Raw genomic sequence first — 57,671 nt, 5'->3', positions numbered from 1 at the left:
GTGCAGCGCGGGCACGGCCCGTACGACGAGGTCGCCGACCGGGGTCTCGTCGCCGGGGGCCACCTCGCTCACCCGCAGGTGCGTGAGCCGGCGCAGTCCGGGCACCGCCCGGCGCGCGCCCCGGGGCACGAGCAGGCGCGTGCCCGGAGCGAGTCGCATCAGCGACGGCACATGCAGATGGTCGGCGTGCAGATGGGAGACCAGCGCCACGTCCGCGTGCGGGGCGCCCGGGGCCGGCAGGGCCCCGCGCCGACGGCGCAGGTGTGCGAGCCGGCGTGCGAACAGGGGATCCGTGAGCACGCGCACGTTCGAATCCTCGACGGTGCAAGTGGCGTGACCCCACCAGGTGATCTCCACCGGCACTTCTTTGCCTCCTTCGCGCGACTCCCCCGAAGCCTACGTGCAGGAGTAGGGTCGGCGGCGAAACCGGAGGTGAGGGGGACGCCATGGTGCCGGTGCGGGTCACGGCGATCGCGAGTCTGACGCCGCTGGAGGAGCTGGACGACGATCCGTTCCTCGTCGACTCCCGCAGCCAGCACGCGATGTGCGCCCGCTGGGCCGCCGAGCGGGGCTACGTGATCAGCCGGGAGTTGCTCGTCCGGGGGCTGCGGCCCGACCACGGCGCACTGTGGGACGGCGTCCGGCCCGGCCTCGACCTGTTCGTCGCCCCCAGCCGCCGGGTACTGGAGAGCGCGCTCGCCTCCGTCGAGGAGTTCACCGCCGAGTGTGTGCGAAGGGGTGTACGCGTCGAGACCGTGGGGCATGCGGAACCGGCGTACGACGCCGCGATGAAGGCGTGCGTACACCGGCGGCTGTCGATGCCGACGGCCGGCTACGACGGGCGCTGACGTCTCTCACCGGGTGCGACCCGGGGACGAAAAGACCCGACCGGGCGTTGGGAAACTGTCGGGGAGGGCCCGCGGCGGTCGTGGGCGAGGGACGTGAGGTGACGGGGCGTGCGGGGCGTTCGGTGGCGGCGGATCGCCAGTCAGGTGGGGCGGAGCGTCGCCGTGTGGGCGGTCTCCACCCTCACCATGCTCGTGCTCGCCGGGATCCTCCCGGACTTCCGCCTCCGCTCGGAGAACGGCGACAGCGCGACCGACATCGCCGTCACCGCAGCCCTCGGCGCCGGCGCCTTCGGTCTGCTGTCGGCCGTGGTGTGGCCGCTGCTCGTCCGGCTCCTGCTCCTCGTACCGGCGCTCGTGCTGGGGCTGCTGGTGTTCTTCCTCAACGGCGCCCTGCTGCTGCTCGCCCTGCATCTCAACCCGGCCGAGCGCGGCGCCGCGGCGCCGGAGACCGCCGTCGTCGTCGCCGCCGTGATGTCCGCCGTGGCCTCCGCGACCGGCGCCGCCCTGGCCGTGCGGGACGACGACGCCTACCGCCGCAGGCTGTACCGCCTGTCCGACCGTCGCCGCCGCCGGTCCGGACCGCCCTGTCCCGCCGACCCGGGCACGGTCTTCATCCAGCTGGACGGCGTCGGTCACGACACGCTGCTCGACGCGGTCGGCAAGGGCCTGATGCCCACCGTCGCCCGCTGGCTCGACATAGGCGACGGCGGCCGCCCCACCCACCGGCTCACCCCCTGGCGCACCGACTGGTCCAGCCAGACCGGCGCCAGCCAGCTCGGCATCCTGCACGGCAGCAACCACGACGTCCCCGCCTTCCGCTGGTACGAGAAGGACACCCGTGAGGTGGTCGTCTGCAACCGCCCCACCAGCGCTGTGGAACTCCAGCGCCGCGCCGTCGCGTACGCGGGGCACGGCGGGCTGCTCACCGTCGACGGCGCCAGCCGCGGCAACCTCTTCAGCGGCGGCGCCGAACAGCAGGCCCTCGTGCTGTCCATCGCCGCCCGCCGCCGCAGCCGCGAGAACCGCTCCCGCGACGGCTACTTCGCCTACTTCTCCGACCCGGCCAACGCCGTGCGCACCGCGCTCTCCTTCGTCGCCGAGGTGGGCCGGGAGATCGGCCAGTCCACCCGGGCGCGCCTGCGCAAGCAGCGCCCCCGCGTCGCCCGCGGCGGCCTCTACCCCCTCGTCCGGGCCTTCGCGACCGTCGTCGAGCGGGACGTCGTCGTCGCCGCGGTGACGGGCGACATGCTCGTCGGCCGCACCGCCGTCTACGCCGACCTCGTGGCCTACGACGAGGTCGCCCACCACTCCGGCCCGGCGAGCCGCGACGCGCAGAAGGTCCTCGAACGCCTCGACCGCTCCCTCGCCCTGATCGAGAACGTCGCCGAGCACGCCCCGCGCCCCTACCGGATCGTCGTGCTGTCCGACCACGGCCAGAGCCCCGGCGAGACCTTCCGCTCCCGCTACGGCCTCCCGCTCGGCGACCTGGTGCGGGCCGGCTGCGGCCTGCCCGTACCGCGCAAGGCGCAGCGCACCCGCAGCGGTGCGGAGGCCCGCGCCGCCGTCCGCGCCGCGCTGCGCATCCCCGTGGAGGAGGCCGGCGAGCAGCATCGCCCCGGACGCAGCGAGGAGCCGATCGTGCTGGCCTCCGGCAACCTCGGCCTGGTCTCCTTCCCGGACGTGACGCACCGGATGAGCAAGGAGGAGATCGACGCCCGCCACCCCGCGCTGCTGCCGACCCTCGCCAACCACCCCGGCATCGGCTTCCTGCTGGTCCGCAGCGAGAAGCACGGCGGCGTCGTCCTCGGCGCGTACGGCGCCGAGATCCCGCTGGCCGACCTCGACGACAACCCGGGCCCGCTCGCCCCGTTCGGGCCGGGCGCCGCCGAAGCGGTCCGCCGTACGCACGCGTTCCCGCACACCGCCGACATCATGGTCAACTCCATCCACGACCCGGCCGACGGCGAAGTCCTGGCCTTCGAGGAGCAGATCGGCTCCCACGGCGGGCTGGGCGGCGCCCAGGGCAGACCCTTCCTGCTGTCGCCGCTCGGCGTCTCCCCACCGGTCGCGGAGGGCGAGGAACTCGTGGGCGCCGAGCACGTGCACCGGGTGCTGCGGCGCTGGCTGCGCGAGTCGAGCGGACCGCAGGTGCCGCTGGAGGCCACCGTGGAGGACCGCGCCGCCTGAAAATCGGCTGCGCCCACCGGGGCCGTCCGCACACACTGTTCGCACCGGACGCCGCACATCTGCGCGTCCCCTTCGAACAGCCCCGAGGAGTCGCCGCCTTGCAGGCAGCCGTCACCGTCACGCCCGCCCGCATCCCCGACCTGCTGCTCGGCCTGGCCACCGTCCGGCCGGTCTTCATCTGGGGCGCCCCCGGCATCGGGAAGTCCTCCCTGGTACGGAACTTCGCCGAGTCGCTGGGCCTGGAGTGCGTGAGCCTGCTGGGCACCCAGCTGGCCCCCGAGGACCTCATCGGCGTCCCGCAGATCCGCGACGGCCGCTCGGTGTTCTGCCCGCCGGAGACGATCGCCCGGGACGAGCCGTACTGCCTCTTCCTGGACGAGCTCAACGCGGCCACACCGGACGTGCAGAAGGCGTTCTACTCGCTGATCCTGGACCGCCGGATCGGCAGCTACGAACTGCCCGAGGGCTCGATCGTCATCGGCGCCGGGAACCGCGCCACCGACAACGCGCTCGCCCGGCCCGTCGCCTCCGCGCTCGTCAACCGCCTCGCGCACGTGCACCTGGAGGCCTCCGCGAAGGACTGGCTGACCTGGGCCGCGGGCAACGGCATCCACCCCTGGATCGTGGACCACCTCACCGACCGCCCCGACCACCTGTGGTCCAAGCCGCCGAAGAGCGAGGAGCCGTTCTCCACACCCCGCTCCTGGCACATGCTCTCCGACGCCCTGCACTCCTTCGGGCGGGACCTCGACGAGGAGACCCTGAAGGTCCTGGCGCACGGCACACTGACCCCGGCGCACGCGACCGCCTTCTGCGGCTACGTCAAGATCGTCCGCAGCCGTTTCGGCATCGAGGCCGTCATCAAGGGCGACGCCCCCTGGCCGAACCGGCCGGAGGACCGTGACCTGCTCTACTACCTCGCCGAGTCCTTCCGCGGCCGTCTGGTCAAGGAACTGCCCGTGAGCAAGGAGCACATGTCCGCGAACGGCCGGCAGACCGCCTACCGCGCCAAGTCGCTGCTGGTGCGGCTCGCGGAGATCTCCGTCGAGGTCGCCCAGACCGTCATCGCCTCCGACAGCGACGGCAACCCCGTACTGCCCTCCTGGTTCCTCGTCGAGGCGGCACGCGACATGCCCCGGCTGGTGGAGGCCCGCCGGTGAGCCGTGGCCGGGGCAAGGAGCGGGAGAAGAAGAAGCGGGACCTCGCCGCCGAGGCCTTCGCCGAGGGGATGCGGCTGATGAAGGCCAACCCCGCCCTCGCGGCGGTGGAGTTCGACGTCTGCCGTCACGAGGAGTGCCGCTTCGCGCCCCGTGACGGACTCGTGGCCGTCGACTCCGACGGCGATCTGCACGCCCACCCCTCGCGCCTGGCCGAACCGGCCGCCTGGGCCTGGGCGCTCGCCCACGCCGTCCTGCACCTGGGCTTCGGGCACGTCCCGGCGGCCAAGGGCGAACGCGTCCAGCCCGACCGCCACGACCTCGCGGCCCGCTGCGTCGTCGTCAACCGCTTCCTGCTCGGCTTCACCATCGGCGAGACCCCCGAGCACCTGCCCGCCTCCTACCCGGACGGCGACGAGGAGCAGCTCGCCACCCGCTGGCGCCGCGACGGACTGCCCGCCGTGTACGAGCGCTGCGGCACGGCGGGCGACGAGCCCGACCAGGTGCTGGTGCCGTGGGTGGGCTGGTCCCAGCCGCCCGACTGGCAGCTGGCCTTCGCGACCGCCCTGACCCGGACCGTGTCCGCCGCGATGGACATGGCGGGCGGCCGTCGCGACAGCCTGGACGGCGACGCCCCCCGGCGGCGCCCCTGGGAGCGGGCGCTGAGCTGGTTCATCTCCTCGTACCCGCTGCTCGGCGGCATCGCCTCCGGCATCAAGCTGATCGCCGACGCCGAACTCGCCCGCGCCCACGGCATCGGCGTCGCGGCGGTCGACGCCGAGGCGGCCGAGATCTACGTCAATCCGCTGCGCCGCCTCGACGACGAGGAGTGGCGGTTCGTCCTCGCCCACGAGATGCTGCACGCCGCCCTGCGGCACGGCGACCGCTGCGGCACCCGCGACCCGTACCTCTTCAACGTCGCCTGCGACTACGTCGTCAACGGCTGGCTGAAGGAGATGCAGGTCGGCACCATGCCCGAGGGGCTGCTGTTCGACCCGGACCTCGCGGGCCTGTCCGCCGAGGAGGTCTACGACCGCATCGCCGGCGACCTGCGCCGCGCACGCCGGCTGGCCACACTGCGCGGCAAGGGCGTCGGGGACATCCTCGGCGGCCCGCTCGGCCCGCCCCGTGACTACGTCGACCTCGACGCCTTCTACCGCCGCGGCCTCGCCCAGGGCCTCGACCTCCACCAGCGCCAGGAGCGCGGGTTCCTGCCCGGCGGCCTGGTCGAGGAGATCCGCGCGCTCAGCCATCCGCCGCTGCCCTGGGACGCGCGACTCGCCCGCTGGTTCGACGAGTTCGTGCCCAGCCCCCGGCCCGTGCGGTCCTACGCCCGCCCGTCGCGGCGCCAGGCGGCCACCCCCGGCATCCCGCGCGCCGGACGGTACTTCCCGCCCGAGGAGATCGCCCGCTGCACCTTCGGCGTGGTCCTGGACACCTCCGGCTCCATGAACCGCGTCCTGCTCGGCAAGGCACTGGGCGCCATCGCCTCCTACGCCGGAGCCCGGGACGTACCGGCCGCCCGGGTCGTGTTCTGCGACGCGGCCCCGCACGACGCCGGCTACCTGCCCGTCACCGAGATCGCCGGCCGGGTCCGTGTGCACGGCCGCGGCGGCACCGTCCTGCAGCCCGGCATCGACCTGCTGCACCGCGCCGACGACTTCCCGCCCGGCGCGCCCGTGCTGATCATCACCGACGGCTGGTGCGACGTCCTGCGGGTGCGGCGCGAGCACGCGTACCTGATTCCGCAGGGAGCACGGCTGCCGTTCAGCGCCAGAGGACCGGTCTTCCGCGTGAGTTGAGCCGTAGTGTGATCGGATGGGGGACACGGGGCCCGGTGACGGGCCCGCACGCGAGTCCGCACGCGAAAGGAAGAACTCGTGGCTACCACGCGCTCCGCACACACGGTCTGGGAAGGCAACCTGCTCGAGGGCAACGGCGTCGTCACCTTCGACTCCTCCGGTGCCATCGGCGAGCAGCCGGTGACGTGGGCCTCGCGCGCCCAGGAGGCGAACGGCAAGACCAGCCCCGAGGAGCTGATCGCGGCCGCCCACTCCAGCTGCTTCTCGATGGCCTTCTCCAACATCCTCAACAAGGCCGGGACGCCGCCCACCAAGCTCATCACCTCGGCCGACGTCACCTTCCAGCCGGGTGAGGGCATCACCGGCATCCACCTCACCGTGGAGGGCACCGTCCCCGGCATCGACGAGGCGGCCTTCCAGGCCGCCGCCGACGAGGCCAAGGTCGGCTGCCCGGTCAGCCAGGCCCTCAAGGCCACCCCGATCACGCTGACCGCCAAGCTCACCTGACCTGCCGCACCTCCCGCCGCGCGGGTCCGCCCACCAGGACGGCCCGCGCGGCGTCGTCGGTTCACCACCCCGGGCCGGGGTAGGAACCAGACGCCTCGAACCGCCGGGCCGGAAGGAACGCGATGCTGCCGGGAACGTCCCCGAACGCGACGGTGCTCGACTCCGCCACCCGTGACCGGACCCGCGTCCTGCTGCTGTTCAGCCTCTCCGGACGGCTGCGCCCCCGGGACAGCGCGCTGGGCGCCCTCGTCGACCGCTACGACTACGGCCGCTTCGCCGGGCACCTGATGACCAGCCGGGACGTGCTCCCCGTCCCGGTCCTCGACGAACAGGTCGCCGTCCGGCGGCTGAGGCTTCCGCACGGGGACCACGGCCTGGGGCTCGCCTCCCTGCGGATCCTCGTCGTCACCACTCCGCGCGGTGACGCCACCCTGGTCGTGGACTGTGCCTTCGCGGGCGAGACCACCGCCGGTGACCTCGCCGCCTGGCTGGCCGCGACCTGCTTCGACCGTGAGCGGATCGAGCTCGACGACCGCCCGCTCCTGCAGACCGTGGCCGCGCGGCTCGGCGGACGGCCGCTCGCCCTGGGCCAGAACGTCCACCAACTCGTCTTTCCCGGCGGCCGGTTACAGCGGGAACTGCTCAGCGCCGACGAGGCCCGCAAGGCCGTCCTGCTGAACGAGCTCGTCTACCGCGGCCGGATGCCGTGGAACCCCGCCACGCCCTACGACACCAGCCTCGCCCCGCACCTCAGGAACCACGGCCTCACCCTGTCCGCCCTCGGCCGGGGCGTCTCCGTCCAGGCCGGCTGGGCCCCGCACGTGGAGAACGGCCTGGTCCTCGTCGCCGTGGGCATGATCTCCGCCCTGTCCGTGCTCCAGCGTGCCCGGCTGGCGGCCTTCGCCATGATGAAGGCCAACGAGCAGGCCCTGACCGACTCGCCCACCGAGATCCGCTCCCTGATCTCCCGCCTCTCCGCCGGTGTCAACGAACTCCAGCTCGACCTGGCCTTCGGCGTCGAGGCCTACGTCGACAGCCTGCTGATCCCCGAAATGGTCACGGAGGCCTTCCAGTCCTCGCTGCGCGACGCCCTCGGCATCCGGGACAGCCTGGAGAACTCGGCCCGCATGGTCGAGCGTCTGACCTCCGTGATCGGCGCCCGCTCCGCCGCCCTGGACGCCGAACTCGCCGAGCGCGACGACCGCCGCGACCGCACGGTCTCCGGCCTGGTCGCCGCGGCCACCCTGATCGCCCTGCCCCCGACCCTGCTGCTGGCCTTCTTCGGCGTGAACGGCACGAACGTCGACGAGCACCGCTCCATCCTCGACATGCGCGCCTACGGCACCGCGTACGCCCTGGCCTGGCTGCCCTTCGTCGTCCTGGTCGTGATCGGCTGGGTCCTGCTCAGACGGGTCAGCACCCGCTCCGGATCGCTGCTGCCCGCGCCCGACGACGCCTTCGCCCCCGTGCCGCCTGCCCGCTCACCCTCCGGGAACCGACGACCATGACGCCACACGCCGCCGTCTCCGCCCACCGGGGCGGCTCCGAGCGCGCCGGCCCGGCCACCTGGGAGGCGTACGAGGACGCGATCGCGTCCGGTGCGGAGTACGTCGAGTTCGACATCCGCCGCACCAGGGACGGGGTCCTCGTCGTCTACCACGACCCACGGGTCGGCCCCGCCGGGCCGCCGCTGTCCGCGCTCACGCACGCCGAGCTGTGCGAGCGGGCCGGATACGCCGTGCCCGTCGTGGACGAGGTCATGGCGCTGATCGCCGGGAAACTCGTGGCCCACCTGGACCTCAAGGAGACCGGCTACGAGCGGGAGGTGATCGACCGGGCGGTGGCCCTGCTCGGTGTGGACGGGCTCGTCGTGACGACGCTCGAGGACCGGTCCGTCGCCGCCGTCACCCGGCGTCACCCGGGTGTGCGCACCGCCCTGTCCCTGGGGCGTGACCGCAGGGAGCTGGCCCTGGCCCGGCTGCCCGGGACGCGCCTGAGCGAGCTCTTCCCCGCCCGGCGCATCCGGGCCTGCGGGGCCCACGGTGTCGCGGTGCACCAGCGGCTGGCCAGGGCCGGCGTGTTGCGCCAGGCCACCCGGCACGGCCTGTTCACCATGGTGTGGACCGTCAACGACGACACCCTCATGCGGGCCTTCCTCGCCCACCCGCGCGTCGACGTGCTCGTCACGGACCGTCCCCGGCGCGCCGTGGCGCTGCGCGGGGCGATCACCCCTTCGCGGCATTGACAACAGCGCACTCAAGTTTTGTGCTGGAGAGTGGGAAGAGCGCCGCCCTGGCGGAAGGGGACAGCGATGGGACGTGCGGTCGGAATCGACCTCGGAACCACGAACTCGGTGGTCGCCGTGCTGGAAGGCGGCGAGCCCACCGTCATCGCCAACGCCGAGGGGGCCAGAACGACGCCCTCGGTCGTGGCGTTCGCCAAGAACGGCGAGGTGCTGGTCGGGGAGGTGGCCAAGCGGCAGGCCGTGACGAACGTGGAGCGCACCGCCCGCTCCGTCAAGCGGTACATGGGCGACGCGCACTGGCGCTTCCCCGACGAGGGCGACGTGGACGGCACCCGGTACCGGGCGCAGGAGCTGTCCGCGCGGGTGCTGCAGAAGCTGAAGCGGGACGCCGAGTCCTACCTCGGCGAGGACGTCACCGACGCGGTGGTCACCGTCCCCGCCTACTTCGACGACTCCCAGCGGCAGGCCACCAAGGAGGCCGGTGAGATCGCGGGCCTGAAGGTCCTGCGGATCATCAACGAGCCGACGGCCGCGGCCCTCGCCTACGGCCTGGACAAGGAGAACGACCAGACGGTGCTCGTCTTCGACCTCGGCGGCGGCACCTTCGACGTGTCGCTGCTGGAGATGGGCGAGGGCGTCATCGAGGTGAAGGCCACCAACGGCGACACGCACCTCGGCGGCGACGACTGGGACCAGCGGATCGTCGAGTACCTGATCAAGCGGTTCAAGGGCCAGAACGGCATCGACCTCGGCACCGACAAGATGGCCGTGCAGCGGCTGCGCGAGGGCGCCGAGCGGGCCAAGATCGAGCTGTCCAGCTCGACCGAGACGACGATCAACCTGCCCTACATCACGGCCTCCGCCGAAGGGCCCCTGCATCTCGACGAGAAGCTGACCCGGGCCCAGTTCCAGGAGCTCACCGCCGATCTGCTCGACCGCTGCAAGGCCCCGTTCCACCAGGCGGTCAAGGACGCCGGCGTGAAGCTGTCGGCGATCGACCACGTGATCCTCGTCGGCGGCTCGACCCGGATGCCCGCGGTGACCGACCTGGTCAAGGAGCTCACCGGGAAGGACCCGCACAAGGGCGTCAACCCCGACGAGGTCGTGGCCGTGGGCGCCGCCCTCCAGGCGGGCGTCATCCGCGGCGACGTCAAGGACGTGCTGCTGCTCGACGTCACTCCGCTGTCCCTGGGCATCGAGACCAAGGGCGGCATCATGACGAAGCTCATCGAGCGCAACACGACCATCCCGACACGGCGTTCGGAGATCTTCACGACGGCGGCGGACAACCAGCCCTCGGTCGGCATCCAGGTCTACCAGGGCGAACGGGAGATCGCCGTGTACAACAAGAAGCTGGGCGTCTTCGACCTGACCGGCCTGCCGCCGGCGCCGCGCGGCGTGCCGCAGATCGAGGTGGCGTTCGACATCGACGCCAACGGCATCATGCACGTCTCCGCGAAGGACCTGGCGACCGGCCGCGAGCAGAAGATGACCGTGACCGGCGGCTCGGCCCTGCCCAAGGACGACATCGACCGCATGATGCGCGAGGCCGAACAGTACGCCGACGAGGACCGCAAGCGCCGCGAGGCCGCCGAGACCCGCAACCAGGCCGAGCAACTCGTCTACCAGACCGAGAACTTCCTCCGCGAGAACGGCGACCGCGTCCCGGCCGACACGAAGTCCGAGGTCGAGTCGGCCGTCGCCGAGGTGAAGGAAGGGCTGGAACAGCAGGCGGACACCGCCGCCCTGCGCGCAGGTGTCGAGAAACTCGCCTCCGTCAGCCAGAAGATGGGCCAGGCGATGTACGCCCAGGCCCAGCAGGCCCCCACGGAGGAGCCCTCCACCGCACCCAGGGACGAGGAGGGAGTGGTGGACGCGGAGATCGTGGACGAGGAGAAGAACGGGCGGGACGAGAAGGGCGGTGCCGCCTAGTCCGACTCTCCGCGAGGACGGTTGGACGCACGGAAGAGATCCGGCGGACACGGACTGCTGACGGTGGGGTGTGCGGTGGCGGCCGTGATGACCACCGGCACCGGCGTGGCCCAGGCCGCGGACGACCTGCCGCCGAAGCAGCCGCTCGTCTACGTCGACGGACAGACCGACGCCGACGCGACCGCGGACCTGCCGAACGGCCGGCGCGGCTCCGGCCAGCTCCAGATCGGCCGCGGCCGGACCGGTGCCGGATGGGGAGAGTACCCGCACGGCGACGTGGACGAGGTGCACGCCTTCTTCGCCGGCGCCCTCACCGACCGGAATGTCGTGTCCCTCGGCTCCTAGGCCCCGGTGTGCGCGGACGGCAGTGTCGCGCAGACCGCGTCCAGGACCGTCGCGTACGGCGTGCCGAAGTCGGTGAGTCTGGTCCGGAGCTGGTCCAGGCCGTCGCGGTGCTCCGCCAGCAGCCCGGTGTCGCCGGTGCGGGCCGCGCACTCCAGGACCGCCGGCAGGAAGTCCGGCGGTTCCTCGCCGGTGGTCTCCAGGCCGTGCGCGCGGTACATCTCCTCGGAGGGTGCCGGCGCCGCCTCCCGCCAGACGCTCAGATACAGGCTGTGGTCCTGTCCGGCCTCGAACACCTCGACGTAGTGCGCTGCCAGTTCCCTCGGCGGGGTCACGGCCGCGTGATCGGCGAACTCTCTTAGCTGCGGGGCTGCTTCGCGCAGCAGCGGCAGCCGGGCGCGGAAGTCGTCGTCGGGGTACATCAGGCACAGCGCCGCCGCCTGGTACAGCACCTCGAATCCGGGCATCGGACCTCCTTCGCGTGCGCTCCCTTGCCCGCCCCGTCATCCCAGACGCTAGGGGCGGGCCGGGGAGCACACCTGCCGGCGGCGCCCGTACGGGTCAGAACCCGTGCCATGACGTCACGTGCGGGAGACGAGGAGCTCAGTAGCGCTCGCGGTACTCCCGCAACAGTTCCTCGGTGCGCTGCGCGGAGCCCGCCCCGGCCGTCATGTGGTCCAGCACCTCCAGATGCGTGGAGACCTCCTTGCGGGAGTCCAGGTACAGCGCACCGGTCAGATACTCGGTGAAGACCATGTCGGGCAGTTCCGGCTCGGCGAAGCGGAACAGGGAGAACGGCGCGTACGTCCCCGGATGGGGGCCGTCGGCGAACTCGGCGATCTGGAGGGTGACCCGGTCGCGCCCGGCGTACTCCAGCAGCTTGTCCAGCTGGTCCCGCATCACCCGGCCGTCGACGCTCACCGGGCGCCGCAGCACCGTCTCGTCCATGATGACCCACAGGTGCGGCGCGTCCGGGCGGTCCAGGAGCCGCTGCCGCTCCATGCGCAGCGACACATGCCGCTCGATGGCCTCCGGCCCCGCGTTCGCGATGGTGCCGGCCTCCAGCACGGCCCGCGCGTACCCCTCGGTCTGCAGCAGCCCCGGCACGAAGTGCGGCTCGTACGACCGGATGATCCGGGCGGCGCCCTCCAGGCTCACGTACAGGCTGAACCACTCCGGCAGCACGTCGTGGAACCGCTGCCACCAGCCCGGCCGGTTCGCCTCCTCGGTGAGGTCGACGAACGCGGTCACCTCGTCCTCGGCCACCCCGTACGCGGTCAGCAGGATCTGCACGTACGGGATCTTCAGCGCGACGTCGGCGGTCTCCATCCGCCGGACGGTCGCGGGGGCGACCCGCAGCACCTTCGCGGCCTCGTCACGACTGAGGCCCGCGGCCTCGCGCAGCTCCTGCAACCGCTTGCCCAGGACCACCTGGCCCACGGTGGGTGCGGCCCGCCGTTCACTCACGCCACGCCTCCCCAACGTGCCAAGCCTGCGATCAGTCTGTCACGTCCGGCCGGGGGTATCACAGGGCTCGCACCGGGAAGATCGCGGAAGTGGGGGAGAGCCAGGGGCATTACCCCGCGGGTAATCGACCGGAAGCCGCCCGAACGGGATCGTGAACCCACCGGGTCCCGGGCCGGCGCACTCCGGCCCGGGACCCGGTCCCAGCCGCCGCACCACGACCCGACGGAGGGTGACTCCCCATGTCCGCGATCCAGCTCGCCGCACTCGCCCGGACCTCCGAGCCGCAGTCCATGCTGCGCCGCTTCCTCGCCCTGGACGCCGTGGTGACCGGCGCCAACGCGCTCGCCTACCTGGCGTTCTCCGGTCCCCTCGGGCGCTTCCTCGGCGCCGACGCCACGCTGCTGCTCGCCCTCGGCGCGTTCCTGGCGCTCTACGCGGCGGGCGTGGGGCTGCTGGCCGCCCGCCGACGACCGCCGACGCTCGGCGTGCGGGCCGTCGTCGAGGGCAACCTCGCCTGGGCGGCGGTGAGCCTGGTGGCCCTGGCGCTGTGGCTCACACCGAGCACTCCGGGCGCCGTGTGGACGGTGCTCCAGGCCCTGACCGTGGCCGCGTTCGCCGTCCTCCAGCACACAGCCCTGAAGGCCCGTCAGGACATGAGCTCCTGAAGGTACTTGACCGTCGCCGGGTCGGCCGGGAGCAGGGTCTCGATGGCCAGCTCGGCGACGGTCACGTCCATCGGGGTGTTGAACGTGGCGATCGAGGAGATGAACGACAGCGTCCGCCCCTCGTGCTCGATCCGCAGCGGCAGCGCGAAGTACGGCACCGGCTCCGACGGCTCGTCCGCCGGATCCGCCTCGGGCGCCGGATAGGCCGCCACCTCCTCGTACAACGCCCGCAGCGGCTCCGAGCGGTGCAGCGCGATCTGCCGCTCCATCTGTTCCAGCAGATGACCACGCCAGGCGCGCAGATTGCGGATGCGCGGTGCGAGGCCCCGCGGGTGCAGGGCCAGCCGCATCGCGTTCAGCGGCGGTTCGAGCAGTGAGGGGCAGACCCCGTCGACCAGCGTCATGACCCCGCGGTTGGCGGCCACCACGTTGTACAGCGCGTCCACGACCAGCGCCGGATACGGCTCGTAGCCGCTGATCAGACGCTCGATGCCCTCCCGCAGCGCGCCCAGCGCCGGGTCGTCCAGCGGGGTCTCCGGGTAGCGCGGGGCGTAACCGGCGGCGAGCAGCAGCGCGTTGCGCTCCCGCACGGGCACCTCCAGGTGCTCGGCCAGCCGCAGCACCATCTCCTCGCTGGGCCGGGAGCGGCCGGTCTCGACGAAGCTGATGTGCCGGGCCGAGGAGTCCGCGCGCAGGGCCAGCTCCAGCTGGCTGACCCGCCGCTGCTCCCGCCAGGCCCGCAGCAGCGGACCCACGCCCTTCTCGGCGGTGGACGCGTGAGTGGTCATGTCAGGACCGTAGTCGAGAACCGGTCGTGCCGGACAGGCGCAATCTCGTGACCAGGGTCTCGGCAGCCGGGCTGTGGCAGGCTGAGGGAACACCCCGAGGACTCCGGATCACGACAAGGAGCGCAGCCCATGCCCGTCGAACCGCTGTCGCAGAAGGAGATCGAGGACCGGCTGGCCGAGCTGCCGGGCTGGTCGCTCGACAAGGACCACCTCATCCGCTCCTACCGGCTCGGCTCGCACTTCGCGGCGACGGCGATGGTCGTGCACATCGCCCAGGTCCAGGAGGAGCTGAACCACCACTCCGACCTCACGCTCGGTTACAACACCGTCTCCCTGGCCCTGCACACGCACAGCGCGGGCGGCGCCGTCACCGAGAAGGACTTCGAGCTCGCCCGCAGGGTGGAGGACCTCGCCCCCGGTCACGGGGCACACTGACGGGGTGCTCGACTACGACAAGGAAGCGGAGCGGTACGACGCCTCGCGCGGCGGCGAGCCCCGGGCGGCGGCCGCCGCGGAGGCGGTGCTGAGCCTGCTGCCGCCGGACACGCGTGCCCTGCTCGACGTCGCCTGCGGAACGGGCATCGTGACCCGCCGGTTCGCCGCCGCCCGCGACGGCATGCGGGTGACCGGTGTCGACCTCGCCCCCGCGATGGCCCGGCAGGCCTCCACCCGGCTGCCCGGTGCCGTCGTACGCGCCGACAGCCGCCGGCTGCCCTTCCGGGACGGGCAGTTCGACGCCGTGTGCAGCGTGTGGCTGCTGCATCTGGCCGCCGGGCCCGCCGAGGTGCGGACCATCGTCGGCGAGTGCGCCCGGGTGTTGCGGCCCGGGGGGATCTACGTCACGACGGTCGACAAGGCCGCCTCCCACAACGTGGGCAGTGACATCGATGTCGTCCTGTCCTCCCGGCCGCCCAGCCCGGTCCGGGACGCGGCGGCGGACGTCGCGTCCTGCGCCGCCGCCCACGGCCTGGTCGCGGCCGGGCAGGCCCGCTTCACCGGTCACGGCCAGGGCCGCAGCCCTCGCCGTACCATCGCCGACCTGCACCGGGGCTGGTTCGTCACGCTGCCGCCGGGCGATCCGCTCGCCGGCGGTTTCGCCACCCGCCTCGCGCGCCTTCCCGACCAGGACCGGCCCCGCCCCGACCCGGTGTTCAGCCTGCGGTCGTTCCGGAAGGCCGGCTGAAGTTCTACGGCGACGACACGCACGACGGCAAGGAGGTGCGGGTCCGGTTCGTCTGGTCGGGTGTCTCCGCCACGTCGGCCCGCTGGGAGCAGGCGTTCCCTGTCGACCGCGGGGACACCTGAAGGGTCGCGCCCTTGGCCGACAGCCGCGGCATGTCGATCTCGCCGACGTTCGCGGCCCCGTCGAACAGCGGCCGGCATAGGCTGGTTCCCCGGAACTCGGTCCAGGTGCCGGGTGCCGTCCGGGTCGAGGAAGTCGGTGCGGCGCCGGTGCCGGACGTCCCCCGCGCCGTGGAAGAAGCCGAAGTCGTGCGGGCTGCTCATAGGCGGTCTCCTGTGGTTCCTTCGGGCAGCGAGTCGGCCACGTAGGCCTGGAGGTCCGGGACGTCGGGTGTGAGCAGGTGCCGCACCCAGGCGTCCCGCTCGTGCAGGATCGGCGGCAGCTCCCAGACACAGCCGATCCACGGCAGTTCGGGAGTGATGAAGTGGGCGGGATGCCGGTCCGGGCAGCCCAGCACGGGCTGTCCCGCCGCCGCGCCCTTGAAGTGCAGGACGTTGTCCCACACCCAGCTGTACGCGTTCAGGTAGGCGCCGTCGTCACCGCCCCGGTGCAGGACGACGAAGGTCGCCGGGGGCGTGCCGTCCGGCTCCGGCAGCAGTTCCGGCAGGATCGCGTACGCCGCCTTCTCCACCTCGGGTTCGATGCCCGCGGGATCGGCGGTGACGTGGTAGCGCTTGATGTGGCGTCCGGCCACCTCGATGGGTGGGGGCACGGTCAGCAGTTTCTCGGTGAAGCCCATGCCGGGACGCTAGGACCGCTTCACTGACATCCTGTGTCAGTGAAGTCCAGCCGGCTCGTCTCCGTCCTCCTGCTGCTCCAGACCCGCGGCCGGATGACCGCCGCCCAGCTCGCCGAGGAACTGGAGGTGTCGGTACGGACGGTGTACCGGGACGTCGAGGCGCTGAGCGCGGCCGGTGTCCCGCTGTATGCCGACGCGGGCCACTCCGGCGGCTACCGCCTGCTGGACGGCTACCGCACCCGCCTCACCGGGATGACCGCCGACGAGGCCGAGGCGCTCTTCCTCGCCGGTGCCCCCGGTGCCGCCGCCCAGCTGGGTCTCGGTTCCGTCCTGGCCGCCGCCCAGCTCAAGGTCCGCGCCGCGCTGCCGTCCGAACTGCGCCCGCACGCCGACCGGATCAGCGGCCGCTTCCACCTCGACGCGCCCGGCTGGTACGCCGACGCCGACGAGACGCCGTACCTCCCGGCCGTGGCCGACGCCGTCTGGAACCGCCGCGCCGTGCACGTGCTGTACCGCCGCTGGCGTGAGCCCACCGACGTGGAGCGCCGCCTTGAGCCGTACGGCCTCCTCCTCAAGGCGGGCCGCTGGTACGTCGTCGCGGGCCCGGGCGTCCCCCGCACCTACCGGGTCGACCAGATCCTCCGACTCACCGCCACCGAGGAGGAGTTCACCCACCCGGGCGACTTCGACCTGGCCGGGTACTGGGCGGCGTACCAGCGCGACTTCCACCACCGGCTCCGCCCGGCCCGGGCCGTGGTCCGGCTGGCACCGGGTGTGCCCCTGCCCGGCCCGGCGCAGACCGACGCACACGTGGAGGAGGACGGCTGGACCCGTGTCACCGTCGCCATCGAGTCCGTCGACCGTGCCCACGCCGATTTTCTGCGCCTGGGCAGCGGCATCGAGGTGCTCGATCCCCCCGAACTGCGCGACCGGATCGCCCGGACCGCGACCGAACCGGCGGAACGGTACGGCCACCGGGCCCGGCCGGTGACGGCCGGCCCCGACCGCGGCGCGCGGTCCGGCCGAAGCCGCCGCTGACACCGTGGGCGCCGGTTCCGCCCTGTCGTCCGACCGCGCCTTCTCGGTGACGGAGACGGAGACGGTGGGGCAATGTCGGTCCCGGCATGCGGAGAGGGCGCGTGCCGTCGCCGGCACACGCCCTCGGACCGCACGGTCAGGCAAGGGTGCAGGTCTGCTCACCCAGCTTGAACGCGGCCGGTTTCGTGTTCGTGCCCGACCAGTTCGCCGTGAAGCCGAAGCCCACCGACGAGCCCGCCGCCACGTTCGCGTTCCAGCCGACGTTCTTCGCCGTCACCGCCGCGCCCGACTGCGTCGCACCGGCGTTCCAGGCCTGGGTCAGCTTCTGGCCGTCCGCGAAGGTCCAGCCGAGGGACCAGCCGTTCCAGGCCGCGGTACCGGTGTTGGTGAGCTGGACGTCCGCCTGGAAGCCGCCCGACCACTGGCTGGTGACCTTGTACGTCACCTTGCAGGGGCCCGCCGGGTCGGGGCCGGGGCCCGGGTCCGTCGTGCCGCCGCCGGAGCTGTCGCCGTAGACGACGCCTCGGCCGTTCGTGGAGACGTAGACACGGCCGTACACCCGCGGGTCGCCGGTGATCGCCGCGCCCGTCCAACCCCACTGGTGGGCGTCGTCGTTGATGCGCGTCCAGCTCGCGCCCTTGTCCGTGGAGCGGAAGATGCCGCGCACGCCGCCGATCTTCGCGCTGGTGTACAGCGTCTGGTAGGAGGCGCCGGGCGCCGCCTTGCCGAAGCCGATGGTGTCGGCCTGCTCCACGTTGGAGAGCTTGGTGAAGCTCGTCCCGCCGTCCGTGGAGTGCCACAGCCCGTACGCGCCGTCGGTCGCGCCGCCCGCCAGCCACACGTCGCCCTTCCCGCCGGGCAGCGCCTTGAAGCGGACGCTGTCGCCGCTCGGCAGCCCGGTGGCCGGGGACTCCTTGAAGGTCGCGCCGCCGTCCGTACTGATGTAGAACTTGCCCGACTTGAAGCCGTAGAAGGTCTTCGGGTCGACCCGGTCCGACTCGACGATCGCCCCGGCGGGGATCCCGCCCGACGCCTGCCATGACGTGCCGAAGCCGGTCGTGTGGTGCACGCCCGCGCCCTGGGGGCTCCACACGAACCGGCTGCCGTCGGCCGCCGACGCGACCGTGCCGCCGCCGCTCACGCCCGAAGGGTCGGTCCCCGCGAACCAGTTGGCCCCGTTGTCCGTCGAGAAGGCGATGTGCGGGCCCGAGTCCAGGTCGCCCACCCGGACCACGGTGTCCGGGTTCGACTCGGCGAAGTCCAGGCTCGTCGTCGTCGTGAAGTTCGGCTGCGTGAACATCATCGACGGCACCTTCGTCAGGTCCGTGTGCCGGAAGCCGCCGATGTCACCGAGCGCGCTCAGCAGCGGGGCGCCCGACGGGGGAGAGGCGAGGTCGTTGACCGCCGTCTCCTCCAGTCCCCGGACCATCGGCTTGACGGTGAACTTGCCGCCGCTGTCCCAGTTCCCGAGGTTCTCGGTGCCGTAGATCGTCGCGCCCGTCCCGTACATCATGCGGTTCGAGTCGAACGGGTCGATCTCCAGGGCCTCGGTCATCCAGCCCAGCTTCGGCGTCTGCTCGGGCGGCTGCGGGTTCGCGCCCCAGGTGAGCCACGGCGCGGACGAGACGTCCATCGTGTAGCGGTTCTCGCGGTTCGGGTACGACGTGTAGTCCCACGCCTTGGTCCAGGTCGCGCCGCTGTCCGTGGAGCGGAAGATCTGCGTGTCCGGCCACCAGGCGCTGTACGCGGTCGCCATCACCGTGCCCGGCTTCTGCCGGTCCACCGTCAGTCCGCTGAATCCGTAGAAGGTGTCGGCCTCCGCGACCGGGCTGATGTTCGTCCAGGCCCCCGTGCCCGTCGCGTACCGCCACAGTTGGCCCTTGCCGCCGTCGTACGGGCCGCCCTTGTCGCTGTAGGCGAGGTAGAGGAAGCCGTTCTTCGCGTCCAGCACGCCCTTGTGGGCGAGGTAGCCGGTGGGCTGCCCGGCCAGCCGCTGCCAGGTGGCGCCCGCGTCCGTCGACCGGTACACCGCGTTGTCCTTGTCGGCGACCCCGACGTAGATCGTCTTCGTCGCGTTGCCGGACGTGCCCGTGGACTCGTCGAAGGTGACCCAGACGATGCCCTGGTTGTCGCTGGAGTAGCCGGACGTGTCACTCGGATCCGCCACGTAATTGCCCACGTTGGGGAAGTTCGCGACCTGCGACCAGGTCACGCCCGCATCCGTCGACCGCCACAGCCCCTTGCCGCTGGGCGCCCCCAGGTACAGCACGCTGTTGCGGTTCGGGTCGACGGCCAGCCGCTCGCCCATGCCCCGCCCCGGCATGTTGCCGCCCAGCTTGAACGGCAGATTCGTCTTCTGCCAGCTCGCGCCCCGATCGGAGGAGCGCATGACCGCTCCGTTCTTCGGGTCCCAGCTGTTGGTGTACGTGCCCACCGCCGCGTACACCCGGTTCGGATCGACGGAGTCGGACGCGATACCGACGACGCCCGTGTGCCCCCAGTCGTCCCAGCCGACCGAGTCCAGCAGCGGCGTCCAGGTCTTGGAGGACTCCTGCCAGCGGTAGGCTCCGCCGATGTCCGTGCGGGCGTAGGCCAGGTTCTTCTCGGAGCGGTTGAAGACGATGCCCGGGACGAAGCCACCGCCGTCGATCTGGGCGTTCTTCCAGGTGTAGGTGTCCGCGGCGAGCTTCGTCGCCGGGGGATCGGCGGCCAGGGCGGCGGGGGCACCCGAGAGCAGGCCGGCCGCCAGCGCCAGCACGGCCGTGAGGATACGGGTTCTTCGCACGGTGGGGTTCCTTCCGCGGGAGGGGAACGTGCGAGGGCCGGGCGACTCCCGTGCGGGGGAGCCGCCCGGCCGTGGTGGCCCCGCGTCAGGTGCGGGGCCATGTACGCGGAGCTTCGGACGCACCTGCTGTTTCAGGGGCGCGGGGAACTGCGCGACCAGCCACAGCCGGACCCGCAGCCGAAGTCCCCGCGCCACCCGCGGAGCGCCCGGCGGGGGCTATTCGAGAAGCTCCGCGTACGAGCCCATGGCCAAGGCGATGTCCGCCTGAGCCCAGAACCGGTGGTACGTGAACGAGGGCACCGCGCCGCCGGCGAGATAGCTCTCGATCTTCGACCAGGCCGGGTCGTCCTTGTAGAAGGACCGGATCGAGTCGAAGGTCGACGACGAGTTGATCGCGTCACCGTTCGGCATCGTGCCCGTCCAGCCACTGGGGATGTGCACCGGGTCGTCGAACCGGTTGTAGTCGGCCCGGGTCTCCGGGACGGCGATCCCGAGGGCGTCCTGGTGGTTGTCCCACATGCCGTCCAGCAGCTTCTTCGCCGCCGCCGCGGCCTCCGTGTCACCGGAGCGGTCCGCGTAGTGCGTCAGGGTCTTGGCGTACGCGCCGGCCACACCGACGTCGTTGGTGTAGTCGGCGACGGTGACGCGCAGTCCGCTGTTGGCGCCGGGGCTGGAGGCGTTCCAGGTGTCGGGCTGGCCCGACCACTGGAGCGTCGACGGGATGCGGAAGGTGCCGTCCGGGTTGAACGTGGTCTTGGACAGCGCCCAGTCGACCCACTTGTCGAGGACCGCCTTGGCCTTCGCGTTCCCCGTCTGCTGGTACAGCTCGGCGACCCGCTCCATGGACCACGCCTGGAAGCCGAACCACTGGTTGGACGGCGGGTCGTGGTACACGGGCTTCTCGTCGTAGTACATGCCGTAGAACGTCGACTTCCCGGCGGGCGGGGTCGCGTACCGGCCCGCCCAGCTGTTGGTCGCGCCACCGGCGATGGCGCCCTCGCTCGACTGCAGCCAGCGGTAGAACTCCAGCTGCCGGTCCATGGACTTGGCCCAGTCCGCAGCGCCCGTCGCCGACTTGGGCTTCAGCGGCGCGTAGTTGCCGAGCGCGTAGGCGGCGAGGGGGTTCTGGTAGCCGCCGTGGGCGTGGCTGGAGCCGATGCGCCAGGCCCAGCCGGCACTGGTGTCCGTGGCGCCGCCCCAGGCGTAGTACCAGGACATCAGGTAGAACGAGGCGTCCTTGCCGGTGCCCGCGGGGCAGGTCGAGGGTCCGACACAGTTGCCGACCTTCTTGAAGTACTTGTCGAACATCGAGTAGCGCAGGTAGTCGCCCATCTTGGCGGCCTTGCCCACCGTCGCGGAGACGGCCGAGCCCTTGCCCTGCTCCTTCGCCCACAGATCCGCCCAGTAGGCGGCCTGCACGGCCCGCGCGTCGGCGTCCGGCGCGTTGGTGAACTTCCACTGCTTGGCGTAGGAGGCGTCACCGGTGAACAGGTCCAGATAGCCGTTCTTGCCGCCGAACTTGAAGGCGTCACAGGTCGGCTGCGGCACCGTCTCCCACACCGACTCCTGCGCGCCGCGCTGGAAGGTGTTGATGTACGACGGGCCGGTGTCCGACGGGCCCGCCTCGCACTTGCCGGGCGAGTTGCCGTAGCCGTAGACGTTGTCGACGTCCTGGAGCCAGTGCATGCCGTAGACGTCGTCCGTGCCGTAGGCGCTCTTCAGTTCGCCCGCGATCGGGTCCGTGCCGACCGAGACGCCGGTGTCGAGCTTGGCCGGATACTCGTTCGGCGTGTCCAGCTCGGGGGCGTAGGTGGCCGGCTTGGAGGGGTTGTAGAAGGAGTTGGTCGGCTGGTCGGCCTTGGTGGGGATCATGTACTTCTCCATGAGGTCCCACGCGCCGTTGAACTTCGACCAGTCACCCGTCACCTTGCCGTACATGGCCTGGAGCCACAGGAGGTAGCTGTACGCCTCCGAGGTGGTCTCGTGACCGTGGTCCGGCGCCTCGACGATCAGCGTCTCGACCGAGTGGTAGGGGATCCCCTCGGGGGAGAAGTAGCCGTTCGCCGGGTTGGTGATCTTCCCGTAGAGCTCGAGGAAGCGGGCGTCGTAGACCTTCGCCGCCGCCAGCTGGGTGACGGTGACCGAGGCCTTCGCGTGACCCGCGGCCGTCGACTCGAACACGGCGGAACCGGTACCGGAGCCCGCGGCCGTGACGGTCACCTTCTGCGCGGTGTTCCAGTTCTGCGGCGTGAAGGTGAGCGAGGCGCCGGCCGAGACCGACAGGCCCGAGTTGCCGCTCGCGCGGGCCGAGGTCACCGTCACGTTCGCGGCAGGCTGCTTGGACAGCTTCACCTCGTACGTACCCGACTTGCCCGACTGGACGCCCAGTTGGAGGGGTGAGGCGACGACGGTGGGACCGGAGGCGACGGTGATGCCGACCGGGGTGGAGTCGGCGGAGGCGCCCATGCTGTCGTACGCCTTCGCCACCAGGGAATGACTGCCCACGGCCAAGTCGGAGACGGAGAGCGTGTAGGGCGCGCTCGTGTCCGTGCCCAGCAGCTTGGTGTCGTCGTAGAACTCCACCTTGCTGATCGAGGCGTTGTCCGCGGCGGCGGCGGTGGCCGCCAGGGGCACCGCCTGTCCCTGGGTGTAGACGGCGCCCGCGCTCGGGCTGGTCAGCACGGCGATCGGCGGCTGGTGCGCGCCGGTGCAGGGCGTGCCGTTGACCGAGAAGGACGTCGGCGCGGTGTTGCCGCCGCTGTAGGAGAACTGGGCGCCGGTGGAGACGGCGGCCCCCGCGGCGACCCGCGCGTTGTGGGCGGCGTTCTTCACGGTGATGTTCTGGCCGGACTGTGACCAGGTGCCGTTCCAGCCGTTCGCCAGCTTCTGGTTGCCGGAGTAGGCGTAGGTCAGCGTCCAGCCGTCGATGGCGTCCGTGCCGCGGTTGGTGAGGGTCAGGTCCACCGTGAAACCGGAGCCCCAGTCGTTCGTCTTGTAATCGACACTGCACTGAAGTGCCGCCGCCTGCGCGGGGGTCGACCCTGAGGAGAGCATCGTCAACGGAAGCGCGAGAGCTGCGAGGGCGGCGGTCCACAACCGCCGCACCGCTCCGCGTCTCCGGGGTGGGGGATGCATGGTGCTGGTCCCTCCTTGCGGCTCGGAGAAGTCAAGGCTTGAACCAGTGGGAGCGCTCCCATAGTGCGGACACGTCAGGTACCGGTCAAGGTCCTTGAAGAGTCGAAAAGATTCGACGCCCCGCGTTGAGCAAAAGTCAGTGACTCCCCTGTTCTTTACTGTCACTTGGCGCTACCTTCCTTGGCACCAGTGGGAGCGATTCCATCAGTCGACGCGTCCGTCACGGCACGCCCGACCTGCAAGGAGTCGCTCATGCGACACCCCCCGCCTTCAGTGCTTTGAGCCGCCGCCGGCGCCGGACGCCCGCGTGCGGCGGACAGTTGCCGCCCCGCGTCGGCCGCGTACGGCGCCGCACCGGCTCCGCCCTGCCCGCGAGAAGCCTCACCGCACCTGACGAACCCCCCACGCAACCGCGGACATCGCAAGGAACCCCCAACGGAAGAGGGACCCCCACTCATGAGCCGTACGAGAACCGCGTTACTGGCCGCCATGGCCCTGGTCGGTGGTGCGACCGGCACCGCCTTCGCCGTCGACCCGGCCGGTGCCGGCATCGCCGCCGTCCCGTGCACCGTCGACTACAAGATCCAGAACGAGTGGAGCACCGGCTTCACCGCCGCCGTGACCGTCACCAACAACAGCGCCGCCAAGTCCTCGTGGTCGCTGAAGTGGTCATACGCCGGCAACCAGAAGGTCACCAGCGGCTGGAACGCCAAGATCAGCCAGAGCGGTGCCGCCGTCACCGCCGCCAACGAGAGCTACAACGGTCAGCTGGCGAACGGCGGTTCGGTCAGCTTCGGCTTCCAGGGCAGCTACAGCGGCAGCAACGCGATCCCGGCGACCTTCACCCTCGACGGCGTGACCTGCAACGTCGACGGCGGCCCCGGCGGCCCCACGGATCCGCCGCCGGACCCGGGCGGCCCGGCGAACCGGGTGAACAACCCCTACGAGGGCGCGAAGGTGTACGTGAACCCGGAGTGGTCCGCGAAGGCCGCCGCCGAGCCGGGCGGCAGCCGCGTCTCCAACCAGCCCACGGGCGTATGGCTGGACCGCATCGCGGCCATCAACGGCGCGGGCGGCAAGATGGGCCTGCGTGCCCACCTCGACGAGGCCCTGCGCCAGAAGGGCTCCGGCGAACTCGTCGTCCAGCTCGTGATCTACAACCTGCCCGGCCGGGACTGCGCCGCCCTCGCCTCCAACGGCGAACTCGGCCCGACGGAGATCGACAAGTACAAGACGCAGTACATCGACCCGATCAAGGCGATCCTCGCCGACTCGAAGTACTCCTCGCTGCGGATCGTCACCACGGTCGAGATCGACTCGCTGCCGAACCTCGTCACCAACACCGGCAGCCGCGCGACGGCCACCCCGCAGTGCGACGTGATGAAGGCCAACGGCAACTACCAGAAGGGCGTCGGCTACGCGCTGAACAAACTCGGTGACGTGCCCAACGTCTACAACTACATCGACGCCGGCCACCACGGATGGATCGGCTGGGACGACAACTTCGGCCCCAGCGCCACCCTGTTCAAGGAGGCGGCGACCACGGAGGGCGCGACCGTCAACGACGTCCACGGGTTCATCACCAACACGGCCAACTACAGCGCCCTGAAGGAGGACAACTTCTCCATCGGCGACAATGTGGCCGGCAAGTCCGTCCGCGAGTCGAAGTGGGTCGACTGGAACCGCTACGTCGACGAGCTGTCCTTCGCCCAGGCGTTCCGCAACCAGTTGGTCTCGGTGGGCTTCAACTCGAACGTCGGCATGCTGATCGACACCTCCCGCAACGGCTGGGGCGGCGCCGCGCGGCCCACCGGACCGGGTGCGAAGACCAGCGTCGACACGTACGTCGACGGCGGGCGCTACGACCGCCGCATCAACCCCGGCAACTGGTGCAACCAGGCCGGAGCCGGCCTCGGCGAGCGCCCGCAGGCCAACCCGGCCGCCGGGATCGACGCGTATGTGTGGATGAAGCCGCCGGGCGAGTCCGACGGGTCGAGCAAGCTCATCCCGAACGACGAGGGCAAGGGCGCCGACGGGATGTGCGACCCGGCGTACCAGGGCAACCCGCGCAACGGCAACAACCCGTCCGGTGCTCTGCCGGACGCGCCGCTGTCCGGGCACTGGTTCTCCGCCCAGTTCCGGCAGCTGATGCAGAACGCGTACCCGCCGCTGTCCTGAACCGTCTCCGCTGACCGGCTGATCCGCCGGGGCCACGAGCCCCGGCGGATTTGCCGCACCGGCAACAGCAGTGGCCTCCGATCGGTGCGTCGGCGCACGCTGACCGCATCCGAGCGAGAGGCTGACCACCATGGCGCACCAGCACGACCACGAGCCCACGCACAAGCCTGGCCATCACCACGACCACACGGATCTCGACTGGGCCGAGATGGGCCCGATGCTGGAGTCCTCGGCGGAACTCTTCGCTTCCCTGTACGAACGGGCGCTGGGCTGGCTCGCGAAGGAGGTGACCGAGCCGGGCCTGATCGTCGACGCGGGCAGCGGGCCGGGTGTCGTGTCGTGCCTGTTCGCGGAGACGTTCCCGGGCGCGCGGATCGTGGCGGTGGACGGCTCCGAAGCGCTGCTGGAGCGGGCCCGGGCGCGGGCCGAGCGGCAGGGCGTCGCCGACCGCTTCGGCACGCTCGCCGGTGACCTGCCCGACGTGCTCGGCGAGCTGGACTACCCCGCCGACCTCCTCTGGGCGAGTCGCAGCCTGCACCACCTCGGTGACCAGCGGGCCGCGCTGGCCGCCTTCGCGCAGCGGCTCGCGCCGGGCGGCACGCTGGCCCTCATGGAGGGCGGCCTGCCCCTGCGGTTCCTGCCGCGTGACATCGGCATCGGCCGGCCCGGTCTCCAGGCGCGGATCGACGCGGTGGAGACGGAGTGGTTCACCCGGATGCGCACCGCGCTGCCCGGACACGTGGCCGAGACGGAGCACTGGCCGGCCCTGCTGGCCGCCGCGGGCCTCAAGCACACGAGGACGCACAGCTTCCTGCTCGACCTCCCGGCGCCCGCGTCGGACCGGGCGCGTGCCTATGTCGTGGCGTCCCTGTCCCACATGCGCGACAAGCTCACCGAGGGGCTCGACACCGAAGACCTCGCGACGGTCGACCGCCTCCTCGACCCCGACGACGAGGCGAGCCTGCACCACCGCCCGGACGTGTTCGTCCTGGAGGCCCACACGGTGCACACGGCGGTCCGGCCCGCGTAGCGTCGGCGGCCCTTGACTTCGAGAGCACTTCAACTGATGGACTCCCCGGCATCGCACTTCGTTCCACATCCCAGGGGGAATCCATGTCCGAGTCTCGGGTCGCGCTCATCACCGGTGGAGGCAGCGGGATCGGCGCCGCCGTCGCGCGGCAATTGCTGGAAGCCGACTACCGGGTCGCCGTCACCGGCCGCGGCGAGGAGCGGCTGCGCGGCTTCGCCGAGGAACTGGGGCGGCCCGACGGGCTGCTGACGATCGCCGGTGACACCGCCGTGTACGACGACGTCCGGGCGGCGGTCGACACCACCGTGAAGACCTTCGGCCGACTGGACACCGTCGTCGCCAACGCCGGTTTCGCCACCCACGACACGGTCGCGGAGGGCGACCCGGCCGGCTGGACCGACATGGTGCTGACCAACGTCCTCGGCCCGGCCCTGCTGATCCGGGCGTCCATCGACGCGCTGAAGGAGACGCGCGGCCGGATCGTCCTGGTGGGCAGCGTCGCCGGGTTCGTGTACGGACCGGGCAACATCTACGGGGCGACGAAGTGGGCGGTGACCGGGCTCGCCGAGAACACCCGGCGGCAGGTCACCGAGTGGGGCGTGGGCGTCACCCTGGTCGCGCCGGGCCGGACGGAAACCCCCTTCTGGGACTCGTACGGCAGCCTCCCGCCCGGTCACCTCCTCACCGCCGGCCAGATCGCCGACTCGGTCGTCTGGGCGATGAGCCAGCCGGAGGGGGTGGACATCAACACGGTGGTCGTACGGCCGGTGGGGCAGCCGGTCTGAGAGGGCCCGGAACGGCGGCACCCCGGTACCCGGCCCATCAGGGCCCGGGGACCGGGGCGTCGCGGGCGCGGCTCACGCTCCGTTGAACTCCGCCGGGTCCGGGCCCAGGCGCCGGTCCTCGTTCAGGGCGCTGATCGCCGCCAGGTCCTCGTCGTCGAGGCTGAAGTCGAAGACCTCGATGTTCTCCTTGATCCGCGACGGCGTCACGGACTTCGGGATCACCACGTTGCCCAGCTGGAGGTGCCAGCGCAGCACCACCTGAGCCGGGGTGCGGTCGTGCTTGCGGGCGATGGCCACGATCGCCGGGACCTCCAGCAGGCCCTTGCCCTGGCCGAGCGGCGACCAGGCCTCCGTGGCGATGCCCCGCTCCGCGTGGAAGGCACGGGCGGCCTCCTGCTGGAGGTGGGGGTGCAGCTCGATCTGGTTCACCGCCGGGACGACCGAGGTCTCACCGATCAGGTTCTCCAGGTGCTGGGGAAGGAAGTTGGAGACACCGAGGGCCCGGATCCGGCCGTCGGCGTGCAGCTTCTCGAACGCCTTGTAGGTGTCGACGTACAGACCCCGCTCCGGCGTCGGCCAGTGGATCAGGTACAGGTCGACGTAGTCCAGGCCGAGCTTCTCCAGCGACGTGTCGAAGGCGCGCAGCGTGGAGTCGTACCCCTGGTCGGCGTTCCAGAGCTTCGTGGTGACGAAGAGCTCCTCACGGGGGAGACCGGCGGCGGCGATGGCCTTGCCGGTGCCCTGCTCGTTGCCGTAGATCGCCGCGGTGTCGATGCTGCGGTACCCGGCCTCCAGCGCCGCCGCGACGGCCGTCTCGGCCTCGTCGTCGGGCACCTGCCAGACGCCGAAGCCCAGCTGGGGCATCTCGACGCCGTTGTTCAGGATGATCGGGGGGACCTTGCTCACGAGCTCTCGATCCTTCGGTAAGTGGTCAGGTGTGCTCCCATCGTGAACGATCACGGGCGGTGATGCATTCCTGACGGGAGAATTCCGAAGCCACACCTGCCCCGCGGGGCGGAGGTCACGCCCGGTAGAGCGCCTCGACCTCGTTCTCGTACGCCTTCTCGATCGCCTTGCGCTTCAGCTTCAGGGACGGGGTCAGCAACCCGTGCTCCTCCGTGAACGGCTGGGCCAGGATGCGGAAGGTGCGGATCGACTCGGCCTGGGAGACCAGGGTGTTGGCGGCGACCACGGCGCGCCGCACCTCCGTCTCCAGATCCGCGTCGCGCACCAGCTCCGCCGGGGACATCTGCGGCTTGGCCCGCATGGCCAGCCAGTGCTCCACGGCCTCCTGGTCGAGGGTGACCAGGGCGGCGATGTACGGACGGTCGTTGCCGACGAGGATGCACTGGTTGACCAGTGGGTGGTCCCGGACGCGTTCCTCCAGGACACCGGGCGAGACACTCTTGCCGCCGGACGTGACCAGGATCTCCTTCTTGCGGCCGGTGATGGTGAGGAAGCCGTCCTCGTCCAGTGCGCCGAGGTCGCCGGTGGCGAGCCAGCCGTCGTGCAGGGCCTCGTCGGTGGCCTTGGGGTTGTTGAGGTAGCCGTGGAAGACGTTCTCGCCGCGCAGCCAGATCTCGCCGTCGTCCGCGATGTGCACGGTCATGCCGGGGATGGGCTGCCCGACCGTGCCGAACCGGGTGCGGCCGGGCGGGTTGGCGGTGGCGGCGGCGGTCGTCTCCGTCAGGCCGTAGCCCTCGTAGATGTGCACGCCCGCCCCGGCGAAGAACAGCCCGAGCCGGCGGTCCATCGCCGAGCCGCCGGACATGGCGTGCTTGATGCGGCCGCCCATCGCGGCGCGGATCTTGGCGTAGACCAGCTTGTCGAACAGCTGGTGCTGCATGCGCAGGCCCGCCGACGGGCCGGGGCCGGTGCCCCAGGCCTTGGCCTCCATCGCGTCGGCGTACTTGATCGCGATGTCGACGGCCTTCTCGAAGGGGCCGGAGCGGCCCTCCTTCTCGGCCTTGCGGCGGGCCGCGTTGAACACCTTCTCGAAGATGTACGGCACGGCCAGGAAGAACGTCGGCCTGAACGCGGCCAGGTCCGGCAGCAGGGCCGCCGCGTTCAGCTGCGGCTGGTGGCCGAACTTCACCTTGCCGCGGATCCCGGCGACCTGGACCATCCGCCCGAAGACGTGCGCGAGCGGCAGGAACAGCAGGGTCGCCGCCTCGTCGCCGCGCTTGGAGTGGAACACCGGCTCCCAGCGCTCGATGACGGTGTCCGCCTCGTGCATGAAGTTTCCGTGCGTGATGACGCAGCCCTTGGGGCGGCCGGTGGTGCCCGAGGTGTAGATGATCGTGGCGACCGAGTCGGGTGTGACGGCCTGCCGGTGGCGGTGCACCACCTCGTCGTCGAGGTGCGCGCCCGCGTCGTACAGCTCGTGCACGGCACCGGAGTCGAGCTGCCACAGCCGGCGCAGCTGGGGCAGCCGGTCGATGACGGTGGCGATGGTCATCGCGTGGTCCTCGTGCTCCACGACCGCTGCCGTCACCTCGGCGTCGTACAGCATCCAGAAGCACTGTTCGGCGGAGGACGTGGGGTAGACGGGGACGACCTGGGCGCCGATGGTCCACAAGGCGTAGTCGAACAGGGTCCACTCGTAGCGCGTGCGGGACATGATCGCGACGCGGTCACCGAACCGGATGCCGCTCGCCAACAGGCCCTTGGCCAGGGCGAGCACCTCGTCGCGGAACTCGGCGCTGGTGACGTCCCGCCACTGGCCGGAGTCGTCCTTGCGGCCGAGGGCGATGTGCAGCGGGTCCTCCTGGGCATGCTCGAAGACCACGTCGGCCAGACCGCCCACCGGAGGTGCCAACGCCAACGGAGGGTTGGTGAACTCGCGCAAACCCCGCTCCCCGCTCCTCAGCGCTCCTGTCGAGTGACGCCCCGCACAGCGCCGTGAAAGCTACCCCACCCGGACAGGGGGCGGGAGGGGGTGCGAAGGTGAGCACCGCTCCGGTCTGCGCTGGTCAGTGAGGGAAAAAACACTCACATGGGGAAGGGTCGGACACATTCCTGACGGTTGAGTAAGTTTCGGTGCCGTAATCTCCACCGAATCTGTACGAGTCCCGGTGTCGTGCGATGTGTCTTCGAACGGGGTCTCTTCTGTCAGCGGGGTGACGGCGGATTCTGTTACTCCGGTTCGTCACAGCCCCTTGCGCTCGCTGCGGTGCAGCCGGTCGCCGCCCGCCAGGACCGCCGCCGCCAGGGCGTCCGCCGCGCCCTGGGCGGAGGGGCGGCGCCGGCCGTGGACCAGGACGAAGTCGACCTGCCCCAGTTCCGGCAGCCCCGCCCGGTCCGGGACCCGGACCAGTCCCGGCGGGATGAGGCCGCGCGAGTGGGCCATCACGCCGAGACCGGCCCGGGCCGCCGCGACCAGGCCGTTGAGGCTGCCGCTGGTGCACACCACGCGCCACTGGCGGCCCTGCCGCTCCAGGGCCTCCAGGGCGAGCGCGCGGGTGATGCCCGGCGGCGGGTAGACGATGAGCGGCACCGGGCGGTCCGGGTCGAGCCGGAGGCGTTCCGCGCCGATCCACACCAGCCGGTCGTGCCGGACCAGCTCACCCCGCGGGTCCTCGGGCCGCCGCTTGGCCAGGACCAGATCCAGCTTCCCCGCGGCCAGCTGCTCGTGCAGCGTGCCCGACAGTTCGACCGTCAGCTCCAGGTCGACCTCCGGATGCTCGTGCCGGAAGCCTTCGAGGATCTCGGGCAGCCGGGTCAGAACGAAGTCCTCCGAGGCGCCGAAGCGCAGCCGGCCGCGCAGCCGGGTGCCCGTGAAGAACGCCGCGGCCTGCTCGTGCACCTCCAGGATCCGGCGGGCGAAGCCGAGCATGGCCTCGCCGTCCTCGGTCAGCTCCACCGAGTGCGTGTCCCGGGTGAACAGCGTCCGCCCGGCGGCGTCCTCCAGCCGCCGCACGTGCTGGCTGACCGTGGACTGCCGCAGTCCGAGCCGCCGCGCGGCCTGCGTGAAGCTCAGCGTCTGCGCCACCGACAGGAACGTGCGCAGATGCGCCGGGTCGTACATGGGTGCCACGTTATCGCGAAACGCGATGACAGTGAGAGCGGTGTACGGGATTCCCGATCGCCGACCGGGGGAGCAGGATGGAAGGGGGCCGCCACGGCCCCGGACCGACGGAAGTACCAAGCAAGTGGAGCACCGTGAAACGCCTGCAGTGGCCGCAGTGGATGCCGATCGACCCCTACATCCTGCTCCTCCTCGGGACGGTGGGTCTGGCCGCACTGTTCCCGGCGCGCGGGCCGGCCGCCGACATCGCCTCCGGTGCCTCCACCGCCGCGGTCGCCCTCCTCTTCTTCCTGTACGGCGCCCGGCTGTCCACCCGTGAGGCGCTCGACGGGCTGCGGCACTGGCGGCTCCACATCACGGTCCTGGCCTGCACCTTCGTCGTCTTCCCGCTGCTCGGGCTCGCGGCCCGCGGGCTGGTGCCGGTGATCCTGACGCACCCGCTCTACCAAGGGCTGCTGTTCCTCACGCTCGTTCCCTCCACCGTCCAGTCGTCGATCGCCTTCACCTCGATGGCCCGCGGCAACGTGCCCGCGGCGATCTGCGCGGGCTCCTTCTCCTCCCTCGTCGGCATCATCGCCACCCCGCTGCTCGCGGCCTCGCTGCTCGGCGGCAACGGCGGCGGGTTCTCCGCCGACTCGCTGCTGAAGATCGTGCTGCAACTGCTGGTGCCGTTCGTCGCCGGACAGCTGCTGCGCCGCTGGATCGGCGGCTTCGTCACCCGCCGCAAGCGGGTCCTCGCTCTGGTGGACCGCGGTTCGATCCTGCTGGTCGTCTACACCGCGTTCAGCGTGGGTGTCGTCCAGGGCATATGGCACCAGGTCAGCCCCGAGCGGCTCGGCGGCCTGGTCGTCGTCGAGGCGGTGATCCTCGCCGTGATGCTGCTCCTGACCTGGTACGGAGGCAAGGCGCTGCGCTTCGGCCGGGCGGACCGGATCGCGATCCAGTTCGCCGGCTCGAAGAAGTCCCTGGCCGCCGGGCTGCCCATGGCGAGCGTCCTGTTCGGCGCGCAGGCGGCGCTCGCCGTGCTGCCGCTGATGCTCTTCCACCAGATGCAGCTGATCGTGTGCGCGGTGATCGCCAAGCGGCGCGCACGGGAGGCGGCGGGCGAGGTCACCGCGCCGCAGCCAGGCGCAGCGTCACGAACCGTGGTCGGTACAGGGACACGTTCCGGCTGAGCTGGGCGGCGGCGCCCGTCGTCTCCAGCCAGTTGACGTCGTAGCTCAGGACGAGCCGTCCCCCGCCGCTCAGCACCGGATGCGCCTGGGGGTTGTAGGCGGCCACCTGCCCCTGCGGCAGCGAGGGGCTGAACTCCTTCGCCGGACCGTGCCACGGCCCGGCCGGGGAGCAGGCCCAGTAGGAGGCCACGGTGGTCAGTCCCTTCGGGCCGGCGGCCATCGTGAACAGCACGTACGTGCCGCCGTCCCGGACGACCGTGAACGCGCTGCCCACGCCCGTGCGCCGCCCGTCGCCGAGCACCGGCCGGGGGCGGGCGCCGGGCACCCATGCCGAGCCGCTCCAGTACTGCCAGGCGTCCGGATCCGCGAGCCCGCCCTCCGGCACCCGCGCCGCGTACGCGTGCGAGGCGGGGCGGGAGGCGGCCCGGCCGTCGTCGCCACCGAACACGTACGTCCAGCCGTCCTCCTCGACCAGCGTCGTGCCGAACAGCGCGCGGCGGGACGGGTCGGGGACCGAACGCTGGTCGAGCACCTCGACGATCGACTCCAGGCGCAGTGCGGGCAGCGACAGGGTGGCGACCTCGGTGGCGGTGGGCACACCGTAGATCCACGGGGCCTGCCCCGCCGTGCGCACCCACAGCAGGACCCGCACGACCTGCTCCGGGGAGCCGGGGGAGCGGGGTTCGACGCGGGCGGCGACCGGCCAGCGCCACTGGTCGGGCGCCGGGTCGGCGAACAGCGGTGCGGGCAGGGTGGATTCGAGCCGGCCGTCGCGCATCAGCACGGCCGAGTTGCGCACCAGCGGCGCGGTCGTGTCCCGCCAGGCGTAGGACTCGCCGTGCGGGTTGGGCGGTCCGTACACGTGGCCCAGATAGGTGTCCGAGAACAGCCACAGCACCCGGCCGTCCGGCAGCCGCACCGAGTGCGTGCCGTCGCCGCCGGTCCAGTCGTCGGTGCGGCTCGCGTCGTCGCCGTAGCGGGCGAACTCCGCGGTGAGGCGGTCGTCCGCCTTCCAGGAGCCGACCGTGAGCGCCCGGCAGGCGTCGTCGTCCGAACCGTCGTCATCCGGAAGGGCGATGAGCAGCGCCGCGCCGAGAACCAGGACCAGCAGAAGGCCGATCCCGGTTCCCGTGCGCTGTCGTGCTCGTGCTGCTCCTGAGTCGTCGGGCACGTTCCGTGACGTTAGTTGCTGTCGCTCACCCGGTCCATGGGCAGCCACAGCACCGTGCCCCGCCCGGCCGCGCCCGAGGTGCCGGAGGCCAGCTCCTTGTCGCTCAGGGCCCGGTTCCACACGCGGACGTCGTCGATGGCCCCGGTGAGGAACGCCCGGCTGTCCATGCGCTGGCCGATGTGCACCCCGAAGGGGGAGTTGCGGCTCACCGAGCCCGGCACATCCACGGTGCTGAGCGCCTCGCCGTCGAGGAAGAGCGTCAGATTCCCACCGCCGCGGCGCAGCGCCAGGTGGTGCCAGCGGCCGTCGTTGTGGGCGCCGTCGGCCGACACCGAGGCCGACCTGACGGTCGTGGCGCCCGACCGGGTGGTGATCAGCCCCCGGACCCGGTTGCCGGCCGGCTCCCCGCGCAGCCAGATCTGCGGCTGTGTGGTGCCGATGCCACCCATCCACAGAAAGGGCTGCTCGCCGGTCGTGGCGGTGTAGCGGAAGTGCAGCGAGACCGTGAACTCCCCGTCCCCGAGGGGGAGCCGGGACCGGTACGGCAGCCGTACGGCGTCGTCGGCGCCGTCGAAGGACAGCGCGCCGCCGCGGACACCGGCCGTCGGTCCGGCCCCGCCGAGCACGGCCGCGGGCCTGGCACCCGCCGCCGCGTCGCGGGTGGTCGGGTCGGCGCCCCGGCGTGGCTTCAGCCAGTCCTCGGTGAATCGGGCGAAGCGGATCTCGTCTCGTGCGTCGACCGCGCCGCCCTCGTACAGCAGGCCCACCGTCGCGCGGTCGACGGCCGCCATGTCGGAGTAGCCGGACCAGTCCGTGGTGACGACCGTGCCCCGGTCCACGCTCTCCCAGGTGCGCCCGCCGTCGTAGGAGGAGCGGACCATCATCGTGCGGCGGCGGTCGGGGTCGGCCGGAGCGGACAGCAGCATCCGGTCACCGAGGCGCAGGGTCGCGCCCTGGACCTGCGGGGTGTACAGGTCGGGGAGAGCGCGGAACGGCGTGGCGAAGCTGTCGCCGCCGTCCAGGCTGAGGGTCTGGGAGCGGTGGCCCAGGTCGGTGCCGTCCTGTTCCCGGCCGCTGACGAGCAGGGTGCCGTCGGCGCGCTCGGTGAGCGTCACCTCGGACGGCTTCTGCCGGAACGTGCCGTCCTGCCCTATGGGCCAGGTGTCGGTGGCGCCGACCCGCCAGGAGTCGCCGCCGTCGTCGCTCACGACGAGCGCGGCGTGGTTGGCGGATACCCGGCTGCCGTTCCATGTCTCGGTGTTGACGCCGAAAACGAGCCGCCCTGCGTGTTTGCCGCGGGTCAGCTGGATTCCGTGCACGGGCCCGGTCGCGTACCAGGAGTTCCAGTGCCCGGGCAGGATCTCGCCGCTCAGATCGCGCGGCTCGGACCAGGTCCGGCCGTCGTCGTCGCTGTACTGCAGATGCGGGGTGCGGTCGCAGGGGACGGTGCAGTTGCCGGCGTCCGTACGGCCGGTGTTGAACGTCTCGGCCAGCAGGATCCGGCCGGTCCTGCGGTCCACGACCGGCGCCGGGTTGCCGTGTGTGTCGCCCGCGCCCTCGGTGACGACCTGGAGCGGCCCCCAGGTACGGCCACCGTCGGTGGAGCGCTTGACGACGATGTCGATGTCGGCCGCGTCGCCGCAGTTGAGGACGCGGCCCTCGGCGAACGCCAGCAGCGTGCCGCTGGTGGTGCGCACGATCGCCGGGATCCGGAAGCAGGCGTAACCCGGGTCCTGGGAGGCCTTGAAGAGAACCTGCTGCTCGAACTCCGCTGCGGATGCCGCGGGTTGGCTGTGCGCCGGGGCGGTGGGCACGAGCAGCGCCCCGGCGGCGGCAGCGGCGGTCAGGGTGGATCTCAGACGTGCGCGAAGACTTGACGGCATGGTGCGACCTGCCCTTCATGCGTCTGTCGGCCGGACCACCGGTGCATGGGAACAGACATCTGGTCATCCGGACATTCCACGTCCAATGTGTGGGCCACAGACGGTACTTGGCTTCTCGGACCCCCCACAAGAATCGTGCGTCAGGGGATCAGGACGACCTTGCCCAGGTTGGCCCGCTCCTCGATCTCCGCGTGCGCCTTGGCCGCGTCCTCCAGGGCGAACTCCCCGTGGACGACGGGCTTGATCTCTCCCGCCGCGAACAGCCGCCACAGTTCCTCACGCCACTGCTCGTACAGCTCCGGTTTCCCCCGGGCGATACGGGCCATCTGGAACCCGGTCACCGACTTGGCGTCCACGAGCAGGTCGTACGCCTGGATGGTGCCGCCGCCCGAGCTGTAGGCCACCAGCCGCCCCTCGGGGACGAGCGCGTGGAGGGCGCGGGTGAGCAGCTCTCCGCCGACCGCGTCCAGCACGTAGTCGACCGGGGTGCCCCAGCTGCCGTCGCCGTAGGAAATGACGTGATCGGCGCCGAGGCCCCGGACGAAACCGGCCTTGGCCGGGTCGGAGACGGCTCCCACGACCCGTCCGGCGCCGCGCGTCCTGGCCAGCTGCACGGCCAGGTGGCCGACGCCGCTCGCGGCCGCGGTGACCAGGGCCGCCTCGCCCGGCTGGGGGCGGGCCGCCTCCAGGGCACCGAGGGCGACCAGGCCGCTGCGGACCAGGGCGACCGCGGCGACGGCGCTCGCGTCTGCCGGGACCGGGGAGGCCATGGCCTCGTGCAGCAGCGCGAAGTCGGCGTAGCCGTGGCTGAAGCAGAGCCCGGTCACCCGGTCGCCGGTACCGAAACTCGTGACGCCCCCACCGACGGCCACGACCTCCCCGGCGATCTCACCGCCGAGCGGGACGGGCTCGGCCGCCTCGGTGACCTTGCGTACCACCGGGAGCGTGACGCCGATCGCCTCCGCGCGCACGAGCAGCTCTCCGGGGCCGGGCTCGGGGAGCGGGGCCTCCTCCAGGAAGAGGGGGCCGCCTCGGGATTCGTAGCGGACGCGGCGCATCGCACCTCCGGGGTCGTCGGACTTCCCGACGGAGTCGTTGGGAACCCCAACGGTATAGGAGGATCATAGGAACACCCAACGATTTACTGGTTAGGCTGCGGCCATGTCGGAAGCCCCCCTCCCCGCGATCCGCTCCCTGCCCAGCTGGCTGCTCGGCCGCGCCGCCGCCCGCGGCCGGGCCCTGGTGGCCGCGGCGCTGGCCGAGGAGGACATGCGGATGTGGCACCACGTGGTGCTGTCCGCCGTCCGCGACCTCGGTCCCGTCGCGCAGGCCGACCTCGGCCGCGGGGTAGGGCTGGACCCCAAGGACCTGGTCGGCGTCCTCAACGACCTCCAGTCGGCGGGCCTGGTGGTTCGCGAGCCGGACCCGGTGGACCGCCGCAAGAACGCGGTGTCCCTCACGGCGCGGGGAGCACGGCTGCTGAAGCGCTGCGAGAAGGCGGCCCGCGCGGCCAACGACGAACTGCTCGCACCGCTGTCGGCGGCCGAGCGGGAGCAGTTCACGGGGATGCTGCTGCGGATATCCGGTACGGCGGACTGACGACGCCCCCGCGTCTTCGCGAGGGCGGGCCGAGACGGGGCCCCTGCGGCGCAGGGGGCGCTCCCCGCCGGTCGGGGCCCCGCCGCCGTGTCGCGGAGGAACCGGTTCAGCCCTGGGCGGCCGCGGCCCGCAGGGCGATCCGGTCCTCACCCGCGTACACGTTCATGGAGCTGCCCCGCAGGAAGCCCACCAGCGTCAGGCCCGTCTCGGCGGCGAGGTCAACCGCCAGCGAGGACGGGGCCGACACGGCCGCCAGCACGGGGATGCCGGCCATCACGGCCTTCTGCGCCAGCTCGAAGGAGGCCCGGCCCGACACGAGCAGGATCACCCGCGACAGCGGCAGGTCCCCGTTCTGCAGGGCGCGGCCGACCAGCTTGTCGACCGCGTTGTGCCGGCCCACGTCCTCCCGGACGTCCAGCAGCTCGCCCTCCTCGGAGAACAGGGCCGCCGCGTGCAACCCTCCCGTCCGGTCGAAGACCCGCTGGGCCGCGCGCAGCCGGTCGGGGAGGCTCGCGAGCAGCTCGGGGGTGATCCGGACCGGGGGAGTGTCGGCGATGGGCCAGCGGGCCGTGGTGCGCACCGCGTCGAGCGACGCCTTGCCGCACAGGCCGCAGGAGGACGTGGTGTAGACGTTGCGCTCCAGCGTGATGTCCGGGATCACCACGCCCGGGGCCGTCTTCACGTCGACCACGTTGTACGTGTTCGAGCCGTCGGCCGTCGCCCCGGCGCAGTAGACGATGTTCTGCAGGTCCTGCTGCCCGGCCAGCACCCCCTCGCTCACCAGGAAGCCCGCCGCCAGCGCGAAGTCGTCCCCCGGGGTGCGCATGGTGATCGCCAGGGGCTTGCCGTTCAGCCGGATCTCCAGGGGTTCCTCGGCGACGAGCGTGTCGGGGCGGCTGGAGACCGCCCCGTCCCGGATGCGGAGAACCTTGCGTCGTTCCGTGACTCGTCCCATGTCCTGATCAGTCCCGGTTCTGTACGTGCTGGTAGCCGAAGCGGCCCTTGATGCAGAGGTTGCCGTGGGTCACCGGGTTGTCGTGCGGCGAGGTGACCTTCACGATCTCATTGTCCTGCACGTGCAGCGTCAGGTTGCAGCCCACTCCGCAGTACGCGCACACCGTGGTCGTCTCCGTCTGCCGCGCCTCGTCCCACGTACCCGCCGCGCGCATGTCGAACTCGGATTTGAAGGACAGCGCGCCCGTGGGGCACACCTCGATGCAGTTCCCGCAGTACACGCACGCCGAGTCGGTCAGCGGCGCGTCGTGCTCCACGGCGATCCGGGCGTCGAAACCGCGTCCCGCGACCGAGATCGCGAAGGAGTTCTGCCACTGGTCGCCGCAGGCGTCGACACACTTGTAGCAGAGGATGCACTTGTCGTAGTCGCGCACGTACAGCTCGTTGTCGACCCTCGGCTCCTCGTTCAGCCGGGCCGCGTCCGGCCCGAAGCGGTCCGGCTTCGCCTCGTACTCCTTGAGCCACCCGGCGACCTTCGGCGTCGTCGACAGGTCGACCGAGGACGCGAGCAGTTCCAGGACGACCTTGCGGCTGTGCCGGGCGCGCTCGGTGTCCGTGCGCACCTCCATCCCCGGCTCGGCCTCGCGGGAGCAGGCCGGGACGAGCGTCCTGGCCCCCTCGACCTCGACGACACAGACGCGGCAGGCGTTCTTCGGCCGCAGGGTGTCGCCCTCGCACAGGGTCGGGATGTCCTTCCCGGCCGCCCGGCAGGCGTCCAGGACGGTCGAGCCCTCGGGGACCCGGGCCTCCTCGCCGTCGAGGGTGAACTCCAGCATGCGGCGCGGGATCCCCAGCGGTGTGACGGTCATTCGTACGCCCCCAGACGGTCGATGGCGGATTCCACGGCGTTCCACGCGGTCTGCCCGAGACCGCAGATCGAGGCGTCCCGCATGGCGCGGCCGACCTCCCGCAGCAGCGCGATGTCCCCGGCGGCGTCGGCGCCCGTGCGCTCCACGATCCGGTGCAGCGCCTCCTCCTGCCGCACGGTCCCGACCCGGCAGGGCACGCACTGCCCGCACGACTCGTCCCGGAAGAACTCCGCGATGCGCAGCAGCAGCCGGGGCAGGGGCACGCTGTCGTCGAAGGCCATCACCACCCCCGAGCCGAGTGTGGTGCCCGCCTCCCGCGTCCCTTCGAAGGTGAGCGGGACGTCCAGCTCGTCGGCCCGTACGAAACCGCCGGCCGCCCCGCCGAGCAGCACCGCCCGCAGACCGTCCCGCACCCCGGCCAGCGTGAGCACATCGCCCAGCGTCGCGCCGAACGGCACCTCGTAGACACCGGGCCGCTCCACACTCCCGGACACGCAGAACAGCTTCGGTCCGGTGGAGCGCCGGGTGCCGATCGCCGCGTACGCCGGGGCGCCCATCGTCAGGATCGGCAGGACGTTGACCAGTGTCTCGACGTTGTTCTCGACCGTCGGCTTGCCGAACAGGCCCTTCTCCACGGGGAACGGCGGCTTCGAGCGCGGCTCGCCCCGGTAGCCCTCGATGGAGTTGAACAGTGCCGTCTCCTCACCGCAGATGTAGGCGCCCGCGCCGCGCCGGATCTCGATGTCGAAGGCGTAGCCCTGGCCGAGGACGTCGTCGCCGAGCAGTCCGCGCGCACGCGCCTGCGCGATCGCGTGCTCCAGCAGGTGCAGGGCGCGCGGGTACTCGCCGCGCAGGTAGAGGTAACCCTTGTGCGCGCCGGTCGCGTACCCGGCGATCGTCATCGCCTCGATCAGCGCGTACGGGTCGCCCTCCATGAGCACGCGGTCCTTGAAGGTGCCCGGCTCGGACTCGTCGGCGTTGCAGACGAGGTAGTGCGGATGATCGGGCTGGGAGGCCGTGGCCTGCCACTTGCGGCCGGTGGGGAAGGCGGCGCCGCCGCGTCCGGCCAGGCCCGAGTCGATGACCTCGCGGATGACCCCGGCGGGACCCAGTTCGAAGGCCCGGCGCAGGGCGGCGTAGCCGCCGTGGGCGCGGTAGTCGTCGAGGGAAGACGGGTCGACCACGCCGACGCGGTGCAGCAGCATCAGACCGTCCTGCCCCGCCTGGGGCACCGCCAGCGCGGCCGGCGGCTCCTCTGGCGCGGAGCCGGGCGAGCTCGCGGCGAGCACGGCCTCCTCGACGGTCGCCGGCGCGGAGACCGCCGTACGGACGGGATCCCCGGCCTTGATCGCGAGCGCGGCCGGGGCCCGTTCGCACAGGCCCAGGCACGGGCTCCGCTCGACACTCACCCCGCTGCCGGGGCCCAGCCGCTCCTCGATCCCGGCGCACAGCTCCGGTGCCCCGGCCGCCGCGCACGCCAGGTCCGTGCACACGTGGAGCACGGTCGCCGGACGCGGCTCGACCGAGAACATGGCGTAGAAGGTGGCGACCCCGTAGGCCTCCGCCGGCGGCACCGTCAGCCGCCGGCACAGGTAGTCGAGGGCGCCCTCGCTGATCCAGCCGATCCGGTCGTTGACGGCGTGCAGCCCCGGCAGCAGCAGGTCGCGGCGGTCCCGGGCCTCACGCCCGCCACGCGCCCACCGCAGATCCGCATCGGAGCGGTCGGCGCCCTCCCAGGAGGACTCGGGAGGCCCGAGGAGGGCGTCGACGGCCGCCCGTTCCTCGTCCGTCGGTTTGCTGTCACCGAAGTGCAGGTCCACGTACGTTCACCCCACGATGGTCGCGATGGGCAGCTTCTCGATCCGGATCGCCGACGCCTTGAACTCCGCCGTCCCCGCGATCGGGCAGTTCGCCTCGATCGTCAGGGCGTTGGTGTCCACCTCGTCGGGGAAGTGCATGGTCATGAAGGCGAGCCCGGGCCGCAGCGCGGGGTCCACCCACACCGGGGCCGTCACCGACCCGCGCCGCGAGGTCACCTGGACGTGCTCGCCGACCACGACCCCGTAGCGCTCGGCGTCCTCCGGGCTCAGTTCGATGAACTCGCCGCGCCGCAGCGGTGAGGCGTAACCGCCGCTCTGCACGCCGGTGTTGTACGAGTCGAGCCGCCGCCCGGTGGTGAGCCGGATCGGGTACCGCTCGTCGGTGAGGTCCACGGGCGGGTCGTGCTGCACGATCCCGAAGGGAGCGAGCGGGCCGCGCCGGGCGGGGTCGGTCTCCCACAACCGCCCGTGCAGATAGGTGGGTTCGATGCCGTCCGTGCTCGGGCAGGGCCACTGGATGCCCTGGTGCTCCGCCAGCCGCTCGTACGTCATGCCGTAGTGGTCGGGCGAGACCGACCGCAGCTCGTTCCACACGGTCTCGGCGTCGGCGTACTTCCAGTCGTGGCCGAGGCGGGCCGCGAGGTCGCAGATGATGTCGATGTCCTCGCGGGCCTCACCGGGCGGGGTGACGGCCTTGCGTACGCGCTGCACGCGCCGTTCGCTGTTGGTGGTCGTGCCGTCGGTCTCCGCCCAGCCGGCGGTGGCCGGCAGGACGACGTCCGCGAGCTCGGCCGTCTTCGTCAGGAAGATGTCCTGCACGACCAGGAAGTCCAGGGCCTTCAGCCGGCGTACGGCCTGCTCGCTGTCCGCCTCCGATTGGGCAGGGTTCTCGCCGATGCAGTAGACGGCCTTGAGCGAGCCGTCCTCCATGGCCTCGAACATCTCCGTGAGGTTCAGGCCGTAGTGCGGCTGGATCACGGTGTCCCAGGCCGACTCGAACTTCAGCCGGACGCTCGCGTCCAGGATGTCCTGGAAGCCCGGCAGCCGGTTGGGGATCGCTCCCATGTCGCCGCCGCCCTGCACGTTGTTCTGCCCGCGCAGGGGCTGAAGCCCTGAGCCGTAACGGCCGACATGCCCGGTGAGCAGGGACAGGTTGATCAGGGCGCGGACGTTGTCGGTGCCGTTGTGGTGCTCGGTGATGCCCAGGGTCCAGCACAACTGGGCCCGTTCGGCACGTGCGTAGGCGTGCGCCAGCTCGCGGATGGCCGCCGCCGGTACGCCCGTGACCTTCTCGGCGAGCGACAGCGTCCACGGCTCGACCAGCGCCTTGTACTCCTCGAAGCCGGTGGTCGCCCGCTCGATGAACGCCTCGTTCGCGAGCCCCGCGTGGATGATCTCGCGGCCGACCGCGTGCGCCATCGGGATGTCCGTGCCGACGTTGAGCCCCATCCAGCTCTCCGCCCACTCGGCGGTCGACGTCCGGCGCGGATCGACCGCGTACATCCGGGCGCCGTTCCTGATCCCCTTCAGCACGTGCTGGAAGAAGATCGGGTGCGCGAACCGGGCGTTGGAGCCCCACATCACGATGACGTCGGTGCGCTCGATCTCCTCGTACGACGACGTCCCGCCGCCCGAGCCGAACGCCGCCGACAGGCCCGCCACGCTCGGGGCGTGACAGGTGCGGTTGCAGGAGTCGACGTTGTTGGTCCCCATGACGACCCGGGCGAACTTCTGCGCCACGTAGTTCATCTCGTTGGTGGCGCGGGCACAGCTGAACATGCCGAAGGCGTCGCGGTTGCGCCCGAGGCCCAGGGCGGCCCGGTCCAGGGCCTCCACCCAGGTGGCCTGCCGGAACGGCTCGTCGCGGGAGTCCCGTACGAGCGGGTGCGTCAGCCGGGTGTAGGTCTTCGGTTGCCGTTTCCTCATACGACGCTCCTCATGCGGCGCTCCTCAGCGCGAGCAGGTCCGAGATGGCGTGCACGGTGCGCAGGGTGGGCACCTCCACGCCGGTGATCTCCGCCAGCTCGACGACCGCGGCGAGCAGCACGTCGAGTTCGAGCGGCTTGCCGCGCTCCAGGTCCTGGAGCGTGGAGGTGCGGTGGTCGCCGACCCGCTCGGCGCCCGCGAGCCGGCGCTCGATGGAGACCCCGACCTCGCAGCCGAGGGCCTCGGCGACCGCCAGCGTCTCGGTCATCATGATCTCGATGACCTTGCGGGTACCGCCGTGCAGGCACATCTGCCGCATGGTGGCGCGGGCCAGGGCGCTGATCGGGTTGAAGGAGATGTTGCCGAGCAGCTTGACCCAGATGTCGCTGCGCAGGTCCGGTTCGACCGGGCACTTCAGGGCGCCGGCCTGCATGGCCTCGCTGAAGGCGAGACAGCGGGCGGAGCGGCTGCGGTCGGGCTCGCCGATGGAGAACCGCGTGCCCTCCAAGTGCCGGACGACGCCCGGCCCTTCGAGTTCGGTCGCCGCGTAGACGACACAGCCGATGGCCCGTTCGGGCGCGAGCACCGCACTGACCGCGCCGTCCGGGTCGACACTCTCGACGCGGTGACCGTCGTACGGGCCGCCGTGCCGGTGGAAGTACCACCAGGGGATGCCGTTCTGGGCAGCGACGACCGAGGTCGTCTCGTGCAGCAAGGGCGCGATCAGCGGCCCGCACGCCGCGTACGCGTTGGCCTTCAGGCCCAAAAAGACGTGGTCGACCGGGCCGACTTCGGCCGGGTCGTCGGTGGCGTGGGGGCGCGCGGTGAAGTCGCCGCGTGGGCTGCGCACCCGGACTCCGTGCTGCCTCATGGCCGCCAGATGCGGTCCACGGGCGATGAGATGCACCTCGGCGCCCGCGCGGTGGAGCGCGGCGCCGACGTAGGCGCCGATGGCACCGGCGCCGAGAACTGCGACTTTCACGGGAACACTCCGTTCGGTTTGAGGGATACCGCGGAGGTGGCTGCCGTCCGGCCGCCCACGGGTCGCGTATGGCTCGCGGACGGCTTGTGTCGACGAAATATTGTCTACAGTATGGAGGTTGGGGCGGCAAGGGTTCGCGCGCCGACCGTTCGGCGCATGCTGGATACCGCTCACCGCATACGGTCGACGCGCCGCCTTCTCAACTCCCGCGCGGATGCCTACCGTCCGGGGTTCATGAGTCCCCCAGTCGCGCCCCCGGGCTGGAGCCGCTGGCTCGTCCCGCCCGCCGCTCTCTCCGTCCATCTCTCCATCGGCCAGGCCTACGCCTGGAGCGTGTTCAAGCCGCCCCTGGAGTCCGCGCTCGGCCTCAGCGGCACACAGAGCGCGCTGCCCTTCCAGCTGGGCATCGTCATGCTGGGCCTGTCCGCTGCGTTCGGCGGCACGCTCGTGGAGCGCAACGGCCCGCGCTGGGCCATGACCGTCGCCCTGATCTGCTTCTCCTCCGGCTTCCTGCTCTCCGCGCTGGGCGCGTCCCTGGAGCAGTACTGGCTGATCGTCCTCGGCTACGGCTTCGTCGGCGGCATCGGCCTCGGCATCGGCTACATCTCGCCCGTCTCCACGCTGATCAAGTGGTTCCCGGACCGGCCCGGCATGGCCACCGGTATCGCCATCATGGGCTTCGGCGGCGGCGCGCTCATCGCCTCGCCGTGGACGGCGCAGATGCTGGAGTCGTTCGGCGGCGACAGCTCCGGCATCGCGCTCGCCTTCCTCGTGCACGGGCTGTCGTACGCCGTCTTCATGCTGCTGGGTGTGCTGCTGGTCCGGGTGCCTCGCACCGAGAAGCCCGTGGAGAGCGGGCCGAGTGTCCTCGCCGGCCCGCAGGTCAGTGCGAACCAGGCCGTCCGCACCCCGCAGTTCTGGCTGCTGTGGCTCGTGCTCTGCATGAACGTCACCGCCGGCATCGGCATCCTGGAGAAGGCCGCGCCGATGATCACGGACTTCTTCGCGGACACCTCCACCCCGGTGTCGGTGACCGCCGCCGCCGGTTTCGTCGCGCTGCTGTCGGCGGCGAACATGGCGGGCCGCATCGGCTGGTCGTCGACCTCCGACCTCATCGGCCGCAAGAACATCTACCGCGTCTACCTGGGGGCCGGCGCCCTGATGTACGCGCTCATCGCCCTGTTCGGCGACTCCTCCAAGCCGCTGTTCATCCTGTGCGCGCTGGTCATCCTCTCCTTCTACGGCGGCGGTTTCGCCACGGTTCCCGCCTACCTGAAGGATTTGTTCGGTACGTACCAGGTCGGTGCCATCCACGGGCGGCTGCTCACCGCCTGGTCCACGGCCGGGGTGCTCGGGCCGCTGATCGTGAACTGGATCGCCGACCGGCAGGAGGAGGCGGGCCGGCACGGCGCGTCCCTGTACGGGCTGTCCTTCGTCATCATGATCGGGCTGCTCGTCGTCGGCTTCGTCGCCAACGAACTGGTCCGGCCCGTCGACCCCCGCCACCACGTCCCCGCCCCGAAGGAGGCCGCCCATGTCCGGCGAGAGCAGTCAGAGTCCGCCTAGCCCTGACCGGCGGTGGCTGATCGCCTTCGCCTGGGCGTGGGTGGGCGTCCCGCTCGCCTACGGGCTGTACGAGCTCGTCCGCAAGGCGACACAGCTGTTCACCGGGTAGGTGCCCAAGCGTGGGGCGGGCGCCGGTGTGCCGGTCGGGCCGCGGGGCACAGGGTGGGCGTCCGACAGGTGTCCGGGCGTCCGAGCTCCTGACCGAAGCTGACAACCCCGGCGCTCGTTTCCTGTCGTCTTGGCTGCCGTCGTACCCGTGAGTCACTGATCAGACTGGTGGATCCGCTACCCAAGGCAACGAGGGGGACCCACCCAATGAACGGCTCGCGCATCGCCGCCGTCGGCCACTACCAGCCCGCCAAGGTGCTCACCAACGAGGACCTGGCGGCCCTGGTGGACACCAGTGACGAGTGGATCAGGAGCCGGGTGGGCATCCGAACCCGCCACATCGCCGGACCCGACGAGCCGGTCGACGAACTGGCCGGCCACGCCGCCGCCAAGGCCCTCGCGTCCGCCGGGCTGACCCCGGCGGACATCGATCTGGTGCTGGTCGCCACCTCCACGGCCGTCGACCGCTCGCCCAACATGGCGGCCCGGGTCGCGGCCCGCCTGGGCATCCCGCAGGCCGCCACCATGGACCTCAACGTCGTGTGCGCCGGCTTCACCCACGCCCTGGCCACCGCCGACCACGCCGTCCGCGCGGGGGGCGCGAGCCGGGCGCTGGTCATAGGGGCCGACAAGATGTCCGACGTGGCCGACTGGAGCGATCGCAGCTCGTGTGTGCTCGTCGGCGACGGAGCCGGGGCCGCGGTGGTGGAGGCCGCCGGCGAGCCGGCCATCGGTCCGGTGCTGTGGGGCTCGGTGCCCGAGATGGGCAACGCGGTGCGCATCGAGGGCAACCCGCCGCGCTTCGCCCAGGAGGGGCAGAGCGTCTATCGCTGGGCCACCACGCAGCTCCCGCCCATCGCGCGCCGGGCCTGCGCGCGGGCCGGGCTGGAGCCGGCCGACCTCGCCGGAGTCGTGCTGCACCAGGCGAACCTGCGCATCATCGAACCCCTCGCCGAGAAGATCGGCGCCGTCAACGCGGTCGTCGCGCGCGATGTCACCGAGTCCGGCAACACCTCGGCCGCGAGCATCCCGCTGGCCTTCTCGAAGCTGGTCGAGCAGGGGGCGCTCACCACCGGCGACCCGGTGCTGCTGTTCGGTTTCGGCGGGAACCTCTCGTACGCGGGGCAGGTCGTGCGCTGCCCCTGAGCGTGCGCCGCCCCTGGCGGAGGGGTGGTGTGACGCGGTCAACTCCCCAAAGCCCTGGCTCTTGTGCGCCGTAGACTGTAGACGAAAGACAATCAATACTGACTCTGCGGCGATACCGGCTCGCGCCGCGCTGTGCACGGCCCTGCCGAGGAGGGGGACCGCGATGCTGTCGACAGGCCTGCCCCAGGGGGCGGTACCCAAGCTGGAACGCCCGGGTCCGCTGCGCGACCGTGTCTACGAGGCACTGCTCGAACTCATCACCACGCGTGCGCTCCAGCCCGGCCAGCATCTCGTCGAGAGCGAACTCGCCGGGCATCTCGGGGTCTCCCGGCAGCCCGTGCGCGAGGCCCTGCAGCGGCTCAACACCGAGGGGTGGGTCGATCTGCGGCCCGCACAGGGCGCGTTCGTGCACGAGCCGACGGAGGAGGAGGCCGACCAGCTCCTCACGGTCCGTACGCTCCTGGAGGCCGAGGCGGCCCGGCTCGCGGCGGCCAACGCGAACAGCGCGGGCATCGCCGCCCTGGAAGCGCTGTGCGCGGAGGGCGAGAAGGCCGTCGAGGCCGACGACGTGGACGGGGCCGTCGCCATGAACGCCCGCTTCCACGCCAAGATCATGGAGCTCGCGGGCAACGCGGTCCTCGCCGAACTCGCCGCCCAGGTCGACCGGCGCGTGCGTTGGTACTACACGCCGGTGGCCCGCCGGCGCGGCCACCAGTCCTGGATCGAACACCGCGAGCTGATCGCCGCGGTCTCCGACCGGGACGAACAGCGCGCCACCCAGCTGATGCGCGCCCACACGGAGCACACGCGACGGTCGTACCACGCGCGGGCGCGCTCCTAGGCGATCGGGCTGTCCCCGGGCGCAGGGGGGCTGTCGGTACCGCCGGGTTCGTGTCGTTCCGGCCCACCGGGCTGTCGGTACCGCCGGATCGTGTCGTCCGGCCCGCCGGTGTGCCCGCGGGAAGACGCGGGAGACGGTGGCCCCTTGGTCCAAGGGACCGCCCTGCCCTCGCCTTTGTCCTGTGAGTGGAAAAAGTAGAGGGCAATTCCTGCGCGACTTCTTCCCACCTCCGGTGGCCGCTGCTACGTTCCCTCCGAAAGCAAGCCACCGAGGTGGCGGAAAACCGGCGCGCACAGGCCGATCGAGGCGGGGAGGGGCTCGTGAGACGTATGACCGCACGACCCGCGAACGCCCACCAGGCCCGACTGCTCAAGCTGTTGCGCGACGGCGGACCCAACTCACGTGCCCAGCTCGGCGACCAGGTCGACCTCTCGCGGTCCAAGCTGGCCGTGGAGGTGGACCGGCTGCTGGAGACGGGGCTGGTCGTGGCCGACGGACTCGCCGCCTCGCGCGGCGGCCGCCGTTCCCACAACGTCCGGCTCAACCCCGAGCTGCGCTTCCTCGGCGTCGACATCGGCGCGACCTCGATCGACGTCGCCGTCACCAATGCCGAACTGGAGACCCTCGGGCATCTCAACCAGCCCATGGACGTGCGCGAGGGCCCGGTCGCGGTCTTCGAGCAGGTCTTGGCCATGGCCGCGAAACTGAGGGCCTCCGGGCTCGCGGAGGGGTTCGACGGCGCCGGCATCGGCGTCCCGGGCCCGGTCCGCTTCCCCGAGGGCATCCCGGTGGCGCCGCCGATCATGCCGGGCTGGGACGGCTTCCCCGTGCGGGAGGCGCTCAGCCAGGAACTCGGCTGCCCGGTCATGGTCGACAACGACGTGAACCTCATGGCGATGGGGGAGCAGCACGCGGGCGTCGCCCGCAGCGTCGGTGACTTCCTCTGCGTCAAGATCGGCACCGGCATCGGCTGCGGCATCGTCGTCGGCGGTGAGGTCTACCGCGGTACGACGGGCAGCGCCGGCGACATCGGGCACATCCAGGCCGTGCCCGACGGCCGCCCGTGCGCCTGCGGCAACCGGGGCTGCCTGGAGGCCCACTTCAGCGGGGCGGCCCTCGCCCGCGACGCCCTGGAGGCCGCCCAGCAGGGCCGCTCGGCCGAACTGGCCTCGCGGCTGGAGATGAACGGCGGCCTCACCGCCGTCGACGTCGCCGCCGCGGCCTCCGCCGGTGACGCCACCGCCCTCGATCTGATCCGCGAGGGCGGCAACCGCACCGGCCAGGTCATCGCCGGCCTGGTCAGTTTCTTCAACCCGGGTCTGGTGGTGATCGGCGGCGGGGTGACCGGCCTCGGCCACACCCTGCTCGCCGCGATCCGCACCCAGGTCTACCGCCAGTCGCTGCCTCTGGCGACCGGCAACCTGCCCATCGTCCTGGGCGAGCTCGGCCCCACCGCCGGAGTCATCGGCGCGGCCCGGCTCATCAGCGATCACCTGTTCTCGCCCGCGTAGTCCTGCCACCGCACGGCTCACCAGCACAGCGCCCTGCTCTGCCCTGCCCTGCCCTGAAACACGCCTGCTCGACAAGCGCCCTGACACCGGCCCGCCCGCCAAGGGGAATCCGCATGGCACCAGAACCACCGCTGCTCAGCATGTCCGGCATCACCAAGTCGTTCCCCGGAGTCCGGGCCCTCGACGGCGTCGACCTCGACGTCCAGGCCGGTGAGGTGCACTGCCTGCTCGGCCAGAACGGCGCCGGCAAATCGACCCTCATCAAAGTCCTGGCCGGCGCCCACCAGCCCGACACCGGCCGTCTGCGCTGGCGCGGCGAGGAGGTCACCCTCCGCTCGCCCATCGCGGCCATGCGCCTCGGCATCGCCACCATCTACCAGGAACTCGACCTGGTGGAGCACCTGTCCGTCGCCGAGAACGTCCATCTCGGGCATGAGCCGACCACCGCGGGATTCGTCGTCCGAGGGAAGGCGGCCAAGGCGTCAACCGCCGCTCTCCTCAAGCGACTCGGGCATGCCGAGATCGATCCGGCCCGGCTCGTCGGGGAACTGTCGGCGGCACAGCAGCAGATCGTGTCCATGGCCCGGGCGCTCTCCCACGACGTACGGCTCATCGTGATGGACGAGCCGTCCGCCGCCCTCGACCCGGACGAGGTCGACAACCTCTTCCGCATCGTCGGCGACCTCACCGCCGCCGGGGTCGCCGTCGTCTACATCTCGCACCGCCTGGAGGAGATCCGCCGCATCGGCGACCGGGTGACGGTGCTCAAGGACGGCCGGGCCGTCGCGAACGGGCTCCCGGCGAAGTCGACCCCGACCCGCGAGGTCGTCGCGCTGATGACGGGCCGCAACGTCGAGTACGTCTTCCCGGACCGGCCCGTCACACCGCCGCCCGCCGAACCCGTGCTGACGGTCCAAGGGCTCTCCCGGCAAGGGGAGTTCGAACCGTTCGACCTGGAGGTGCGGCCGGGTGAGATCGTCGGCCTGGCCGGACTCGTCGGCTCGGGCCGCTCCGAGATCCTGGAGACCGTCTACGGCGCCCGCAAACCGACGACCGGTCAGGTGCTGGTCGGCGGCAAGGCCCTGAAGCCGGGCAGCGTACGGGCCGCCGTCCGGGCCGGACTCGGGCTCGCCCCCGAGGAACGCAAGGCGCAGGCCCTGCTGATGCTGGAGTCCGTCACCCGCAATGTGTCGGTCTCCTCCATGTCCCGCTTCTCGCGCGGCGGCTGGATCGACCGGGGCGCCGAACTGGGCGCCGCCCGGGCCGCGACCCGCGAACTGTCGCTCCGGCCGGACAACCCGTCCGTGCCCGTGCGCACCCTGTCCGGCGGCAACCAGCAGAAGGCCGTCCTCGCCCGCTGGCTGCTGCGCGGCTGCAAGGTGCTGCTGCTCGACGAACCCACCCGCGGCGTCGACGTCGGCGCCCGCGCCGAGCTCTACGCGGTCATCCGCCGGCTGGCCGACGAGGGCCTCGCCGTGCTGCTGGTCTCCAGCGAGGTGCCCGAGGTGCTCGGCCTCGCCGACCGCGTCCTGGTGCTGCGCGAGGGCCGTGTCGTCCACACGGCACCCGCGTGCGAACTCGACGAACACCGCGTACTCGACCTGGTCATGGAAGGAAGCCCGGCGTCATGACGCAGCCCGTCTCCCCGCCGCGGGACAGCACGACCGACAAGGTGCCCCAGACCCGGCCCCCCGCCTGGCGCGGCACACTCGCCCGCGCCGACGTCCGCACCCTCTCGCTGGTCGGCGTGCTCGCCGCGCTGATCCTCATCGGCGGCATCACCAAGCCCGACGAGTTCCTCGACACCCGCAACCTGCAACTCGTCCTCACCCAGGCGTCCGTGATCGGTGTCGTCACCGTCGGCATGACCTTCGTCATCGTCTCCGGCGGCATCGACCTGTCGGTGGGCGCGATCGTCGCCCTCGCCTCCGTATGGGCGACCACCGTGGCCACCCAGGAGTACGGCTTCGCCGGCATCCTCTTCACGGCGGTCGTCGTCGGAGTCGGCTGCGGCCTGGTCAACGGGGTGCTCATCGCCTACGGCGCGATGGTGCCGTTCATCGCCACCCTCGCCATGCTGGCCTCCGCCCGTGGCCTGTCCCTGCAGATCACCGACGGCAAGACCCAGATCGTCACCGTGCCGTCCGTCCTCGACCTGGGGGAGCGCGACGCCTACGTCCTCGGTGTCCCACCCCTGGTCATGGTGTTCGCCGTCGTCACCGTCATCGGCTGGCTGGTCCTCAACCGGACCACCTTCGGGCGCCGCACGGTCGCCGTCGGCGGCAACCCGGAGGCCGCCCGGCTCGCCGGCATCGACGTCCGCCGCCAGCGGCTCTACCTCTACCTGCTGTCGGGGCTGTGCTGCGGCATCGCCGCTTTCCTGCTGATCGTCCTGGCCGGCTCCGGCCAGAACACCAACGGCAACCTCTACGAACTGGACGCCATCGCCGCCGCGATCATCGGCGGCACCCTGCTCACCGGCGGCCGGGGCACCATCACCGGCTCCGTCCTCGGCGTCCTGATCTTCACCACGATCACCAACATCTTCGCCCTGAACAACCTGCAGAGCGACGTCCAGCAGATCGCCAAGGGCGCGATCATCGTCGCCGCCGTGCTGGTCCAGCGCCGTACCGCGAGCACGACCTGAGGAAAGGGTTCCCCGCCATGCCAGAGATCACGAGCCGCAGAGGGCTGCTCTTCGGGGCCGCCGCCGTCTCCGCCGGTGCCCTCCTCACGGGGTGCACCAGCAACGAGCCGTCCGACTCCGAGGACGAGCCGGCGGGCAGCAACCAGCCGGCCGCCGACGACAAGCCCGGCAAGCAGGTCACCATAGGCTTCGCCGGCCCGCAGGCCGACCACGGCTGGCTCAACGCCATCAACGACAACGCCAAGAGCCGCGCCGAGAAGTACTCCGACGTCACCCTGGAGATCACCGAGGGCTCCAACGACACCGCCCAGCAGATCGGCCAGATCGAGACCCTCATCAACAAGAAGGTCGACGTCCTGGTCGTGCTGCCCGCCGACGGCAAGGCCCTCACCCAGGTCGGCCTCAAGGCGATGCGCGCCGGCATCCCGGTGATCAACCTCGACCGGATCTTCAACACCCCGCAGGCGTACCGCTGCTGGATCGGCGGCGACAACTACGGCATGGGCCTCAACGCCGGGCACTACATCGGCGAGAAACTGAAGGGCAAGTCGGGCGCCCGCGTCATCGAGCTGGCGGGCCTGGACAACCTGGAGCTCACCAAGCAGCGCACCCAGGGCTTCGACGACGCCCTGAAGAACTACCCCAACATCAAGAAGGTCGCCCGGCAGGCCGCCGAGTTCACCGTCGAGTCGGGGCAGGCCAAGATGGCCCAACTGCTCCAGGCGCAGTCGAAGTTCGACGCGCTCTGGAACCACGACGACGACCAGGGCGTGGGCGCGCTGCGCGCCATCGAGCAGGCCGGGCGCGACGACTTCCTGATGGTCGGCGGCGCCGGCGCGCTCTCCGCCTTCCAGGCCATCAAGCAGGACGACGGTGTGCTCAAGGCGACCGTGCTGTACCCGCCGACCATGGCGTCCTCCGCGATCGACCTCGCCCGGGCCCTCGGCCAGAGCAAGGGCATCGGGGGTCTCGCCGAGTTCGAGATCCCGTCGTCGCTCACGCTCTACTCGGCCGTCGTCGACAAGACCAACGTCGACCAGTACATGTCCACCGGCTTCAAGTGAGCCACCCCGCACCCCCCACGTGCGCCACCCCGACCAGGACGAGGAGGACACCCGTATGGGACAGCCGCAGCAGCCGTCGGAAGGGACCGAGAAAGGCAAGCCGCCCTTGCGCGTGGGAATGGTGGGCTACGCCTTCATGGGCGCCGCCCACTCCCAGGGCTGGCGCACCGCGGGCCGCGTCTTCGACCTGCCGCTGAACCCCGTGCAGGCCGTGATCTGCGGCCGGGACGCCGGCGCCGTCCGCGCGGCGGCCGACCGGCACGGCTGGGCCTCCACCGAGACCGACTGGCGGGCCCTCGTGGAACGGGACGACGTCGACCTCGTCGACATCTGCACCCCGGGCGACAGTCACGCCGAGATCGCACTGGCCGCCCTGGCCGCGGGCAAACACGTCCTGTGCGAGAAGCCCCTCGCCAACACCGTCGAGGAAGCCGCCTCGATGGCGCTGGCGGCCGAAGAGGCCCACACGCGGGGCCAGGTGGCGATGGTCGGGTTCAACTACCGCCGGGTGCCCGCCACGGCCCAGGCCCGCCGCATGGTCGCCGAGGGCCGCCTGGGCAGGCTGCGGCACGTGCGCGTGACGTACCTCCAGGACTGGCTGGTCGACCCCGCGTTCCCGCTGACCTGGCGGCTGCGCAGGGAGCAGGCCGGCTCGGGCTCGCTGGGCGATCTGGGGGCGCACATCGTCGACCTCGCGCAGTACCTGGTGGGGGAGCCGCTGGCGGGTGTCTCGGCGCTGACCGAGACCTTCGTCAGGGAACGGCCCCTGCCCACCGGCGCGACCAGCGGGCTGTCCGCCGTCACGTCCGCCGGCACCGGCCAGGTCACCGTCGACGACGCCGCGCTGTTCACGGCCCGCTTCCTCTCCGGCGCCCTCGCCACCTTCGAGGCCACCCGCTACGCCACCGGCCGCAAGAACGCCCTGCGCATCGAACTCAACGGGGAGCGCGGCTCGCTCGCCTTCGACCTGGAGCGCCTCAACGAGCTGTCCTTCCACGACGGCACCCAGCCGGGCGCCGAGGCCGGCTTCCGCCGGATCCTCGTCACCGAACCCGACCACCCCTACCTGGAGGCCTGGTGGCCGCCGGGCCACGGCCTCGGCTACGAGCACACCTTCGTCCACCAGGCCCGCGACCTCGTCCACACGATCGCCGAGGGCCGCCGCCCCGAACCCTCCTTCGCCGACGGGCTGCAGGTGCAGCGCGTGCTCGCGGCGGTCGAGGAGAGCGCCGAGAAGAACTCCGTCTACACGCCGATCGCGGTCTGAGGAGGCCCCGAGCATGCCGCGCACCTTCACCCTGTTCACCGGCCAGTGGGCGGACCTGCCCCTGGAGGAGGTCTGCCGCCTGGCCCGCGACTTCGGCTACGACGGCCTCGAACTCGCCTGCTGGGGCGACCACTTCGAAGTCGACAAGGCCCTGAGTGACCCCTCCTACGTGGAGTCGAGGCACCAGCTCCTCGACAAGTACGGCCTCAAGTGCTGGGCGATCTCCAACCACCTGGTCGGCCAGGCCGTCTGCGACGCCATCATCGACGAACGCCATCAGGCGATCCTGCCGGACGCGGTGTGGGGCGACGGCGATCCGGAAGGGGTCCGGCAGCGGGCCGCACAGCGTATGAAGGACACCGCCCGGGCCGCGGCCGCCTTCGGCGTGAACACGGTCATCGGCTTCACCGGCTCCGCCATCTGGCACCTGGTCGCCATGTTCCCGCCCGCCCCCGACGCGATGATCGAACGCGGCTACCAGGACTTCGCCGACCGCTGGAACCCGATCCTGGACGTCTTCGACGCCGAAGGCGTGCGGTTCGCGCACGAGGTGCACCCCAGCGAGATCGCCTACGACTACTGGACGACCCAGCGCGCCCTGGAGGCCGTCGGGAACCGCCCCGCGTTCGGCCTGAACTTCGACCCTTCGCACTTCGTGTGGCAGGACCTCGACCCGGTCGGCTTCCTCTGGGACTTCCGCGACCGGATCTACCACGTCGACTGCAAGGAGGCCCGCAAGCGCCTCGACGGGCGCAACGGCCGGCTCGGCTCCCATCTGCCCTGGGGCGACCCGCGGCGCGGCTGGGACTTCGTCTCCGCCGGGCACGGGGACGTCCCGTGGGAGGACGTCTTCCGGATGCTGCGCTCCATCGACTACCGGGGCCCGGTCTCGGTCGAGTGGGAGGACGCCGGCATGGACCGGCTCCAAGGAGCCCCCGAGGCCCTGACCCGTCTCAAGGCGTTCGACTTCGATCCGCCCAGCGCGTCCTTCGACGCCGCGTTCAACAGCTGAACAGCGCGCCCGGCGCTGGTCGGGAGCGGGGACCGGCAACATCGCCGATCCCCCCTCCGACCTGCCCGGATCCCGCTTTGTCCTGGGGCGGGGAGAAGTTGGACCGAGTCGGTCGCAAGGGGTGTTCGCCCCGGACGGACGCGGTTACCGTCCTTGATGTGTTCAGGACACACGCACCTCCGGGGTGACGGCGCACCCCGGCGCCCGCACCGCACGTCCACGCACCCACCCCGTACGGCCCACCCCGTTCCCGGAGGGACTTCGTGCACAGAACCGGACTCAGAAGCACCCGCACCCCCAGGCGGCCCGGACTTCGCGCCACCGTCGCCCTGTTCACCGGCCTGCTCCTCGCCGTGGGCACCCCGGCCACCGTCGCCGGCGCCCACCCCGGCCAAGCGAAGCAGGACGAACCGGCGGCCGCCGAAGGCCAGTTCCAGCAGGTGCCGCTCGCCAAGGGCGAACCCGAGACGGGCGAGCCGATGTCACTCGCCGTGCTCCCGGACCGCAGCGTCCTGCACACCTCGCGCGACGGCACGCTGCGCCTCACCGACCAGGGCGGCGTCACCAAGGTCGCCGGCAAGATCCCCGTCTACAGCCACGACGAGGAAGGTCTCCAAGGCGTCGGCATCGACCCGGACTTCAAGAACAACCGGGCGATCTACCTCTACTACGCCCCGCCGCTGGACACCCCCGCGGGCGACGCCCCCGAGACCGGCACCGCCGAGGACTTCAAGAAGTTCGACGGCGTCAACCGCCTGTCCCGCTTCGTCCTCAACGCCAACGGCACACTCAACATGTCCAGCGAGAAGAAGGTCCTGGACGTCGCGGCCTCCCGGGGCACCTGCTGCCACGTCGGCGGCGACATCGACTTCGACGCGGACGGCAACCTCTACCTGTCGACCGGCGACGACACCAACCCCTTCGCCTCCGACGGCTACACGCCCATCGACGACCGGCCGGGCCGCAACCCGGCCTTCGACGCGCGCCGCAGCTCCGGCAACACCAACGACCTGCGCGGCAAGATCCTGCGCATCAAGGTCGCCGAGGACGGCTCCTACACCGTCCCGGACGGCAACCTCTTCGCGCCGGGCACCGAGAAGACCCGCCCCGAGATCTACGCGATGGGCTTCCGCAACCCGTTCCGCATGAGCGTCGACGACAAGACCGGCACCGTCTACGTCGGCGACTACGGCCCCGACGCGGGCGCCGCCGACCCCAAGCGCGGCCCGGCGGGACAGGTCGAGTTCGCCAAGGTGACCAAGCCCGCCAACTTCGGCTGGCCCTTCTGCACCGGCGACAACGATCCCTACGTCGACTACGACTTCGCCACCAAGCAGTCCGGCGAGACGTTCGACTGCGACGCCCCGAGGAACACCTCGCCGTACAACACGGGCCTGACCGACCTGCCGCCCGCCCAGGCCGCCTGGATCCCGTACGACGGCGGCTCCGTGCCCGAGTTCGGCAGCGGCTCCGAGTCCCCGATGGCCGGGCCGGTCTACCGCTACGACCCCGAGCTCGACTCCAGCGTGAAGTTCCCCGAGGCCTACGACGGCGACTTCTTCGCCGGTGAGTTCGGCCGCCGCTGGATCAAGCGGATCGAGCAGAACGCGGACGGGTCCGTCGCGAAGATCAACGACTTCCCGTGGACCGGCACCCAGATCATGGACATGGAGTTCGGCCCCGACGGCGCGCTCTACGTCCTCGACTACGGCGTCTCCTGGTTCCAGGGCGACGAGAACTCCGCGCTGTACCGGATCGAGAACGCCGAGGACGGCTTCTCGCCGATCGCCGAGGTGAGCGCCGACAAGACGTCCGGAGCGGCCGGCCTGAAGGTCACCTTCACCGGATCCGCCAAGGACGCCGACTCCCCAGACCTCACCTACAGCTGGGACTTCGGCGACGGCACCAAGGGCGAGGGCCTCAACCCCACCCACCGGTACAAGAAGGTCGGCACCTACAGCGCCACCTTCACCGCCAAGGACCCCGAGGGCAACACCGGCAACGCCAGCGTCCGGATCGTGGTCGGCAACACCGAGCCCAAGGTGACGATCGAGACCCCGGCCAACGGCAGTCTGGCCGCCTTCGGCCGCCCGGTCCCGTTCAAGGTGAAGGTCACCGACCCCGAGGAGACCGTCGACTGCTCCAAGGTCAAGGTCACCTACAGCCTCGGCCACGACTCCCACGCCCACGAGCTGACCAGCGAGATGGGCTGCGAAGGCACCCTGAAGCCGCCCGCCGGTGACGGCGGACACGACCCCAACGCCAACATCTACGGTGTCGTCGGCGCCAGTTACACCGACGGTGGCGCCAACGGCCAGGAGGAGCTGACCGGCACCGCCCGCACCGTGCTCCAGCCGCTGCACCGCCAGGGCGAGCACTTCACCACCCAGTCCGGCGTGTCGGTCATCGACAAGACCGGCGCCAACGGCGGCAAGACCGTCGGCGACATCAACGACGGCGACTGGATCTCCTTCTCCCCCTACCGGTTCGACGGACAGAAGAAGATGACCGTGCGGGCGTCCTCCGGCGGCGCGGGCGGCTTCGTCGAGCTGCGCACCGGCTCGCCCGAGGGTCCGCTGCACGGCTCGGCGTACATCCCGCCGACCGGCGGCTGGGAGACCTTCCAGAACGTCGACGTGCCGCTGCGGTCGCTGCCCAAGAAGACCACGGACATCTACCTGGTCTTCAAGGGCGGTGAGGGCGCTCTGTTCGACGTGGACGACTTCGAGTTCTCCAAGGAACCGTTCAAGGGCGGCAAGAAGGTGCTGGTCTTCTCCAAGACCGCCGGCTTCCGCCACGACTCCATCCCGGCCGGCATCACCGCGCTGAAGGAGCTCGGCGGCCCGGCCGGCATCACGGTCGACGCCACCGAGGAGGCCAGGCAGTTCACCACGGCCAACCTCGCCAAGTACGACGCGGTCGCCTTCCTGTCCACCACCGGCGACGTGCTCAACGCCGAGCAGCAGAAGGCGTTCGAGGACTACGTGGCGGGCGGCGGCGGGTACATGGGCATCCACGCGGCGGCCGACACCGAGTACGACTGGGAGTTCTACGGCGGCCTCGTCGGCGCCTACTTCCACTCGCACCCGGCCATCCAGAAGGCCACCGTGCGCGTCGAGGACCACGACCACCCGTCCACCGCGCACCTGGGCGAGGCCTGGGAGCGCACCGACGAGTGGTACAACTACCGCACCAACCCGCGCGAGCAGGCCAAGGTCCTCGCCACCCTG

Annotated in this window: 47 protein-coding genes (2 of these 47 cut by a window edge); 29 read left to right on the top strand and 18 right to left on the bottom strand. The window is 71.5% G+C overall.

The window, feature by feature from the left end; all coding sequences use genetic code 11:
- A protein-coding gene (locus ACFY9E_RS03540; RefSeq protein ID WP_390978947.1) for an MBL fold metallo-hydrolase crosses the window boundary here: on the bottom strand, positions 1–363 show its start. Its footprint begins 411 nt before the window's first position; only the first 363 of its 774 coding nucleotides appear in the window; its start codon is at positions 361–363; its stop codon lies beyond the left edge, outside the window.
- Positions 364–446: 83 nt separating this feature from the next.
- Between ACFY9E_RS03540 and ACFY9E_RS03535 the strand changes: the two genes are divergently transcribed.
- The 9 genes from ACFY9E_RS03535 to ACFY9E_RS03495 all read left to right on the top strand — a co-directional run bounded on the left by ACFY9E_RS03535 (position 447) and on the right by ACFY9E_RS03495 (position 11,023).
- Positions 447–848, top strand: coding sequence for a hypothetical protein (locus ACFY9E_RS03535; protein WP_193503372.1), 402 nt, complete (start codon positions 447–449; stop codon positions 846–848).
- 108 nt (positions 849–956) lie between these two features.
- Positions 957–3,035: a phage holin family protein gene (locus tag ACFY9E_RS03530; RefSeq protein WP_390978945.1), complete on the top strand. Its 2,079-nt coding sequence runs from the start codon at positions 957–959 to the stop codon at positions 3,033–3,035.
- Between the two features lie 98 nt (positions 3,036–3,133).
- Positions 3,134–4,195 carry an AAA family ATPase gene (locus tag ACFY9E_RS03525; RefSeq protein WP_390978943.1) on the top strand — a complete coding sequence of 354 codons (1,062 nt, stop codon included), beginning with the start codon at positions 3,134–3,136 and terminating at the stop codon, positions 4,193–4,195.
- A 68-nt stretch (positions 4,196–4,263) separates the two neighbouring features.
- Entirely contained in the window at positions 4,264–5,994 is a 1,731-nt protein-coding gene (locus tag ACFY9E_RS03520; RefSeq protein ID WP_390980282.1) for a hypothetical protein, read from the top strand.
- A gap of 78 nt (positions 5,995–6,072) precedes the next feature.
- Entirely contained in the window at positions 6,073–6,501 is a 429-nt protein-coding gene (locus ACFY9E_RS03515) for an OsmC family peroxiredoxin (protein WP_390978941.1), read from the top strand.
- 122 nt (positions 6,502–6,623) lie between these two features.
- Positions 6,624–8,009, top strand: coding sequence for a hypothetical protein (locus ACFY9E_RS03510; RefSeq protein ID WP_390978938.1), 1,386 nt, complete (start codon positions 6,624–6,626; stop codon positions 8,007–8,009).
- Positions 8,006–8,746 (top strand): glycerophosphodiester phosphodiesterase family protein, encoded by a 741-nt coding sequence (locus ACFY9E_RS03505; RefSeq protein WP_390978936.1) that lies wholly within the window; start codon positions 8,006–8,008, stop codon positions 8,744–8,746. The genes ACFY9E_RS03510 and ACFY9E_RS03505 overlap by 4 nt, the downstream gene beginning before the upstream one ends.
- Positions 8,747–8,812: 66 nt before the next feature.
- The gene (gene dnaK, locus ACFY9E_RS03500) at positions 8,813–10,678 is read left to right on the top strand and encodes a molecular chaperone DnaK (protein WP_390978934.1); all 1,866 of its coding nucleotides are present in this window, start codon (positions 8,813–8,815) and stop codon (positions 10,676–10,678) included.
- A 21-nt stretch (positions 10,679–10,699) separates the two neighbouring features.
- Positions 10,700–11,023: a hypothetical protein gene (locus tag ACFY9E_RS03495; protein WP_390978932.1), complete on the top strand. Its 324-nt coding sequence runs from the start codon at positions 10,700–10,702 to the stop codon at positions 11,021–11,023.
- On the opposite strand, the gene ACFY9E_RS03490 is transcribed toward ACFY9E_RS03495, so the two are convergent.
- On the bottom strand, positions 11,020–11,487 hold the full coding sequence (locus tag ACFY9E_RS03490) for a molecular chaperone TorD family protein (RefSeq protein ID WP_390978930.1): 468 nt from the start codon (positions 11,485–11,487) through the stop codon (positions 11,020–11,022). The genes ACFY9E_RS03495 and ACFY9E_RS03490 overlap by 4 nt on opposite strands.
- A gap of 136 nt (positions 11,488–11,623) precedes the next feature.
- Complete coding sequence (locus ACFY9E_RS03485; RefSeq protein ID WP_390978928.1) at positions 11,624–12,487, bottom strand: Scr1 family TA system antitoxin-like transcriptional regulator; 864 nt, start codon at positions 12,485–12,487, stop codon at positions 11,624–11,626.
- A gap of 239 nt (positions 12,488–12,726) precedes the next feature.
- Between ACFY9E_RS03485 and ACFY9E_RS03480 the strand changes: the two genes are divergently transcribed.
- The gene (locus ACFY9E_RS03480; protein ID WP_390978926.1) at positions 12,727–13,152 is read left to right on the top strand and encodes a hypothetical protein; all 426 of its coding nucleotides are present in this window, start codon (positions 12,727–12,729) and stop codon (positions 13,150–13,152) included.
- Here ACFY9E_RS03480 and ACFY9E_RS03475 read toward each other — a convergent pair.
- On the bottom strand, positions 13,134–13,940 hold the full coding sequence (locus ACFY9E_RS03475) for a helix-turn-helix domain-containing protein (protein WP_390978924.1): 807 nt from the start codon (positions 13,938–13,940) through the stop codon (positions 13,134–13,136). The two genes, ACFY9E_RS03480 and ACFY9E_RS03475, sit on opposite strands and share 19 nt — an antisense overlap.
- 129 nt (positions 13,941–14,069) lie before the next feature.
- Between ACFY9E_RS03475 and ACFY9E_RS03470 the strand changes: the two genes are divergently transcribed.
- Both ACFY9E_RS03470 and ACFY9E_RS03465 read left to right on the top strand, forming a co-directional pair.
- Entirely contained in the window at positions 14,070–14,375 is a 306-nt protein-coding gene (locus ACFY9E_RS03470; protein WP_390978922.1) for a 4a-hydroxytetrahydrobiopterin dehydratase, read from the top strand.
- Positions 14,376–14,379: 4 nt separating this feature from the next.
- A complete protein-coding gene (locus tag ACFY9E_RS03465; RefSeq protein ID WP_390978920.1) occupies positions 14,380–15,123 on the top strand; it encodes a methyltransferase domain-containing protein in 744 nt (247 codons plus the stop codon).
- Positions 15,124–15,442: 319 nt separating this feature from the next.
- Here the strand turns inward: ACFY9E_RS03465 and ACFY9E_RS03460 are convergent, their stop codons facing one another.
- Entirely contained in the window at positions 15,443–15,922 is a 480-nt protein-coding gene (locus ACFY9E_RS03460; protein ID WP_390978918.1) for a hypothetical protein, read from the bottom strand.
- Between the two features lie 39 nt (positions 15,923–15,961).
- Here ACFY9E_RS03460 and ACFY9E_RS03455 point away from each other — a divergent pair, with 39 nt between their 5' ends.
- The gene (locus ACFY9E_RS03455; protein WP_390978916.1) at positions 15,962–16,960 is read left to right on the top strand and encodes a WYL domain-containing protein; all 999 of its coding nucleotides are present in this window, start codon (positions 15,962–15,964) and stop codon (positions 16,958–16,960) included.
- A 136-nt stretch (positions 16,961–17,096) separates the two neighbouring features.
- Here ACFY9E_RS03455 and ACFY9E_RS03450 read toward each other — a convergent pair whose 3' ends face one another.
- Both ACFY9E_RS03450 and ACFY9E_RS03445 read right to left on the bottom strand, forming a co-directional pair.
- On the bottom strand, positions 17,097–19,745 hold the full coding sequence (locus ACFY9E_RS03450; protein WP_390978914.1) for a cellulose binding domain-containing protein: 2,649 nt from the start codon (positions 19,743–19,745) through the stop codon (positions 17,097–17,099).
- 216 nt (positions 19,746–19,961) lie between these two features.
- A complete protein-coding gene (locus ACFY9E_RS03445; protein WP_390978912.1) occupies positions 19,962–22,880 on the bottom strand; it encodes a glycoside hydrolase family 48 protein in 2,919 nt (972 codons plus the stop codon).
- A 456-nt stretch (positions 22,881–23,336) separates the two neighbouring features.
- Between ACFY9E_RS03445 and ACFY9E_RS03440 the strand changes: the two genes are divergently transcribed.
- The 3 genes from ACFY9E_RS03440 (at position 23,337) to ACFY9E_RS03430 (ending at position 26,873) form a co-directional block, all read left to right on the top strand.
- Entirely contained in the window at positions 23,337–25,058 is a 1,722-nt protein-coding gene (locus ACFY9E_RS03440) for a glycoside hydrolase family 6 protein (RefSeq protein WP_390978910.1), read from the top strand.
- A gap of 130 nt (positions 25,059–25,188) precedes the next feature.
- Entirely contained in the window at positions 25,189–26,088 is a 900-nt protein-coding gene (locus ACFY9E_RS03435; protein WP_390978908.1) for a methyltransferase, read from the top strand.
- A gap of 83 nt (positions 26,089–26,171) precedes the next feature.
- Complete coding sequence (locus ACFY9E_RS03430; protein WP_390978906.1) at positions 26,172–26,873, top strand: SDR family NAD(P)-dependent oxidoreductase; 702 nt, start codon at positions 26,172–26,174, stop codon at positions 26,871–26,873.
- Positions 26,874–26,945: 72 nt separating this feature from the next.
- Here the strand turns inward: ACFY9E_RS03430 and ACFY9E_RS03425 are convergent, their stop codons facing one another.
- The 3 genes from ACFY9E_RS03425 to ACFY9E_RS03415 form a co-directional block, all read right to left on the bottom strand.
- On the bottom strand, positions 26,946–27,737 hold the full coding sequence (locus tag ACFY9E_RS03425) for an aldo/keto reductase (RefSeq protein WP_390980279.1): 792 nt from the start codon (positions 27,735–27,737) through the stop codon (positions 26,946–26,948).
- 157 nt (positions 27,738–27,894) lie between these two features.
- Positions 27,895–29,721: an AMP-binding protein gene (locus tag ACFY9E_RS03420; protein WP_390978904.1), complete on the bottom strand. Its 1,827-nt coding sequence runs from the start codon at positions 29,719–29,721 to the stop codon at positions 27,895–27,897.
- A gap of 300 nt (positions 29,722–30,021) precedes the next feature.
- Positions 30,022–30,900: a LysR substrate-binding domain-containing protein gene (locus ACFY9E_RS03415; protein ID WP_390978902.1), complete on the bottom strand. Its 879-nt coding sequence runs from the start codon at positions 30,898–30,900 to the stop codon at positions 30,022–30,024.
- A gap of 161 nt (positions 30,901–31,061) precedes the next feature.
- Here ACFY9E_RS03415 and ACFY9E_RS03410 point away from each other — a divergent pair, with 161 nt between their 5' ends.
- Positions 31,062–32,075 (top strand): bile acid:sodium symporter, encoded by a 1,014-nt coding sequence (locus ACFY9E_RS03410; protein ID WP_390980277.1) that lies wholly within the window; start codon positions 31,062–31,064, stop codon positions 32,073–32,075.
- Here ACFY9E_RS03410 and ACFY9E_RS03405 read toward each other — a convergent pair.
- The 3 genes from ACFY9E_RS03405 to ACFY9E_RS03395 form a co-directional block, all read right to left on the bottom strand.
- Positions 32,011–33,246, bottom strand: a complete 1,236-nt coding sequence (locus ACFY9E_RS03405; RefSeq protein ID WP_390978900.1) for a DUF4185 domain-containing protein — start codon at positions 33,244–33,246, stop codon at positions 32,011–32,013. The genes ACFY9E_RS03410 and ACFY9E_RS03405 overlap by 65 nt on opposite strands.
- An 11-nt stretch (positions 33,247–33,257) precedes the next feature.
- Positions 33,258–35,129 (bottom strand): exo-alpha-sialidase, encoded by a 1,872-nt coding sequence (locus tag ACFY9E_RS03400; RefSeq protein ID WP_390978898.1) that lies wholly within the window; start codon positions 35,127–35,129, stop codon positions 33,258–33,260.
- A 140-nt stretch (positions 35,130–35,269) separates the two neighbouring features.
- On the bottom strand, positions 35,270–36,187 hold the full coding sequence (locus tag ACFY9E_RS03395; protein WP_390978896.1) for a zinc-binding dehydrogenase: 918 nt from the start codon (positions 36,185–36,187) through the stop codon (positions 35,270–35,272).
- Positions 36,188–36,290: 103 nt separating this feature from the next.
- On the opposite strand from ACFY9E_RS03395, the gene ACFY9E_RS03390 reads away from it, so the two are divergent.
- Entirely contained in the window at positions 36,291–36,728 is a 438-nt protein-coding gene (locus ACFY9E_RS03390; RefSeq protein ID WP_390978894.1) for a MarR family transcriptional regulator, read from the top strand.
- A 106-nt stretch (positions 36,729–36,834) separates the two neighbouring features.
- Here the strand turns inward: ACFY9E_RS03390 and fdhD are convergent, their stop codons facing one another.
- From fdhD to ACFY9E_RS03365, 5 genes are read right to left on the bottom strand one after another with little or no spacing between them, the layout of a single operon-like run.
- Positions 36,835–37,683 carry a formate dehydrogenase accessory sulfurtransferase FdhD gene (gene fdhD, locus ACFY9E_RS03385; RefSeq protein WP_390978892.1) on the bottom strand — a complete coding sequence of 283 codons (849 nt, stop codon included), beginning with the start codon at positions 37,681–37,683 and terminating at the stop codon, positions 36,835–36,837.
- A 7-nt stretch (positions 37,684–37,690) separates the two neighbouring features.
- Positions 37,691–38,551, bottom strand: coding sequence for a 2Fe-2S iron-sulfur cluster-binding protein (locus tag ACFY9E_RS03380; protein ID WP_390978890.1), 861 nt, complete (start codon positions 38,549–38,551; stop codon positions 37,691–37,693).
- Complete coding sequence (locus ACFY9E_RS03375) at positions 38,548–40,371, bottom strand: NAD(P)H-dependent oxidoreductase subunit E (protein WP_390978889.1); 1,824 nt, start codon at positions 40,369–40,371, stop codon at positions 38,548–38,550. Before ACFY9E_RS03375 ends, ACFY9E_RS03380 begins: the two co-directional genes overlap by 4 nt.
- 6 nt (positions 40,372–40,377) lie before the next feature.
- A complete protein-coding gene (locus tag ACFY9E_RS03370; protein ID WP_390978887.1) occupies positions 40,378–42,297 on the bottom strand; it encodes a molybdopterin-dependent oxidoreductase in 1,920 nt (639 codons plus the stop codon).
- A 10-nt stretch (positions 42,298–42,307) separates the two neighbouring features.
- Positions 42,308–43,279: a 2-dehydropantoate 2-reductase gene (locus ACFY9E_RS03365; RefSeq protein WP_390978885.1), complete on the bottom strand. Its 972-nt coding sequence runs from the start codon at positions 43,277–43,279 to the stop codon at positions 42,308–42,310.
- Between the two features lie 234 nt (positions 43,280–43,513).
- Here ACFY9E_RS03365 and ACFY9E_RS03360 point away from each other — a divergent pair, with 234 nt between their 5' ends.
- The 11 genes from ACFY9E_RS03360 to ACFY9E_RS03310 form a co-directional block, all read left to right on the top strand.
- Entirely contained in the window at positions 43,514–44,845 is a 1,332-nt protein-coding gene (locus ACFY9E_RS03360; RefSeq protein WP_390978884.1) for an MFS transporter, read from the top strand.
- Positions 44,814–44,954: a hypothetical protein gene (locus tag ACFY9E_RS03355; RefSeq protein ID WP_390978882.1), complete on the top strand. Its 141-nt coding sequence runs from the start codon at positions 44,814–44,816 to the stop codon at positions 44,952–44,954. The genes ACFY9E_RS03360 and ACFY9E_RS03355 overlap by 32 nt, the downstream gene beginning before the upstream one ends.
- 206 nt (positions 44,955–45,160) lie before the next feature.
- Positions 45,161–46,099 carry a beta-ketoacyl-ACP synthase 3 gene (locus ACFY9E_RS03350; RefSeq protein WP_390978881.1) on the top strand — a complete coding sequence of 313 codons (939 nt, stop codon included), beginning with the start codon at positions 45,161–45,163 and terminating at the stop codon, positions 46,097–46,099.
- Positions 46,100–46,262: 163 nt separating this feature from the next.
- Positions 46,263–46,940, top strand: coding sequence for an FCD domain-containing protein (locus ACFY9E_RS03345; protein WP_390978879.1), 678 nt, complete (start codon positions 46,263–46,265; stop codon positions 46,938–46,940).
- A gap of 329 nt (positions 46,941–47,269) precedes the next feature.
- Positions 47,270–48,451 carry an ROK family protein gene (locus ACFY9E_RS03340; protein WP_390978877.1) on the top strand — a complete coding sequence of 394 codons (1,182 nt, stop codon included), beginning with the start codon at positions 47,270–47,272 and terminating at the stop codon, positions 48,449–48,451.
- Between the two features lie 113 nt (positions 48,452–48,564).
- Positions 48,565–50,082 (top strand): ATP-binding cassette domain-containing protein, encoded by a 1,518-nt coding sequence (locus ACFY9E_RS03335; RefSeq protein ID WP_390978874.1) that lies wholly within the window; start codon positions 48,565–48,567, stop codon positions 50,080–50,082.
- Positions 50,079–51,098, top strand: a complete 1,020-nt coding sequence (locus ACFY9E_RS03330) for an ABC transporter permease (RefSeq protein ID WP_390978872.1) — start codon at positions 50,079–50,081, stop codon at positions 51,096–51,098. Before ACFY9E_RS03335 ends, ACFY9E_RS03330 begins: the two co-directional genes overlap by 4 nt.
- 17 nt (positions 51,099–51,115) lie before the next feature.
- Positions 51,116–52,162 carry a substrate-binding domain-containing protein gene (locus ACFY9E_RS03325; RefSeq protein ID WP_390978870.1) on the top strand — a complete coding sequence of 349 codons (1,047 nt, stop codon included), beginning with the start codon at positions 51,116–51,118 and terminating at the stop codon, positions 52,160–52,162.
- Positions 52,163–52,217: 55 nt separating this feature from the next.
- A complete protein-coding gene (locus ACFY9E_RS03320) occupies positions 52,218–53,429 on the top strand; it encodes a Gfo/Idh/MocA family oxidoreductase (RefSeq protein WP_390978868.1) in 1,212 nt (403 codons plus the stop codon).
- A 13-nt stretch (positions 53,430–53,442) separates the two neighbouring features.
- A complete protein-coding gene (locus tag ACFY9E_RS03315) occupies positions 53,443–54,441 on the top strand; it encodes a TIM barrel protein (RefSeq protein WP_390978866.1) in 999 nt (332 codons plus the stop codon).
- A 263-nt stretch (positions 54,442–54,704) separates the two neighbouring features.
- On the top strand, positions 54,705–57,671 hold the 5' portion of the coding sequence (locus tag ACFY9E_RS03310) for a ThuA domain-containing protein (protein ID WP_390978864.1). The gene runs 756 nt beyond the window's last position; the window shows 2,967 of its 3,723 coding nt (coding positions 1–2,967); it begins with the start codon at positions 54,705–54,707; its stop codon lies off the right edge, out of view.

This window comes from Streptomyces sp. NPDC012466 (assembly GCF_042955215.1).
In the GTDB taxonomy this organism is placed as follows: domain Bacteria; phylum Actinomycetota; class Actinomycetes; order Streptomycetales; family Streptomycetaceae; genus Streptomyces.
This window is presented reverse-complemented; position numbering and strand designations above follow the sequence as displayed.

Excerpts from the sequence above, each read along its gene's own strand:
- ACFY9E_RS03535 (WP_193503372.1), top strand. The coding sequence starts at position 447 with ATGGTGCCGGTGCGGGTCACGGCGATCGCGAGTCTGACGCCGCTGGAG.
- ACFY9E_RS03520 (WP_390980282.1), top strand. The coding sequence starts at position 4,264 with ATGCGGCTGATGAAGGCCAACCCCGCCCTCGCGGCGGTGGAGTTCGAC.
- ACFY9E_RS03510 (WP_390978938.1), top strand. The coding sequence starts at position 6,624 with ATGCTGCCGGGAACGTCCCCGAACGCGACGGTGCTCGACTCCGCCACC.
- ACFY9E_RS03505 (WP_390978936.1), top strand. The coding sequence starts at position 8,006 with ATGACGCCACACGCCGCCGTCTCCGCCCACCGGGGCGGCTCCGAGCGC.
- dnaK (WP_390978934.1), top strand. The coding sequence starts at position 8,813 with ATGGGACGTGCGGTCGGAATCGACCTCGGAACCACGAACTCGGTGGTC.
- ACFY9E_RS03490 (WP_390978930.1), bottom strand. The coding sequence starts at position 11,487 with ATGCCCGGATTCGAGGTGCTGTACCAGGCGGCGGCGCTGTGCCTGATG.
- ACFY9E_RS03480 (WP_390978926.1), top strand. The coding sequence starts at position 12,727 with ATGTCCGCGATCCAGCTCGCCGCACTCGCCCGGACCTCCGAGCCGCAG.
- ACFY9E_RS03475 (WP_390978924.1), bottom strand. The coding sequence starts at position 13,940 with ATGACCACTCACGCGTCCACCGCCGAGAAGGGCGTGGGTCCGCTGCTG.
- ACFY9E_RS03470 (WP_390978922.1), top strand. The coding sequence starts at position 14,070 with ATGCCCGTCGAACCGCTGTCGCAGAAGGAGATCGAGGACCGGCTGGCC.
- ACFY9E_RS03460 (WP_390978918.1), bottom strand. The coding sequence starts at position 15,922 with ATGGGCTTCACCGAGAAACTGCTGACCGTGCCCCCACCCATCGAGGTG.
- ACFY9E_RS03445 (WP_390978912.1), bottom strand. The coding sequence starts at position 22,880 with ATGCATCCCCCACCCCGGAGACGCGGAGCGGTGCGGCGGTTGTGGACC.
- ACFY9E_RS03440 (WP_390978910.1), top strand. The coding sequence starts at position 23,337 with ATGAGCCGTACGAGAACCGCGTTACTGGCCGCCATGGCCCTGGTCGGT.
- ACFY9E_RS03435 (WP_390978908.1), top strand. The coding sequence starts at position 25,189 with ATGGCGCACCAGCACGACCACGAGCCCACGCACAAGCCTGGCCATCAC.
- ACFY9E_RS03430 (WP_390978906.1), top strand. The coding sequence starts at position 26,172 with ATGTCCGAGTCTCGGGTCGCGCTCATCACCGGTGGAGGCAGCGGGATC.
- ACFY9E_RS03425 (WP_390980279.1), bottom strand. The coding sequence starts at position 27,737 with ATGCCCCAGCTGGGCTTCGGCGTCTGGCAGGTGCCCGACGACGAGGCC.
- ACFY9E_RS03415 (WP_390978902.1), bottom strand. The coding sequence starts at position 30,900 with ATGTACGACCCGGCGCATCTGCGCACGTTCCTGTCGGTGGCGCAGACG.
- ACFY9E_RS03410 (WP_390980277.1), top strand. The coding sequence starts at position 31,062 with ATGCCGATCGACCCCTACATCCTGCTCCTCCTCGGGACGGTGGGTCTG.
- ACFY9E_RS03400 (WP_390978898.1), bottom strand. The coding sequence starts at position 35,129 with ATGCCGTCAAGTCTTCGCGCACGTCTGAGATCCACCCTGACCGCCGCT.
- ACFY9E_RS03395 (WP_390978896.1), bottom strand. The coding sequence starts at position 36,187 with ATGCGCCGCGTCCGCTACGAATCCCGAGGCGGCCCCCTCTTCCTGGAG.
- ACFY9E_RS03390 (WP_390978894.1), top strand. The coding sequence starts at position 36,291 with ATGTCGGAAGCCCCCCTCCCCGCGATCCGCTCCCTGCCCAGCTGGCTG.
- fdhD (WP_390978892.1), bottom strand. The coding sequence starts at position 37,683 with ATGGGACGAGTCACGGAACGACGCAAGGTTCTCCGCATCCGGGACGGG.
- ACFY9E_RS03380 (WP_390978890.1), bottom strand. The coding sequence starts at position 38,551 with ATGACCGTCACACCGCTGGGGATCCCGCGCCGCATGCTGGAGTTCACC.
- ACFY9E_RS03370 (WP_390978887.1), bottom strand. The coding sequence starts at position 42,297 with ATGAGGAAACGGCAACCGAAGACCTACACCCGGCTGACGCACCCGCTC.
- ACFY9E_RS03360 (WP_390978884.1), top strand. The coding sequence starts at position 43,514 with ATGAGTCCCCCAGTCGCGCCCCCGGGCTGGAGCCGCTGGCTCGTCCCG.
- ACFY9E_RS03355 (WP_390978882.1), top strand. The coding sequence starts at position 44,814 with ATGTCCGGCGAGAGCAGTCAGAGTCCGCCTAGCCCTGACCGGCGGTGG.
- ACFY9E_RS03350 (WP_390978881.1), top strand. The coding sequence starts at position 45,161 with ATGAACGGCTCGCGCATCGCCGCCGTCGGCCACTACCAGCCCGCCAAG.
- ACFY9E_RS03345 (WP_390978879.1), top strand. The coding sequence starts at position 46,263 with ATGCTGTCGACAGGCCTGCCCCAGGGGGCGGTACCCAAGCTGGAACGC.
- ACFY9E_RS03340 (WP_390978877.1), top strand. The coding sequence starts at position 47,270 with ATGACCGCACGACCCGCGAACGCCCACCAGGCCCGACTGCTCAAGCTG.
- ACFY9E_RS03335 (WP_390978874.1), top strand. The coding sequence starts at position 48,565 with ATGGCACCAGAACCACCGCTGCTCAGCATGTCCGGCATCACCAAGTCG.
- ACFY9E_RS03330 (WP_390978872.1), top strand. The coding sequence starts at position 50,079 with ATGACGCAGCCCGTCTCCCCGCCGCGGGACAGCACGACCGACAAGGTG.
- ACFY9E_RS03325 (WP_390978870.1), top strand. The coding sequence starts at position 51,116 with ATGCCAGAGATCACGAGCCGCAGAGGGCTGCTCTTCGGGGCCGCCGCC.
- ACFY9E_RS03320 (WP_390978868.1), top strand. The coding sequence starts at position 52,218 with ATGGGACAGCCGCAGCAGCCGTCGGAAGGGACCGAGAAAGGCAAGCCG.
- ACFY9E_RS03315 (WP_390978866.1), top strand. The coding sequence starts at position 53,443 with ATGCCGCGCACCTTCACCCTGTTCACCGGCCAGTGGGCGGACCTGCCC.